Origin of the sequence: Pseudoduganella sp. SL102, from assembly GCF_027856995.1 — a bacterium.
Classification (GTDB): Bacteria; Pseudomonadota; Gammaproteobacteria; order Burkholderiales; family Burkholderiaceae_D; genus Rugamonas; species Rugamonas albidiflava.
On the sequence record NZ_CP115554.1, the window covers coordinates 6,312,186 to 6,369,009 of the forward strand.

At 63.3% G+C, this 56,824-nt stretch carries 53 protein-coding genes and 1 tRNA gene (2 of these 54 only partly in view); 31 read left to right on the forward strand and 23 right to left on the reverse strand.

Features of this window, described 5'->3' with window-relative positions:
* Together OU994_RS26735 and OU994_RS26740 are read right to left on the reverse strand one after the other, a co-directional pair.
* Positions 1–2,320, reverse strand: the 5' portion of a protein-coding gene (locus OU994_RS26735; protein WP_281608387.1) for an ABC transporter permease. The gene continues 212 nt to the left of window position 1, outside the view; the window shows 2,320 of its 2,532 coding nt (coding positions 1–2,320); it begins with the start codon at positions 2,318–2,320; the stop codon falls past the left edge of the window.
* Positions 2,321–2,409: 89 nt separating this feature from the next.
* Positions 2,410–3,423, reverse strand: coding sequence for an adenosine deaminase (locus OU994_RS26740; protein WP_281608388.1), 1,014 nt, complete (start codon positions 3,421–3,423; stop codon positions 2,410–2,412).
* Positions 3,424–4,006: 583 nt separating this feature from the next.
* Between OU994_RS26740 and OU994_RS26745 the strand changes: the two genes are divergently transcribed.
* From OU994_RS26745 to OU994_RS26835, 19 genes are all read left to right on the forward strand, one after another.
* Positions 4,007–5,929 (forward strand): PrkA family serine protein kinase, encoded by a 1,923-nt coding sequence (locus tag OU994_RS26745; protein WP_131144290.1) that lies wholly within the window; start codon positions 4,007–4,009, stop codon positions 5,927–5,929.
* A 110-nt stretch (positions 5,930–6,039) separates the two neighbouring features.
* The gene (locus OU994_RS26750; RefSeq protein ID WP_281608389.1) at positions 6,040–7,308 is read left to right on the forward strand and encodes a YeaH/YhbH family protein; all 1,269 of its coding nucleotides are present in this window, start codon (positions 6,040–6,042) and stop codon (positions 7,306–7,308) included.
* On the forward strand, positions 7,308–8,849 hold the full coding sequence (locus tag OU994_RS26755; protein WP_371861702.1) for a SpoVR family protein: 1,542 nt from the start codon (positions 7,308–7,310) through the stop codon (positions 8,847–8,849). The genes OU994_RS26750 and OU994_RS26755 overlap by 1 nt, the downstream gene beginning before the upstream one ends.
* Before the next feature lie 771 nt (positions 8,850–9,620).
* Positions 9,621–10,280: an energy transducer TonB gene (locus OU994_RS26760; RefSeq protein WP_281608390.1), complete on the forward strand. Its 660-nt coding sequence runs from the start codon at positions 9,621–9,623 to the stop codon at positions 10,278–10,280.
* 78 nt (positions 10,281–10,358) lie between these two features.
* Positions 10,359–11,312, forward strand: a complete 954-nt coding sequence (locus OU994_RS26765; protein ID WP_281608391.1) for a MotA/TolQ/ExbB proton channel family protein — start codon at positions 10,359–10,361, stop codon at positions 11,310–11,312.
* Positions 11,313–11,316: 4 nt separating this feature from the next.
* Positions 11,317–11,742 (forward strand): biopolymer transporter ExbD, encoded by a 426-nt coding sequence (locus tag OU994_RS26770; protein ID WP_281608392.1) that lies wholly within the window; start codon positions 11,317–11,319, stop codon positions 11,740–11,742.
* 64 nt (positions 11,743–11,806) lie between these two features.
* Positions 11,807–12,241, forward strand: a complete 435-nt coding sequence (locus tag OU994_RS26775; RefSeq protein WP_281608393.1) for a biopolymer transporter ExbD — start codon at positions 11,807–11,809, stop codon at positions 12,239–12,241.
* Between the two features lie 171 nt (positions 12,242–12,412).
* Positions 12,413–13,642 (forward strand): tetratricopeptide repeat protein, encoded by a 1,230-nt coding sequence (locus OU994_RS26780; protein ID WP_281608394.1) that lies wholly within the window; start codon positions 12,413–12,415, stop codon positions 13,640–13,642.
* A 155-nt stretch (positions 13,643–13,797) separates the two neighbouring features.
* The gene (locus tag OU994_RS26785) at positions 13,798–14,769 is read left to right on the forward strand and encodes a bifunctional riboflavin kinase/FAD synthetase (protein WP_281608395.1); all 972 of its coding nucleotides are present in this window, start codon (positions 13,798–13,800) and stop codon (positions 14,767–14,769) included.
* Between the two features lie 62 nt (positions 14,770–14,831).
* Positions 14,832–17,714 (forward strand): isoleucine--tRNA ligase, encoded by a 2,883-nt coding sequence (ileS, locus tag OU994_RS26790; protein ID WP_281608396.1) that lies wholly within the window; start codon positions 14,832–14,834, stop codon positions 17,712–17,714.
* 177 nt (positions 17,715–17,891) lie between these two features.
* Positions 17,892–18,401 carry a signal peptidase II gene (gene lspA, locus OU994_RS26795; RefSeq protein ID WP_131144283.1) on the forward strand — a complete coding sequence of 170 codons (510 nt, stop codon included), beginning with the start codon at positions 17,892–17,894 and terminating at the stop codon, positions 18,399–18,401.
* Positions 18,402–18,476: 75 nt separating this feature from the next.
* Complete coding sequence (gene coaBC, locus OU994_RS26800; RefSeq protein WP_281608397.1) at positions 18,477–19,706, forward strand: bifunctional phosphopantothenoylcysteine decarboxylase/phosphopantothenate--cysteine ligase CoaBC; 1,230 nt, start codon at positions 18,477–18,479, stop codon at positions 19,704–19,706.
* A gap of 1 nt (position 19,707) precedes the next feature.
* The gene (dut, locus tag OU994_RS26805) at positions 19,708–20,157 is read left to right on the forward strand and encodes a dUTP diphosphatase (RefSeq protein WP_131144281.1); all 450 of its coding nucleotides are present in this window, start codon (positions 19,708–19,710) and stop codon (positions 20,155–20,157) included.
* 20 nt (positions 20,158–20,177) lie between these two features.
* A complete protein-coding gene (locus OU994_RS26810) occupies positions 20,178–21,311 on the forward strand; it encodes a M48 family metallopeptidase (protein WP_281608398.1) in 1,134 nt (377 codons plus the stop codon).
* Entirely contained in the window at positions 21,311–21,793 is a 483-nt protein-coding gene (locus OU994_RS26815) for a surface-adhesin E family protein (protein ID WP_281608399.1), read from the forward strand. The genes OU994_RS26810 and OU994_RS26815 overlap by 1 nt, the downstream gene beginning before the upstream one ends.
* A 13-nt stretch (positions 21,794–21,806) precedes the next feature.
* A complete protein-coding gene (locus OU994_RS26820) occupies positions 21,807–22,841 on the forward strand; it encodes an XdhC family protein (RefSeq protein WP_281608400.1) in 1,035 nt (344 codons plus the stop codon).
* An 89-nt stretch (positions 22,842–22,930) separates the two neighbouring features.
* Positions 22,931–23,815 (forward strand): DMT family transporter, encoded by an 885-nt coding sequence (locus OU994_RS26825; protein ID WP_281608401.1) that lies wholly within the window; start codon positions 22,931–22,933, stop codon positions 23,813–23,815.
* On the forward strand, positions 23,812–24,711 hold the full coding sequence (locus OU994_RS26830; RefSeq protein WP_281608402.1) for a DNA-3-methyladenine glycosylase: 900 nt from the start codon (positions 23,812–23,814) through the stop codon (positions 24,709–24,711). The genes OU994_RS26825 and OU994_RS26830 overlap by 4 nt, the downstream gene beginning before the upstream one ends.
* Positions 24,712–24,797: 86 nt before the next feature.
* Entirely contained in the window at positions 24,798–25,817 is a 1,020-nt protein-coding gene (locus OU994_RS26835; RefSeq protein WP_281608403.1) for a MerR family transcriptional regulator, read from the forward strand.
* 50 nt (positions 25,818–25,867) lie between these two features.
* On the opposite strand, the gene OU994_RS26840 is transcribed toward OU994_RS26835, so the two are convergent.
* Both OU994_RS26840 and OU994_RS26845 read right to left on the reverse strand, forming a co-directional pair.
* A complete protein-coding gene (locus tag OU994_RS26840; RefSeq protein WP_281608404.1) occupies positions 25,868–26,512 on the reverse strand; it encodes a hypothetical protein in 645 nt (214 codons plus the stop codon).
* Positions 26,513–26,849: 337 nt separating this feature from the next.
* Positions 26,850–26,926 (reverse strand) — tRNA-Met (locus tag OU994_RS26845).
* Between the two features lie 173 nt (positions 26,927–27,099).
* Here OU994_RS26845 and OU994_RS26850 point away from each other — a divergent pair.
* The 6 genes from OU994_RS26850 to OU994_RS26875 all read left to right on the forward strand — a co-directional run bounded on the left by OU994_RS26850 (position 27,100) and on the right by OU994_RS26875 (position 34,081).
* Positions 27,100–27,672 carry an NUDIX hydrolase gene (locus OU994_RS26850; RefSeq protein ID WP_281608405.1) on the forward strand — a complete coding sequence of 191 codons (573 nt, stop codon included), beginning with the start codon at positions 27,100–27,102 and terminating at the stop codon, positions 27,670–27,672.
* The gene (aat, locus tag OU994_RS26855) at positions 27,669–28,397 is read left to right on the forward strand and encodes a leucyl/phenylalanyl-tRNA--protein transferase (protein ID WP_281608406.1); all 729 of its coding nucleotides are present in this window, start codon (positions 27,669–27,671) and stop codon (positions 28,395–28,397) included. Before OU994_RS26850 ends, aat begins: the two co-directional genes overlap by 4 nt.
* Positions 28,398–28,513: 116 nt before the next feature.
* On the forward strand, positions 28,514–29,251 hold the full coding sequence (locus tag OU994_RS26860) for an arginyltransferase (protein ID WP_131144272.1): 738 nt from the start codon (positions 28,514–28,516) through the stop codon (positions 29,249–29,251).
* A gap of 102 nt (positions 29,252–29,353) precedes the next feature.
* Positions 29,354–30,400 (forward strand): quinone-dependent dihydroorotate dehydrogenase, encoded by a 1,047-nt coding sequence (locus tag OU994_RS26865; protein WP_281608407.1) that lies wholly within the window; start codon positions 29,354–29,356, stop codon positions 30,398–30,400.
* A 35-nt stretch (positions 30,401–30,435) separates the two neighbouring features.
* On the forward strand, positions 30,436–31,482 hold the full coding sequence (locus OU994_RS26870) for an aldo/keto reductase (protein WP_281608408.1): 1,047 nt from the start codon (positions 30,436–30,438) through the stop codon (positions 31,480–31,482).
* A 181-nt stretch (positions 31,483–31,663) separates the two neighbouring features.
* Positions 31,664–34,081 (forward strand): TonB-dependent siderophore receptor, encoded by a 2,418-nt coding sequence (locus OU994_RS26875; protein ID WP_281608409.1) that lies wholly within the window; start codon positions 31,664–31,666, stop codon positions 34,079–34,081.
* A gap of 301 nt (positions 34,082–34,382) precedes the next feature.
* Here OU994_RS26875 and OU994_RS26880 read toward each other — a convergent pair whose 3' ends face one another.
* The 8 genes from OU994_RS26880 to OU994_RS26915 form a co-directional block, all read right to left on the reverse strand.
* The gene (locus OU994_RS26880) at positions 34,383–35,315 is read right to left on the reverse strand and encodes a CysB family HTH-type transcriptional regulator (RefSeq protein ID WP_131144269.1); all 933 of its coding nucleotides are present in this window, start codon (positions 35,313–35,315) and stop codon (positions 34,383–34,385) included.
* Positions 35,312–36,385, reverse strand: a complete 1,074-nt coding sequence (locus OU994_RS26885) for a sulfate/molybdate ABC transporter ATP-binding protein (RefSeq protein WP_131144268.1) — start codon at positions 36,383–36,385, stop codon at positions 35,312–35,314. The genes OU994_RS26880 and OU994_RS26885 overlap by 4 nt, the downstream gene beginning before the upstream one ends.
* A 62-nt stretch (positions 36,386–36,447) precedes the next feature.
* Complete coding sequence (cysW, locus tag OU994_RS26890) at positions 36,448–37,323, reverse strand: sulfate ABC transporter permease subunit CysW (protein ID WP_281608410.1); 876 nt, start codon at positions 37,321–37,323, stop codon at positions 36,448–36,450.
* Positions 37,324–37,325: 2 nt separating this feature from the next.
* Positions 37,326–38,132 carry a sulfate ABC transporter permease subunit CysT gene (gene cysT / locus OU994_RS26895; RefSeq protein ID WP_281611729.1) on the reverse strand — a complete coding sequence of 269 codons (807 nt, stop codon included), beginning with the start codon at positions 38,130–38,132 and terminating at the stop codon, positions 37,326–37,328.
* A gap of 608 nt (positions 38,133–38,740) precedes the next feature.
* Positions 38,741–39,379 carry a peroxiredoxin gene (locus tag OU994_RS26900; RefSeq protein ID WP_131144266.1) on the reverse strand — a complete coding sequence of 213 codons (639 nt, stop codon included), beginning with the start codon at positions 39,377–39,379 and terminating at the stop codon, positions 38,741–38,743.
* A 25-nt stretch (positions 39,380–39,404) separates the two neighbouring features.
* Positions 39,405–39,962 carry an alpha/beta hydrolase gene (locus OU994_RS26905; protein WP_281608411.1) on the reverse strand — a complete coding sequence of 186 codons (558 nt, stop codon included), beginning with the start codon at positions 39,960–39,962 and terminating at the stop codon, positions 39,405–39,407.
* Positions 39,963–39,975: 13 nt separating this feature from the next.
* Positions 39,976–40,983 (reverse strand): sulfate ABC transporter substrate-binding protein, encoded by a 1,008-nt coding sequence (locus tag OU994_RS26910; protein WP_131144264.1) that lies wholly within the window; start codon positions 40,981–40,983, stop codon positions 39,976–39,978.
* Positions 40,984–41,082: 99 nt separating this feature from the next.
* The gene (locus OU994_RS26915) at positions 41,083–41,469 is read right to left on the reverse strand and encodes a diacylglycerol kinase (protein WP_281608412.1); all 387 of its coding nucleotides are present in this window, start codon (positions 41,467–41,469) and stop codon (positions 41,083–41,085) included.
* A gap of 127 nt (positions 41,470–41,596) precedes the next feature.
* Here OU994_RS26915 and OU994_RS26920 point away from each other — a divergent pair, with 127 nt between their 5' ends.
* On the forward strand, positions 41,597–42,379 hold the full coding sequence (locus tag OU994_RS26920) for an IclR family transcriptional regulator (protein ID WP_131144262.1): 783 nt from the start codon (positions 41,597–41,599) through the stop codon (positions 42,377–42,379).
* On the opposite strand, the gene OU994_RS26925 is transcribed toward OU994_RS26920, so the two are convergent.
* The 3 genes from OU994_RS26925 to OU994_RS26935 form a co-directional block, all read right to left on the reverse strand.
* On the reverse strand, positions 42,358–43,509 hold the full coding sequence (locus tag OU994_RS26925; RefSeq protein WP_281608413.1) for a serine hydrolase: 1,152 nt from the start codon (positions 43,507–43,509) through the stop codon (positions 42,358–42,360). The genes OU994_RS26920 and OU994_RS26925 overlap by 22 nt on opposite strands.
* 303 nt (positions 43,510–43,812) lie before the next feature.
* Positions 43,813–44,538 carry a nitroreductase gene (locus OU994_RS26930; protein WP_281608414.1) on the reverse strand — a complete coding sequence of 242 codons (726 nt, stop codon included), beginning with the start codon at positions 44,536–44,538 and terminating at the stop codon, positions 43,813–43,815.
* Between the two features lie 22 nt (positions 44,539–44,560).
* Positions 44,561–45,427, reverse strand: coding sequence for a DMT family transporter (locus OU994_RS26935; protein WP_281608415.1), 867 nt, complete (start codon positions 45,425–45,427; stop codon positions 44,561–44,563).
* Positions 45,428–46,029: 602 nt separating this feature from the next.
* Here OU994_RS26935 and phaP point away from each other — a divergent pair.
* Positions 46,030–46,608: a TIGR01841 family phasin gene (gene phaP / locus OU994_RS26940; protein ID WP_131144258.1), complete on the forward strand. Its 579-nt coding sequence runs from the start codon at positions 46,030–46,032 to the stop codon at positions 46,606–46,608.
* 240 nt (positions 46,609–46,848) lie between these two features.
* Positions 46,849–47,814, forward strand: a complete 966-nt coding sequence (locus OU994_RS26945) for a threo-3-hydroxy-L-aspartate ammonia-lyase (RefSeq protein ID WP_131144257.1) — start codon at positions 46,849–46,851, stop codon at positions 47,812–47,814.
* Between the two features lie 210 nt (positions 47,815–48,024).
* Here OU994_RS26945 and OU994_RS26950 read toward each other — a convergent pair whose 3' ends face one another.
* The 6 genes from OU994_RS26950 to OU994_RS26975 all read right to left on the reverse strand — a co-directional run bounded on the left by OU994_RS26950 (position 48,025) and on the right by OU994_RS26975 (position 53,425).
* Complete coding sequence (locus OU994_RS26950; RefSeq protein ID WP_281608416.1) at positions 48,025–48,756, reverse strand: ABC transporter ATP-binding protein; 732 nt, start codon at positions 48,754–48,756, stop codon at positions 48,025–48,027.
* Positions 48,756–49,526 carry an ABC transporter ATP-binding protein gene (locus OU994_RS26955; RefSeq protein WP_131144254.1) on the reverse strand — a complete coding sequence of 257 codons (771 nt, stop codon included), beginning with the start codon at positions 49,524–49,526 and terminating at the stop codon, positions 48,756–48,758. The genes OU994_RS26950 and OU994_RS26955 overlap by 1 nt, the downstream gene beginning before the upstream one ends.
* Positions 49,527–49,535: 9 nt before the next feature.
* The gene (locus OU994_RS26960; protein WP_281608417.1) at positions 49,536–50,753 is read right to left on the reverse strand and encodes an ABC transporter ATP-binding protein; all 1,218 of its coding nucleotides are present in this window, start codon (positions 50,751–50,753) and stop codon (positions 49,536–49,538) included.
* A gap of 10 nt (positions 50,754–50,763) precedes the next feature.
* Positions 50,764–51,693 (reverse strand): branched-chain amino acid ABC transporter permease, encoded by a 930-nt coding sequence (locus OU994_RS26965; RefSeq protein ID WP_131144252.1) that lies wholly within the window; start codon positions 51,691–51,693, stop codon positions 50,764–50,766.
* A gap of 338 nt (positions 51,694–52,031) precedes the next feature.
* Entirely contained in the window at positions 52,032–52,976 is a 945-nt protein-coding gene (gene ispH / locus OU994_RS26970) for a 4-hydroxy-3-methylbut-2-enyl diphosphate reductase (RefSeq protein ID WP_373922492.1), read from the reverse strand.
* Positions 52,977–52,981: 5 nt separating this feature from the next.
* Positions 52,982–53,425 (reverse strand): peptidylprolyl isomerase, encoded by a 444-nt coding sequence (locus tag OU994_RS26975; RefSeq protein ID WP_131144250.1) that lies wholly within the window; start codon positions 53,423–53,425, stop codon positions 52,982–52,984.
* Positions 53,426–53,607: 182 nt separating this feature from the next.
* Here OU994_RS26975 and radC point away from each other — a divergent pair, with 182 nt between their 5' ends.
* From radC to rpmG, 3 genes are all read left to right on the forward strand, one after another.
* Positions 53,608–54,282: a DNA repair protein RadC gene (gene radC, locus OU994_RS26980; protein WP_281608419.1), complete on the forward strand. Its 675-nt coding sequence runs from the start codon at positions 53,608–53,610 to the stop codon at positions 54,280–54,282.
* A 207-nt stretch (positions 54,283–54,489) separates the two neighbouring features.
* Positions 54,490–54,726: a 50S ribosomal protein L28 gene (gene rpmB / locus OU994_RS26985; protein ID WP_008451488.1), complete on the forward strand. Its 237-nt coding sequence runs from the start codon at positions 54,490–54,492 to the stop codon at positions 54,724–54,726.
* Positions 54,727–54,738: 12 nt separating this feature from the next.
* On the forward strand, positions 54,739–54,906 hold the full coding sequence (gene rpmG, locus OU994_RS26990; RefSeq protein ID WP_050411857.1) for a 50S ribosomal protein L33: 168 nt from the start codon (positions 54,739–54,741) through the stop codon (positions 54,904–54,906).
* 282 nt (positions 54,907–55,188) lie between these two features.
* On the opposite strand, the gene OU994_RS26995 is transcribed toward rpmG, so the two are convergent.
* Entirely contained in the window at positions 55,189–56,394 is a 1,206-nt protein-coding gene (locus OU994_RS26995) for a fatty acid desaturase (RefSeq protein WP_281608420.1), read from the reverse strand.
* A 92-nt stretch (positions 56,395–56,486) separates the two neighbouring features.
* Positions 56,487–56,824 carry the 3' portion of a mechanosensitive ion channel family protein gene (locus OU994_RS27000; RefSeq protein WP_281608421.1) on the reverse strand. Its footprint extends 979 nt past the window's final position, so only the last 338 of its 1,317 coding nucleotides appear in the window; its start codon lies beyond the right edge, outside the window — the gene reads right to left on this strand; its stop codon occupies positions 56,487–56,489.

The window sequence follows — 56,824 nt, forward strand, 5'->3', positions numbered from 1 at the left end:
CCAGCAGGAATTCGATCATCTGCGCGCGCGAAAGCTGGCGCCGGGTGGCACCCAGCGCGCGCAGCAGGCCCGATTCGCGGGTGCGTTCATCCTGCGACCCCATCAGCGCCGCATACAGCACCAGCAAGCCGGAAGCCAGCGTGAAGGCGAACAGGAATTCCACCGCCTGGATCACCTGGTCCAGCACGGACTGGATCTGGCGCAGCACGCCGCCCACGTCCACCACGGTCAGGTTCGGATAGTCGCGCGACAGTTGCGTGCCCAGCGCGGCCGCTTTCTTGGGCAGGTGGAACGACGTGATCCATGTCTGCGGCGTTTCGGCCATCGCACGCGGGTTGATGATGACGAAGAAGTTCACCCGCATCGAGCCCCATTCCAGCTTGCGCAGGCTGGTGATGCGCGCTTCCACGGGCGAACCGGCGATATCGAAGCGCATCGTGTCGCCCAGTTTCAGGCCCAGCGTTTTCGCCAGCCCTTCCTCGACCGATGCCTCGGCGCTGCCGGGCGCATCGTCGAACCAGGTGCCGGCGGTGAGCTTGTTCTGCGACGGCAGTTCGCTCATCGTCGACAGGTTGAATTCGCGCTCGGCCAGGTTGCGCGCCCGGCCTTCCGGATAGGTGGCCGGCGTGACCAGCTTGCCGTTGACGGCCGTCAGGCGCCCGCGGATCATCGGGTACAGCGGCGCTTCCAGCGCCCCGCCGGCGCGCAGCCTGGCGGCGATTTCATCCTTCTGGTCCGGCTGGATGTTGATCACGAAATGGTTCGGCGCATCCGGCGGCGTGGCGTTGCGCCAGGAGGTCATCAGGTCGTCGCGCACGATCGTCAGCACCAGCAGCGCCATCAGGCCCAGCGCCAGCGACACCACCTGCACCACCGTGGCGCCGGGGCGCCGCTGCAGCGACGTGACGGCGAAGCGCCATGCCGGGTGCTTCAATGACGTGCGCAGCGACGTCAATGCCGCCAGGCCGCCGTAGCCGGCCAGCGCGAACAGGCCGAACGCGCCCACGAAGCCGAGCGCCGTGTACAGCGCCAGCTTCAGGTCGCCGGCCTGCCACAGCAGCAGCACGACGAACGCGGCCAGCCCGAGCCCGTAGGTGGCCAGCGCCATCGGCTGGGGCGGCGCCTGCTCGCGGCGGATCACGCGGTTGTGCGGCACGTTGCGCAGCTGCAGGATCGGCGGCAGCGCGAAACCGGCCAGCAGCAGCATGCCGGTGGCCAGCCCCTGCAGGGCGGGCATGACCGATACCGGCGGCAGGTCGGCCTGCACCAGGCGGCCCAGCAGTTCGAGCAGCACGAAGTGGCTGCCGAATCCGACCAGCACGCCGATCACGCTGCCGGCCAGGCCCACCAGCAGGAATTCGATCAGGTAGATCGCCGTCACCTGGTTCTGGGTCAGGCCCAGGCAGCGCAGCATCGCGCAGGCGTCGAGATGGCGCAGCATGAAGCGGCGTGCCGCCATGGCCACCGCCACGGCCGCCAGCATGGCCGACAGCAGCCCGACCAGCGACAGGAAGCGGTCGGCCCGCTCCAGTGTCTCGCGCATTTCCGGACGGCCTTCTTCCAGCGTGTCGATGCGGATATTGCGTGCCTTCCCCGCATTGATCTCGCCGCGCAGCCATTCGGCGTAGGCGTTGACGGCGGCGCGGCCGTCCGCCCCCTGCCCCGCCGCCAGCAGGCGGTAGGTGATGCGCGAACCGGTTTGCACCAGGTTGGTTCTGGGCAGTTCGTCGAGCCGCAGCATCACGCGCGGGGCGAAATTGGCGAAACCGGTGCCCCGGTCGGGCTCGGTCGCGACCAGCTGGGCAACGCGGAACGTGGCATCGCCCACCCGGATGCTGTCGCCGATGCGCGCGTTCAGGGCGCGCAGCACGGCCACGTCGACCCACACGGTGCCGGGAGCGGGAATGTCCGGCGCCGGCGTGCCGATGTTTTCGTTGGCCTGCTCCGGATCGGTCGTCACCTTGACGCGGCCGCGCAGTGGATAGCCGGGGCTGACGGCTTTCAGCGAGGCCAGCAGCGACTGCACGGCCTCGCCTTCGCCGGCCTGGGCCATGCTGGGGAACACGGCTGTATCAGCCAGCACGAGGCCGCGGCGCGCCGCTTCCTCGCGCCAGGCGGTGGACAGCTGCTGGTCGCCGGCGATCACGAGATCCGCGCCGAGCAGCTGGTGGGCATCGCGATTCAGGCCGGCACGCAGCCGGTCGATGAAGAAGCCGGCCGACGACAGCGCGGCCACGGCAACGATCAGTGCGACCAGCAGGAAGCGCAGCTGGCCGGCGCGCCAGTCGCGCGCGGTCATGCGGAAGGCTTGGAGGAACATGGTCAGGTAGGTGAACCGGGGTCGTGGTTAACCCAGGAACGCAACCCTGGGTGGAATGCCGCTGCTAGTCCTTACATCGGATCCTTACATCAAACGACGTCGAAGGCCGAGAAATACGCGTCGACCTCGTCGAGGAACTTCTGCTTCTGCTCGGCCGGCAGGAACGATGCGGCAAAGCCGTTCCTGGCCAGTTCGTGCGCATGCTGCAGCCCCAGCGACAGCGAGTCGAACGCGGCCAGGAAATTCTCGTTCAGGTAGCCGCCGAAGTAGGCCGGATCGTCCGAATTGACGGTGACGACGAGGCCGGCGTCGAGCAGGGTCAGCAGGTTGTGTTCCTGCATCGTGTCGAACACGCGCAGCTTGATGTTCGACAGCGGGCACACGGTCAGCGCCATCTTCTCGGCGGCCAGGCGGCGCGTCAGCGCGGCGTCTTCCAGGCAGCGCACGCCGTGGTCGATGCGTTCGACGTGCAGCACGTCCAGCGCCGACCAGATGTATTCCGGCGGACCTTCCTCGCCGGCGTGCGCCACCAGGTGCAGGCCCAGTTCGCGGGCGCGGGCGAACACGCGCGTGAATTTTTCCGGTGGATGGCCGACCTCGGAAGAGTCGAGACCCACGCCGATGAACTTGTCGCGGTACGGCAGCGCGGCCTCCAGCGTGGCGAGCGCGTCGTCTTCGGACAGGTGGCGCAGGAAGCACAGGATCAGCGTGGCGGACACCTCGCTGTCGGCGCAGGCGCGGTGGATGCCGTCGATCACGTCGCCGATCGGCACGCCGCGCGCGGTGTGCGTTTGCGGATCGAAGAAGATCTCCGCATGGCGCACATGGTCGGCTTTGGCGCGCTCCAGGTAGGCGGCGGTCATGTCGTAGAAATCCTGCTCCTTGAGCAGCACGCTGGCGCCGGCATAGTAAATGTCCAGGAACGATTGCAGGTCCTGGAAAGCATAGGCCGCGCGCAGGGCGTCGACGGAGGGATAGGCGAGCTGCACGCCGTTGCGCTGGGCGAGCGCGAAGATCAGTTCCGGTTCCAGCGAACCTTCGATGTGGATGTGCAGTTCGGCTTTCGGCATGTTCTGCACGATGTGGCGGATTTGGGTATTCATTACGTTCCTTTGTTCGCTGATAAAGCGCATCTTAGCGCAAGACCGAATGTTTTTTCAGCCGCTGCCCTGCCGCACGTTTTACGTGGCGTTCAGCACAGCTTGATCAACCATGCTACTGTGATGTCAAGCGTGAAGGAAATGGCAACAACGCCCCGGATTGACCCAAGCGTGCGCGTGTTTTTCCTTGTTTTTTCCTTGTGAATCAGGGCTTTACAGATGAGATTGACGATGTTGGATAATATTTTGACTTCCGGCACCAATAGCGCAATAATCGATTCCACAAGCGAATTTCACAATCGTAAGATGCGTTTCGGCGCAAACACACGCAAGCCGGCACTCCTCCACAGCGCCGCGAATAAAAAACTCAGCTCACGGCACGCGCAACGCGTGCCACTGCCAGAAGCTGACGGTATTCATGACAATCAAGGAGCATCACCCAGGATCAGGCCGACAGCCTTGCACGACGACTGCCGACCACAGTAAGGGAAGCCCTGCATGAACGCCGCGCGCATCCGCAGGATGGCGGCGCGGCAGCGATGGCGGACTTTCCGTGACGAGTAGGTTTACATCAGAGGACACGCACATGACGATCTTTGACACTTACGCAGCACGGTACGAGCGCACCAAGGAAGAGGAAATGTCCCTCTCCGAGTATCTCCAGTTATGCAAGAAGGATCACCTGACCTATGCGACGGCGGCGGAGCGGATGCTGGCCGCGATCGGTGAGCCGACGCTGGTCGACACGCGCAACGACACCCGGCTGTCCCGCATCTTTGCCAACAAGGTCATCAAGATCTACCCAGCCTTCCGCGAGTTCTATGGCATGGAGGAAGTGATCGAACAGGTGGTGTCCTACTTCCGCCATGCGGCCCAGGGCCTGGAAGAGCGCAAGCAGATCCTTTACCTGCTCGGTCCGGTTGGCGGCGGCAAGTCGTCGATTGCCGAGAAACTGAAATCGCTGATGGAACAGGTGCCGTTCTACTGCCTGAAGGGTTCTCCCGTGAACGAGTCGCCGCTCGGCCTGTTCAACGAGGCCGAAGACGGCGTGATCCTGGAAGAGGATTACGGCATCCCGCGCCGCTACCTGCGCAGCATTCCCAGCCCGTGGGCGGTCAAGCGGCTGCATGAGTACAACGGCGACATCAACCAGTTCCGCGTGGTCAAGCGCTACCCGTCGATCCTGAAGCAGGTCGCCATCTCGAAGACCGAGCCGGGCGATGAAAACAACCAGGATATCTCTTCGCTGGTGGGCAAGGTCGACATCCGCAAGCTGGAGGATTACGCGCAGGACGATCCCGATGCCTACAGCTATTCCGGCGGCCTGTGCCTGGCGAACCAGGGCCTGATGGAGTTCGTGGAGATGTTCAAGGCGCCGATCAAGGTGCTGCACCCGCTGCTGACGGCCACGCAGGAAGGCAACTACAAGGGTACCGAGGGCTTCGGCGCGATCCCCTTCGATGGCGTGGTGCTGGCCCACTCGAACGAATCGGAGTGGAAGAGCTTCCGCAACAACCGCAACAACGAGGCGTTCCTGGACCGGATCTATATCGTCAAGGTGCCGTATTGCCTGCGCGTGTCGGACGAGGTGAAGATCTACGACAAGCTGCTGCGCAATTCCTCGCTGGCCGAGGCCCCGTGCGCGCCGGGCACGCTGCGCATGATGTCGCAGTTTGCCATCCTGTCGCGCCTGAAGGAGCCGGAGAACTCGTCGATCTTCTCCAAGATGCTGGTCTACGATGGCGAGAACCTGAAGGATACCGATCCGAAGGCCAAGTCGATCCACGAGTATGTCGACTATGCCGGGGTGGACGAAGGCATGAACGGCCTGTCGACCCGCTTCGCCTTCAAGATCCTGTCGAAGGTGTTCAACTTCGACTCGACCGAGGTGGCGGCCAATCCGGTGCACCTGCTGTACGTGCTCGAGCAGCAGGTCGAGCGCGAGCAGTTCCCGCCGGAGACCGAACAAAAATACTTCTCCTATATCAAGGAGCACCTGGCGCAGCGCTACGTGGACTTCATCGGCAAGGAAATCCAGACCGCCTACCTGGAAAGCTATTCCGAATATGGCCAGAACATCTTCGACCGTTACGTGACGTTCGCCGACTTCTGGATCCAGGACCAGGAATACCGCGATCCGGACACCGGCGAAAGCTTCGACCGCGAATCGCTGAACGCCGAGCTGGAAAAGATCGAAAAGCCGGCCGGCATCAGCAATCCGAAGGATTTCCGCAACGAGATCGTCAATTTCGGCCTGCGCGCCCGTGCCAACAATGGCGGCAAGAACCCGGCCTGGACGTCGTACGAGAAATTCCGCACCGTGATCGAGAAGAAGATGTTCTCGAATACGGAAGAACTGTTGCCGGTGATCTCGTTCAACGCCAAGGCGAGCGCCGAAGATGCCAACAAGCACGCCGACTTCGTGGCACGGATGGTGGAAAAAGGCTACACCGCCAAGCAGGTGCGGCTGCTGTGCGAATGGTATCTGCGTGTGCGGAAGTCGTCGTAAGGCTGTCAGTGCCATAATAGGTTCGACAAGCGAGTCTGGTTCACAGCAGTACCGGGCTTCGCGCTCCCGCCTGCCGGCGGGAGCGTGGTCCCCACCGCAGGAGGATTCTTTTGAGTTACCTCATCGACAGACGGCTGCAGGGCAAGAACAAGTCCGCGGTCAACCGCGAACGGTTCTTGCGCCGCTACAAGGCCCAGATCAAGGACGCGGTCGGGCGCGCCATCAAGGGCCGTTCGATCACCGACATTGAAAATGGCGAGAAGGTCTCGATTCCCGTCAAGGACGTGAACGAGCCTTCCTTCGGGCATGCCCATGGCGGCGTGTGGGAAGTCGTCAATCCCGGCAACCAGGAATACCAGAAGGGCGACCAGATCGCCCGGCCGAAGGGCGGCGGCGGTTCCGGCCGCGGCAAGGCAGGCAACAGCGACCAGACCTCCGAGGATGACTTCATCTTCGAACTGTCGCGCGAAGAATTCATGAATTACTTCTTTGAAGATCTCGAGCTGCCGAACCTGGTCAAGACGCAACTGACCGCCACCACCGATTTCAAGAGCCAGCGCGCCGGCTATACCGTGTCCGGCACGCCCAGCAACATCCACGTGCTGCGCTCCCTGCGCGGCGCACTGGGGCGGCGCATCGCCGTCGGCGGCCCGTCGCGCAAGGCGCTCGCCGAAGCCGAACAGGAACTGGAAACCTTGCTGCTGGCCGACGTGCCGCTGGACGATTTCCGCGTCGTCGAGCTGAAAAAGCGCATCCATCACCTGCACACCAAGCTGCTGGCGATTCCGTACATCGATCCGTTCGACCTGCGCTACAGCAACCGCATCAAGATTCCCAAGCCGATGACGCAGGCCGTGATGTTCTGCATCATGGACGTGTCCGGTTCGATGGACGAGCAGCGCAAGGATACCGCGAAGCGCTTCTTCATCCTGCTGTACCTGTTCCTGAAACGGGTGTACGACAAGATCGAGGTGGTCTTCATCCGCCACCACACGGCGGCGGCGGAAGTGGACGAGCACGAGTTCTTCCATTCGCGCGAGTCGGGCGGCACGGTGGTGTCGTCGGCGCTGAACCTGCTCAACAAGATCATCGACGAGCGCTACGGCGCCGGCCAGTGGAACAGCTACGTGGCCCAGGCCTCGGACGGCGACAACTGGGATAACGACTCGGTGCTGTGCCGCCAGCTGCTGACCAACACGATCATGCCGAAGGTGCAGTACTACACCTATGTGGAAATCACCGACGGCCCGCCGCAGAACCTGTGGGAACAGTATGCGCAGGTGCCGGAGATCCACCGCCACTTCGCGATGCAGAAAATTGTCACACCGGCCGACATCTATCCGGTGTTCCGTGAACTGTTCAAGAAACAGCCAAAATAATGAACCAGATGATGAAGCGACCGCCCCACCCGCGCGCGCTGCCGGAACAGTCGGAATGGACATTCGAGCTGATCGAGCAGGCACACGAGGAAATCAAGCGCGTGGCCGAGAGTTTCGGCCTCGATACCTACCCGAACCAGCTCGAGATCATCACGGCCGAGCAGATGATGGATGCCTACACCTCCGTCGGCATGCCCGTGTCGTACAGCCACTGGTCGTTCGGCAAGCACTTCCTGTCCACGGAAAAAGGCTACAAGCGCGGCCAGATGGGCCTGGCCTACGAGATCGTCATCAACAGCAATCCCTGCATCGCCTACCTGATGGAGGAAAACAGCCTGACGATGCAGGCGCTGGTGATCGCGCACGCGGCCTACGGCCACAATTCCTTCTTCAAGGGGAATTACCTGTTCCGCACCTGGACCGATGCGGAAGCGATCATCGACTACATGGTGTTCGCCAAGAACTACATCGCCGAGTGCGAGCAGCGGCACGGCATCGATGCCGTCGAGCTGTTGCTCGATTCCTGCCACGCCATCCAGAACTATGGCGTGGACCGCTACAAGCGGCCGGCCAAGCTGTCGCTGGCGCAGGAGCAGCGCCGCCAGAAGGAACGCGAAGCCTACCTGCAATCGCAGATCAACGAACTGTGGCGCACGCTGCCGCGCAAGGCGGAAGAGGAAACGGTGGCGCAGTCGCCCACGCGCTTCCCGCCCGAGCCCGAGGAAAACCTGCTGTACTTCATCGAAAAGTACGCGCCCCTGCTGGAACCGTGGCAGCGCGAACTGGTGCGCATCGTGCGCAAGATCTCGCAATACTTCTACCCGCAGCGGCAAACCCAGGTGATGAACGAGGGCTGGGCCACGTTCTGGCACTACACCATCCTGAACCAGCTGTATGACGAAGGCGTGATCGGCGACGGCTTCATGATGGAATTCCTGAAGAGCCATACCAACGTCGTCTACCAGCCGCCGGTGCACAGCCCCTATTACAACGGCATCAATCCGTATGCGCTGGGTTTCGCGATGATGACGGACATCCGCCGCATCTGTGAAAACCCGACGGCCGAGGACCGCGAATGGTTCCCGGACATCGCCGGCAGCGACTGGAAGCAGACGCTGCATTTCGCGATGCGCAACTTCAAGGATGAAAGCTTCATCGCCCAATACCTGTCGCCACGGCTGATCCGGGAATTCCACTTCTTCGCCGTGCTGGACGACGACCGCAACGAAAAGCTGTCCGTGTCGGCCATCCACGATGAAATGGGTTACCGCTACGTGCGCCAGCAGCTGGCCGACCAGTACAACCTGGGCAACCGGGAGCCGAACATCCAGGTCTGGTCCGTCAATACGCGGGATGACCGGGCACTGACCTTGCGGCATACCCAGTTCAACCGCCGGCCACTGAACCAGCAGGCCCACGAGGTGCTCAAGCACGTCGCGCGGCTGTGGGGCTTCGATGTGCACCTCGATACCGTGTCCCCGGAAGGCAAGTTGATCAGTACGCTCGAATGCAAGCGTGAAAAGCGCGGCCGCCTGATCTGAACTCGCTCACGGGCAGTCCGCTGCTTCCGCCGGCGCCGGCCAGCCAGATGGTTGGCCGGCGCCGGCGTTTTCATCGCGTACGAGGCGGACAAACCAGGGCGTTCAACGCCCCTGCCCGGTCTTTCCTTCCTGCTGACTTTCTGCTGACTTTCTGCTGACCTTCCTGCTGACCTTCCTGCCCGCCTTTCCGCTGGCCTTCTGTATACCTGCCAGCCGGCGCCGCCTTGTGACGGGTAACGCGCGTCCGCCTGAAACTGTCCTCCGCTCTCCTGTTTGCCGCAGACTGGTCTGACCGCCTTGACAGACCGGCTGGACCGCACTTACATTTCGCCGCGATCTCGGCAGATTTTCTGTAGTGAACTTTCAAGCTTGTTTTTTTTGTATTCGGGTGCTCCACCCGGGCCGTAAACTGCATATACTGGAGAGGCCAAGGTACCGCTCCCATTATGTAGAAAAAGCAAAATTCGGTACCAAATTTTACATTGCTCGAAGGGAGGAAAGCGCGCAGAAAATTCTGTTTTTTTCGCATTCGGAAAACTTCATGGCATTGCCTGACCGGCTTGCACAGCGTTGGTCAGCGGTGCCCTGGAACGGACGCCAGATTGGTGCAGGTGTGCAGCTAAGGGCATGAAATTTAACCAGTTTTTTGAGCCCAAAATTCTATGTACAATGAAGAATTCGTATGTATAATTCGCCGACGTCCCGGATGCGGCTGTAGCTTTGTGTCGCTATTTTGGGGTTCAAGTAGAGTAGGTATTGGAGAAAGCAGGCATGAATTTTAGTGATAACGGGAAGGTCAAAAAGAACTATACCGGCATCGTGGTAGTGGTGGCCTTGCACATAGTCGCTGGTTACGGGATCGTGTCGGGCTTGGGCAAACGGATGATCACTAAAATGATCGAGCCGGTTGAAACCAAGATCATCGAAGAGGTCGCTCCGCCGCCGCCGAAGGAGCTGCCTCCGCCGCCTCCGCCGCCGGAGATGAAAGCGCCGCCACCGCCGTTCATTCCGCCAGTCGAAGTGAACGTGCAGCAGCCGCCGCCGCCGCAGAACGTGATCGCCAACGCGACCAACGTGAAACCGGCAACGAACGAACTGGCGAAACCGGCACCACCGGCACCTCCTGCGCCGCCGGCACCTCCGGCCCAGTCCGTACGTATTCCCGCAGTGGCTGACTTCAGCACCTGCGCGAAGCCGGAATGGCCGAAGTCGTCGCTGCGTAACGAAGAAACGGGCACGGTAACCTTATCGTTCCTGATTGGGGTCGACGGTCGCGTTGCCGATTCCAAGATCGTGAAATCCAGTGGCTTCCGGGACTTGGACAAGGCGGCTGTGAATGGTATCGGCAAGTGCAAGTTCAAGCCGACCATGGTAGACGGCAAGCCGGAACAAGCGTGGATGCAAATGCAATACGTCTGGACGCTGGAATAACCCGAGACAAAGTCTCATTTAGCAAGATTCGTTGTCGTTACGTTCAGCGAACTGATCTTTTATCAATTTGGAGGAAGCATGTTTAAGAATACCCGTTTGTCCGCTGTACTGGCCGCTGTGCTGTTCTCGGTGACCGCAGCATCTGCCCTGGTGAGCGCGCCGGCCATGGCCGACGCACCTGCCCCGGCCGCCGCGGATGCGCCTGCAGCGCCGGCAGCGGATGCGGCAGCAGCACCGGCAGCCGACGCAGCAGCCGCACCGGCAGCCGACGCGGCAGCCGCACCAGCAGGTGACGCGGCAGCCGATGCCGGCGGCCACGGCGCAGCTGGCAAGGAAGAAGTGGAAAACCCATTCGGTATCAAGGCAGCCTGGGAATCGGGCATTGTCCCGAAAGGCACCATCATCATCATGTCGATCATGTCGATCGGTTCGTGGTACATCATCATCACCAAGTTCCTGGACCAGATGAAAATCATGCGTCAAGCCCGTGAAACGTCTGCCAAGTTCTGGAAAGCATCGTCGATCGCTGCCGGCACCACGACCCTGGCCGAAGGCTCGCCGTTCCGCTTCATCGCCGAATCCGGCACCAAGGCTTCCGCTCACCACGACGGCGCCCTGCTGGAGCAGATCGACCTGTCGACCTGGGTGACGATGTCGATCCAGCGCGCCGTGGACAAAGTCCAGTCGCGTCTGCAAGACGGCCTGTCGTTCCTGGCAACCGTGGGCTCGACCGCACCGTTCATCGGTCTGTTCGGTACGGTGTGGGGTATTTACGGTGCACTGACCAACATCGGTATGACCGGTAACGCGTCGATCGACAAGGTTGCAGGTCCGGTCGGTGAAGCACTGATCATGACGGCATTCGGTCTGGCAGTCGCAGTTCCTGCCGTTCTGGGCTACAACTGGCTGGTGCGTCGTAACAAGACCGCGATGGAAGAAGTGCGTACCTTCGCTGCAGACGTGCACTCGGTGCTGATCTCCGGCGCGATGTCCACCGCTGACTCCGCTACTCGTGCGAAAAAAGTAGGCTAATACCATGTCGATGTCCGTAGGCTCCGATAGCGGCGAAGACCAGGTAATGTCGGAGATCAACACGACGCCCCTCGTGGACATCATGTTGGTTCTCCTGATCATCTTCCTGATTACTAGCCCGGTCGTTCTCAAACTGCAGAAGATTACTCTGCCGGAAGAGGTCAACCAGGTTATTCAAACCAAACCGGAAAATGTCAATATCGTCGTCAACAAGGACGGTGACATCTACTGGAATCAGAAGAAAATGGCGGACACTAATGAGTTGTTCGATTTTCTGAAGGTCGAGGCTGTGAAGGTGCCGCAACCCGAAGTACACGTACGTGGCGATAAAGAAGTCAAGTATGAGTCCATCGGCCGCGTGATCTTCACGACCCAGCGCGCTGGCATCCAGAAGGTTGGTTTCATCACCGAACCGCCTGACAAGATGTAAGGCCCCTGCCCGGCTGGCCAGGTTTCATTGACCGGCCGGGCAGTCTTTCAAAAGGAACACACCCATGAGTATGAATGTCGGTTCGGGCAGCGCCGCTCCCAATGCGGATCCGGAACCAATGATGGAAATGAACATGACACCGCTCATCGACGTGATGCTGGTGCTGATCATTATGCTGATTATTACGATCCCGAAAGCGAATCACTCGGTGAACCTGAACATGCCGGTCGGTACGCCGCCGCCATCGACGGTGGAGCCGGTGGTCGTGACGATCGACGTGGACTTCGACGGTACGATCCTGTGGGATGGCCAAACCATCCCGGATCGCGCCACGCTGGAGCAGAAGCTGATGAACGTGGCGGCACAGGCTGATCAGCCGGAAGTGCACCTGCGTCCCAACAAGCTGGTCGAGTACAACGCTGTTGCAGGCGTGATGGCCGCGGCCCAGCGCCTGGGCGTCACGAAGATCGGCCTCGTCGGTAACGAGCAGTTCCAGTAAAGTATTTTCCTGGACAGTTTCGATTCCTGGCATACAAAGATCGCGGTACTTCGGTACCGCGATTTTTGTAAGTGCGAGTAACTTTTGAAACTCAGGAGTACGGCTCTTTATTTTCCACGATAGGCGGGTTATCCTGCCTATTCTTGTTTTTTGATGAAAGATACCTCGCTTATGTCCAAGTTCCGTCTCGCCCATCTCGGCCTGGTAATGGCCGCCATCGGCTTTACCGCTGCAGCTCCCATGGCTGGCCTGGTGTCCGCTGCCCATGCTGCCGATACGGTCCGTGCCGATGTGGGCAAACCATTGCAGGAAGCGCAGCGCCTGCTGAGCAGCGGCAAGGCCCGCGAAGCGGTGGCCAAGCTGAAGGACGCCGATGCCGTCGGCAACAAGACTGAATTCGAGAAATACCAGATCGAGCGCGTGCGCGCCGCCGCCGCTTCGACCGCAGGCGACACGCCGACCGCCATCCGCGCGTTCGAGACGCTGATCGCCTCGGGCCGCCTGTCCGCTTCGGAAAAAGGCAAATTCCAGGAAGGCCTGGCCGGCATGTACTACCGCGCCAAGGATTACCCGAAAGCGATCACCGCGATCCAGGGCGTGCTGAAGGACAACCCGAACAACTCGACGATGCAGCAGCTGCTGACGCAGACCTACTTCATCAGCGGCCGCTTCAACGAAGCCGCCGCCGCGCTGAAGTCGGGCAGGCAGTCGGAAGAAAACCTGCAGATGCTGGCCAATATCCAGCTGAAGCAGAACGACAAGACCGGCTACGTGCAGACCATCGAGAAACTGGCCGGCAGCTACCCGAAAGCCAGCTACTGGGCCGACCTGCTGAACCGTGTCCAAGGCAAGCCGGGCTTCTCGCGCACCCTGGGCCTGGATGTGCTGCGCCTGCGCCTGGCGCTGGGCCAGCTGACCAAGCCTTCGGAATACATGGAAATGGCCCAGCTGGCACTGCAAGCCGGCAATGCGCCTGAAGCGATCAAGATCATCGACCAGGGCTACAAGAAAGGCGCGCTGGGCACCGGTACCGACGCGGCCCGTCACCAGCGCCTGAAAGACCTGGCGAACAAGACCCTGGCCGACAATACCGCGGCGCAGGCGACCCAGCAAACCACGCTGATCGCCAACAAGGATGCCGATGGCCTGTTCAACATGGGCTACGCCATGGTGTCGGCAGGCAAGGCCGACCAGGGCATCGCCCTGATGGACCAGGCCCTGAAGTTCGGCACCGCGCGCCGTCCGGAAGAAATGAAGCTGCACTACGGCGTCGCACTGCTGAGCGCTGGCAAGAAGTCGCAGGCCATCTCCGCACTGAAGAACGTCAAGGGCACGGCCGGCGAAGCCGACCTGGCTCGCTACTGGACCCTGTACGCCAACAACCCGAACGTCGCGGCCTGATCCCCGCCACGCTCGCCGGAAAGCGCCGCCCTGCTCTGCAGGCGGCGCTTTTTTACATGGGCGCCAGCGGCCTGCTCTGGTGCGCTGCGGCATTTCCCATGTGAATTTGTAAAAGCGCCGTATAATCCCTGGTTCAGGCAAAAGATTTCATATCCATGAAGGTATTTCGCGGACTTCCCAACGCAGCGTCCCGTGCGCCCTGCGCCCTTACGATCGGCAATTTCGACGGCGTCCACCGTGGACACCAGGCATTGCTGGCCCACGTCCGCACCGCCGCCTCGCGCCTCGGCCTGGAAGCGGCCGTGATGACCTTCGAGCCGCATCCGCGCGAATTCTTTGCCCACAAGCTGAAAGACCTGTCGAAAGCGCCGCCCCGCATCGCCAACCTGCGCGACAAGCTGGCTTCGCTGGAAGCAAACGGCATCGACCGTGTCATCGTCGAGCATTTCTCCGACAGCTTCGCCGCCCTCACCCCGCAGGATTTCACCGAACGCGTGCTGGTCGACGGCCTGCACGTCAAGTGGCTGATGGTCGGCGACGACTTCTGCTATGGCGCGCGCCGCGCCGGCAATGTGCAGCTGCTGCAGGAAGCGGGCGAGCGTTACGGCTTCCATGTCGAAACGCTGCCCACCGTGATGAACGGCAGCACGCGCATCTCCAGTTCCGCGGTGCGCACGGCGCTGGCCGATGGCGACTTCGCCCAGGCCGAACAGTTGCTGGGCCACCCTTACTCGATTTCCGGGCACGTGATCCACGGCCAGAAACTGGGCCGTACACTGGGTTATCCCACGCTGAACCTGCGCGTGCCGCACCGGCCGGCCCTGTCCGGCATCTTCATCGTGCAGGTGCACGGCGTCGCCGACGCACCGCTGCCGGCCGTGGCCAGCCTGGGTGTGCGCCCCACCGTGGAAGACGCCGGCCGCGTGCTGCTCGAGGTGCATATCTTCGATTTCGCCGCCAGCCTGTACGGCCAGCGCGTCAAGGTGGAATTCCTGCACAAGATCCGCGACGAGGAAAAGTTCATCGACCTGCCGACGCTGACCGAAGCGATCGAGCGCGACGCGGCGCAGGCGCGGGCCTACTTCCGCGAACGCAGCGGCGCCATTACCGCCACCGACCGAATTTGAGTGCCGGCCTGCCCCGACACTCACCGCGCAGTTCACCAAGATTCACTTCATAAAGAATTACCATGTCCGACAACGCAAAAAAGGCCGACAAGGCCCCCGGCAAGAGTACCAGCAAATACGCGGTCAACATGACCGAAACCCCGTTCCCGATGCGCGGCGACCTGGCCAAGCGCGAGCCGAACTGGGTCAGGCAATGGCAGGACAAGAAGGTCTACGAGCGCATTCGCAAGGCCGCCAAGGGCCGCCCGAAATTCGTGCTGCACGACGGGCCGCCGTACGCGAACGGCGATATCCACCTGGGCCACGCCGTCAACAAGATCCTGAAGGACATCGTGGTGAAGTCGCGCACCATGGCCGGCTTCGACGCGCCCTATGTGCCGGGCTGGGATTGCCACGGCATGCCGATCGAGATCCAGATCGAAAAACTGTACGGCAAGAACCTGCCGACCGCCGAAGTGCTGACCAAGGCGCGCGCCTACGCGCTCGAGCAGATCGACCGCCAGCGCGCCGGCTTCATCCGCCTGGGCGTGCTGGGCGAGTGGGACAACCCGTACCTGACGATGGCCTACGGTAACGAGGCCGACGAACTGCGCGCACTGGGCAAGCTGCTGGAAAAAGGCTACGTCTACCGCGGCCTGAAGCCGGTGAACTGGTGCTTCGACTGCGGTTCGGCACTGGCCGAGGCGGAAGTGGAATACCAGGACAAGCGCGACCCGGCGATCGACGTCGGCTTCCCGTTCGCCGAGCACGACAAGATCGCCGCCGCCTTCGGCCTGCCGGCGCTGCCCACCCAGACCGGCTTCGTCAACATCTGGACCACCACGCCCTGGACCATCCCGTCCAACCAGGCGCTGAACGTGCACCCGGAAGTGACCTACGCGCTGGTGGAAACCTCGCGCGACGGTGCTCCGTTGCTGCTGATCCTGGCGCAGGACCTGGTCGAAGCGGCACTGCAGCGCTACAAGCTCGAAGGCAAGGTGATCGCCACCACCACCGGCGAGAAACTGGAGAACATCCGCTTCAAGCACCCGCTGCATGCGCGCGATGCGTTCTACGACCGTTATTCGCCGGTCTACCTGGCCGACTACGTGACGACCGATTCCGGCACCGGCATCGTGCACTCCGCGCCGGCCTACGGCCTGGAAGACTTCGTGTCGTGCCGCCAGCACGGCATGAAGGATGACGAGATCCTGACCCCGGTGATGGGCGACGGCAAATACGTGTCGACCCTGCCGCTGTTCGGCGGCCTGACGATCTGGGAAGCCTCGAAGCCGATCTGCGAGGCGCTGCGCGAAGCGGGCGCCCTGTTCGAGCTGAAGATGTTCGACCACAGCTACATGCACTGCTGGCGCCACAAGACGCCGATCGTGTACCGCGCCACCTCGCAGTGGTTCGCCGGCATGGACGTGCAGCCGATCGACGGCGGCTCGACGCTGCGCGAAACGGCGCTGGAAGGCATCGCCGACACGCAGTTCTTCCCCGACTGGGGCAAGGCGCGCCTGCACGGCATGATCGCCAACCGTCCGGACTGGACCCTGTCGCGCCAGCGCCAGTGGGGCGTGCCGATGGCCTTCTTCGTGCACAAGGAAACCGGCGAACTGCACCCGCGCACGCCGGAACTGCTGGAACAGGTGGCGCAGCGCATCGAAAAGGGCGGCATCGACGCCTGGCTGGCGCTCGACCCGCAAGAGCTGCTCGGCGATGAAGCGGCTAGCTACGTGAAGAACAAGGACACGCTGGACGTGTGGTTCGATTCCGGCATCACGCACCAGACCGTACTGCGCGGTTCGCATGCCGAACAGTCGCACTTCCCGGCCGACCTGTACCTGGAAGGCTCCGACCAGCACCGCGGCTGGTTCCACTCTTCGCTGCTGACCTCCTCGATGCTGAACGGCCGGCCGCCCTACAAGGCGCTGCTGACGCACGGCTTCACCGTCGATGGCGAAGGCAAGAAGATGTCGAAGTCGCTGGGCAATACGCTGGCGCCGCAAAAGATCTCCGATACGCTGGGCGCCGACATCCTGCGCCTGTGGGTCGCCTCGACCGACTACACCGGCGAGCTGTCGATCTCGGACGAGATCCTCAAGCGCGTGACCGAATCGTACCGCCGCCTGCGCAACACGCTGCGCTTCCTGCTGGCCAACACGTCGGACTTCGATCCGAAGGCCAACGCGGTGGCGATCGGCGACCTGCTGGAGACGGACCGCTACGCGCTGGCCAACCTGGCCGTGCTGCAGGCGTCGGTGGAAAAGCACTACGAACAGTACGAGTTCCACCCGGTGGTGTCGAAGCTGCAGAACTACTGCTCGGAAGACCTGGGCGGCTTCTACCTCGACATCCTGAAGGACCGCCTGTACACCACGGCCGTCGATTCGGCGGCGCGCCGCTCGGCTCAGACCGCGCTGTGGCACATCACGCAAAGCCTGCTGCGCATGCTGGCGCCGGTGCTGCCGTTCACCGTCGAGGAAGCGTGGGCCGTGTTCGCCGCCGGCGAAGCCTTCGCCGAATCGGACGAGACGATCTACACGCAAACGTTCTGGCAGCTGCCCGTGGTGGCCGATGCGGAAGCCCTGCTGGCCAAGTACGCCACGATCCTGTCGGTACGCGCCGAGGTAACGAAGCAGCTGGAAGACCTGCGCACCTCCGGCGCGATCGGTTCGTCGCTGCAGGCCGAGCTGGAAATCAAGGCTGCCGGCGACAAGTTCCGCGAACTGGCCAGCCTCGGTGACGACCTGAAGTTCGTCTTCATCACATCGCTGGCGCGCGCCGTCGAAGTGGCGAACGATGCCGACGAGGCGGTCAACGTGGCGGCATCGGCGGCGGCCAAGTGCGAACGCTGCTGGCACTACCGCGCCGACGTGGGCGCGCATGCCGAGCACCCCACGCTGTGCGGCCGCTGCTACAGCAACCTGTTCGGCGCCGGCGAAGCACGCCGCTTCGCGTAACGCGAGACTGGCGACAGGAAGGAGATGGCCTTCAGGCCATCTCCGCTACGCAGCAAGGAGCATGCTCCTTGAAACCCTGCTGCGCCACTGATTAATTTGAAACATTTCTTAAGAACCGGTGCCTGTCACCGGTTTTTCTGCAATATTTCCGGCGGACTCACGGACCCGACAAGAACAATGGCAAAATCCAAAAAAACCTTTTCCAGCAAGCCTTCCGGCGGCGGCATGGCGCCGTGGCTCGGCATCGCCGCCATCATCATCCTGGTCGACCAGCTCACCAAGATCACGGTCGAGAAGATGTTCGCCTATGGCGAAGAACGCTACGTCACCAGTTTCTTCAACCTGGTGCTGGCCTATAACAAGGGCGCGGCGTTCAGCTTCCTGTCCGACCAGGGCGGCTGGCAGCGCTACTTCTTCACCGCGATCGGCATCGGCGCGGCGCTGTTCATCGTCTACCTGCTGAAGAAGCATGCGGCCCAGAAGCTGTTCTGCTGGTCGATGGCGCTGATCCTGGGCGGCGCGGTGGGCAACGTGATCGACCGCCTGGTGCATGGCCACGTGATCGACTTCCTCGATTTCCACTGGCGCGGCATCGGCCACTTCCCGGCCTTCAACGTGGCCGACACGGCCATCTGCATCGGCGCCGCCCTGCTCGTCCTCGACGAACTGCGGCGCGTGAACAAGTAACACGCATTTCGAGTAACAGGCATACCCAGTAACAAGCATAAGACTAATGCCCATCCAACCTGGCGAGGAAACAGCATGGAACTGACCGGCAAGAAGATCGTCCTCGGCCTGTCCGGTGGCGTGGCGTGCTACAAGGCGGCGGAACTGTGCCGCGCGCTCACCAAGGAAGGCGCCTCGGTGCAGGTGGTGATGACCGATGCGGCCACCCACTTCATCACCCCGGTGACGATGCAGGCGCTGTCCGGCAAGCCCGTCTACACCGACCAGTGGGATCCCCGGGTCGGCAACAACATGGCCCATATCGATGTCACGCGCGACGCCGATGCGATCGTCATCGCGCCCTGCTCGGCGGACTTCATCCGCAAGCTGGCGCACGGTGCCTGCGACGACCTGCTGTCGACCATGTGCCTGGCCCGCCCGCGCCACCTGCCGCTGCTGGTCGCGCCAGCGATGAACGTGGAAATGTGGACCAATCCGGCCACCCTGCGCAACACCGCGCAGCTGCGCGAGGATGGCATCCGCATCCTGGGCCCGGCGGCCGGCGAACAGGCTTGCGGCGAAGTGGGCATGGGCCGCATGCTGGAAGCCGAACAGCTGCTCGACGAGATCGTGGCGGCGTTCCAGCCGAAGGTCATGGCCGGCAAGCGCATCCTGATCACGGCCGGACCCACCTTCGAGGCGATCGACCCGGTGCGCGGCATCACCAACCTGTCGTCCGGGAAGATGGGCTACGCGGTGGCGCGCGCCGCGCGCGAAGCCGGCGCCGACGTCACGCTGGTCTCGGGCCCGACCGCGCTGCCGACACCCCATGGCGTCACCCGCATCGACGTGCAGAGCGCCCAGCAGATGATGGATGCGGTGAACCGCACGATCGATGGCCAGCACGTATTCATCGCGGTGGCCGCGGTGGCCGACTGGCGGGTGGCCAACCCCAGCACCCAGAAGGTCAAGAAGACCGCCGACGGCGCCGGTGCGCAAGGCCCGCAACTGCAGTTCGAACAAAATCCCGACATCCTCGCCACCATCGCGGCACGCACCACGCTGGCCGGCCACCCGTACTGCGTGGGCTTCGCGGCCGAATCGGAAAACCTGCTCGAATACGGCTCGGCCAAGCGCGAGCGCAAGGGCATTCCCCTCCTGGTCGGCAACATCGGCCACCACACCTTCGGCCAGGACGACAACACCATCGTGCTGTTCGACGAGCATGGCCACACGATCCTGCCGCAGGCACCGAAACTGACGCTGGCCCGCCAGCTGATCTCCGAAATCTCGAAACGCACCAGCAGGCACTCGCTGTTCCAATGACATGAAAACCATCGACGTAAAAATCCTCGACCCGCGCATGCAGGACCTGATGCCGGCCTACGCCACGCCCGGCAGTGCCGGCCTCGACCTGCGCGCCTGCATCGACGCGCCCCTGACCATCGAGCCTGGCCAGACCGTGCTGGTCCCCACCGGCCTGGCGATCCACATCGGCGATCCGGGCTATGCGGCGATGATCCTGCCGCGCAGCGGCATGGGTCACAAGAACGGCATTGTTCTGGGGAATCTGGTAGGCTTGATCGATTCCGACTACCAGGGCCAGCTGATGGTATCGACGTGGAACAGGGGCCAGCAGGCTTTCACGCTGCAAGCGATGGAACGCCTGGCCCAGCTGATCATCGTGCCCGTGCTGCAGGTGGGCTTCAACGTGGTGGAAGAATTCGGTGCGAGCGAACGGGGCGAAGGAGGCTTCGGCAGCACCGGCAAGCATTGAGCATCAACCAGGAAGGAACCATGGCAGGAACCGTCGTAACCCGCGTCAGCGCAGCGTCGCACCCCACTTCATCCTCATCCGCGCGGCGCGGCACGCTGCTGGCGTCGATTGCCACAGCCCTGCTGCTGTCGGCCTGCGCGACGCCGCCGGCGCCCTCGTCCCGCACCACCGCCCCCGTCCAGCCCACGCCTGCCGAACAGGCCGTGCCCATCACGCCGCGCATGCAGGCGGCACGGGCCGCGCTGGACACCATGGTCACGCAGCAGGATCGCCTGTACCGCGTGGCCGCGCCGCTGCTGATCAATAACGTCGACCTGTGCCGCACCGCGGCGCGCGGCCTGCTCGGCTTCACGGCGAAGAACAAGTGGTCGTATCCGGGCGAATACGCCGATGCCGCCGCGGCCGTGCTGGGCTACGACGATGCGCTGCGCGTGTCCGGCGTGCTGGCCGGCAGCGGTGCCGCGCGCGCCGGCCTGCGCAAGGGCGACACGCTGGTGGCCGCCGACGGCAAGGCGCTGCCCACCGGCCCCGGCGCCGAAACGGCCGCCGCCGGGGTGTTCGCGCCGCTGGTTTCCGGCCGCACGCAACTGTCGATGACGATCGGGCGCGATGGCCAGACCCAGGTGCTGAAGGTGCCCGTCACGCGCGCCTGCGCGATGCGCGTGGACCTGGGCAATGCCGACAACGTCAACTCCTATGCCGATGGCGGCCGCATCGCGGTCACGCGCGGCATGATCAATTTCGCCGGCGGCGACGAAGCGATCGCCTACGTGCTGGCCAAGGACATCGCCCACAACGTGCTGGGCCACGCCGCGGTGGCGCGCAATACCGCCGCCGTGGCGGCCATCATCGACAACGTCACCCGCGTGCAGCCCGACCAGGCGCAACTGGGCGGCTCGGGCAACGTGAAGCCGCTGGCGGCCAACCTGGAAGTGGCGGCCGACACGCTGGCGCTGTACATGCTGGCCCGCGCCGGCTACGGCGTGGAGCGCTACAAGGCGTTCTGGCAGAAGCTGGCGGCGCAATATCCGGCGTCCGTCCCGAACGGCTACATGGCGGTGCATCCGAACCTGGCGCCGCGGCTGGCCGCGATCGACAAGACGGTGGCCGACATCAAGGCCAAGCAGGCCGCCAAGAAGCCGCTGGTGCCGTGATGCTGCGTGCCGCCGCGCCTGCGATGGGCTTGCTCTGCATGCTGTGCCTGATGCAGGCGGCGCCCTCGCCGGCGCACGCCGCCACGTGGAGCAAGGCCGGCAGCACCAAGGACAGCCGGGTGTACCTCGACAAGGCTTCGATCAGGAAGAGCGAGGCGGGCAGCGGCGACGGGCGCCGCGCGTGGACGCTCGAATCCTTCGACAAGCCGCAGACCGCGCCGGACGGCAAGCAGTACCTCTCCGTCAAGGCGCTGCACCTGTACGACTGCGCCGAGCGCAGCGTGACGCTGCAATCGCAGACCTTCTACCCCGAAGCGATGGCCAGGGGCGAAGCCGTGGGCACCTACAAGTTCGAAGCCTTCGATGCGGAACAGGTGAGCGAGGGCAGCCGCTATACCGCGGCGATGAAGGCGGTGTGCGGCAAGGACAAGGCAAGGAAGACGCCGGCCGCCAGGCCGCCGGCGGCGAATACGGCGCCGTAGTATAGTCCGGGCCATGGACAGCATCGATCTCGAAGTACTCAAGACCAGCGCCGCGTGGATCGCGGCCGGACACCGCTGCGAACTGGTCACGGTGATCCGCACCTGGGGCTCGAGCCCCCGCCCGGTGGGCGCCACGCTCGCCATCTGCGACGACGGCCGCGTGGTCGGCTCGGTGTCCGGCGGCTGCATCGAGGATGACCTCATCGAACGCGTGCGGCGCGAAGGCATCACGCGCGAACTCCCGGAAATCGTCAGCTACGGCATCACCGCCGACGAGGCGCATCGCTTCGGGCTGCCGTGCGGCGGCACCATCGAGCTGGCGCTCGAACCCTTGTCCGCGGCCAGCCGCATCGCCGAACTGCTCGACCGGCTGGAACAGCACCAGCTGGTGGAACGCCGGCTCGACCTGCGCACCGGCGCCGTGCGGCTCGACCGCGCCATCGCCGGCAACGTGCTGACCCGCACGGAGGATGCGCTGATCACCCAGCACGGGCCGCGCTGGCGGCTGCTGATCATCGGCGCAGGACAACTGTCGCGCTTCGTCGCGCAAATCGCCACCGCGATGGATTACCACGTCACCGTGTGCGACCCGCGCGAGGAATACCGCGCCGGCTGGACGCTGCCCGAGGTGCGCCTGGTGCACGCCATGCCCGACGACCTGGTCATCGACATGCAGCTGGACCGGCGCAGCGCCGTGATCGCACTGACCCACGACCCGAAACTGGACGACCTGGCCTTGATGGAAGCGCTGAAGTCGGAAGCGTTCTATGTGGGCGCGATCGGTTCGCGTGCCAACAATGCCAAGCGGCGCGAACGGCTACTGCAGTTCGACCTGACCGAAGCGCAGCTGCAGCGGCTGCATGGGCCGATCGGCCTGTACATCGGCAGCAAGACGCCCTCCGAGATCGCCATCTCGATCCTGGCCGAAATGACGGCGGTGAAGAACGGCGTGCCGTCGGCGCTGCAGGTCAACCACGCGGCGGCCCTCGAGGCGCCGGGCACCAGCGCCTGCGCCGCCGAATTCGACAGCAAGATCCGGGTGGCGTAGATCCGCCGCGGCGCCGACAATGGCGGCCACGGCGCATCAGCGCGGCCCGGCATGGGCGCGCCGTCAGCCGAACAATAACGATAACGACCATGTCCACCGCCAACCTGTTCCGCCTGATCCTGCTCGCCGCCATCTGGGGCGGCTCGTTCCTGTTCATGCGCATCGCCGCGCCCGTGCTGGGCCCGGCGGTGCTGATCGAGTACCGGGTGGTGTTCGCCGCGCTGTTCCTGGCGGCGATCGCGCTGCTGATGAAGAAGCCGCTGGACTGGAAACGGCACTGGAAGCACTACGTCATCCTCGGCTTCTTCAACTCCGCGTTGCCGTTCCTGCTGTTCGCCTGGTCCGCGCGGACCTTGCCGGCCGCGGTGCTGGCCGTGCTGAACGCCACGGCGCCCATGTGGGGCGCGCTGATCGGCGCGGCATGGCAGCGGCAGATGGTGAGTGTCCGCGTGTTGCTGGGCATCGTGCTCGGCACCGCCGGCGTGGCGCTGCTGGTCGGCTTCGACCACGCCAGTTCGCGCGAAGGCGCCGGGCTGGCGATCGCCGCCGCCCTGTTCGCATCATTCAATTACGGCATCGCCAGCACGTATGCCAGGGCGGCGCCGGCCGTGGAACCGTTCGCCAACGCGCACGGCAGCATGTGGACGGCGGCGCTGATGGTCTTGCCGGCGCTGCTGTTCTTCCCCGCTCCCGGCGAACCGACCGTGGGCATCATGGCCGCCGCCGTGGCGCTGGGCGTGCTGTGCAGCGGTGTCGCCTACCTGCTCTACTACGGGCTGATCCGGGATGTCGGCGCCACCTCCGCCCTGACGGTCACCTTCATCAGCCCCCTGTTCGGCATCCTGTGGGGCGCGCTGTTCCTGCATGAAGTCGTGGGCTGGTACACGTTGGCCGGCGCCGCCATCGTCATCGCCGGCACCGCGCTGGTCACCGGCTACCGGCCGGGCTTCGGCGGCAAGGCCAAACAGGCATGACGCTGGCGCGCACGCTCCCGCTGCCGCCGGGCTACCGCCTGCGCGACGTGCTGGCCTTCCACGGCCGCGACGCCGAAGGCACCGCCGAAACCGCCGGGCCGGACTCGCTGCGCAAGGGCGTGATCCTGGCTGGCGTGCCGGTCGTGCTGGCGGCCAGTTTCGCCCCATCCGCCGCCACCTGCACCGCGCAGGCCGACGGCGCCATTTCTCCCGCGCTGGAACGCCGGATCGACGAAGCCTTCCACAGCATTCTCGGCCTGCGCATCGATCCGGCGCCGTTCTGCGCGTTCGTAGCTGGCGATCCCCTGCTCGGCGCGCTCGTGCAGCGCCAGCCGGGCTTGCGGATCGTGCAATCGGCCAGCGTGTTCGAAGCGCTCACCTGGGCCATCATCGGCCAGCAGATCAACCTGCCCTTCGCCATCGCGCTGCGCCGCACGTTCATCCTGCTGGCCGGGCGGCAGCATTCCAGCGGGCTGTGGTGCTATCCGGAAGCGCCCGACGCGGCCCGCATCGCCGTCGACGAGCTGACGGCGAGGAAATTCTCGCGCGCCAAGGCGGAAACGCTGCACCGCTTCGCCAGCCTGGTCGCAGGCGGCGAACTCGATCTCGAGCCCGGCCCGGACAATCCGCTGGAGCGGATCAGCCAGCGCCTGCTGGCCATCAAGGGCATCGGCCCGTGGACCGTCAACTATGGCTTGCTGCGCGGGTATGGGTACGCCGACTGTTCGCTGCATGGCGACGTGGCGATCCGCGCCGCCCTGCAGCGCCTGCTCGGCGAAGACAGCAAGCCGGACATCCTCCGCACCGAGCAGATCTTGCAACAATATCAACCGCACCGTACGATGGCCGCGGCTCACCTGTGGGCCAGCCTGGCCCCGCCCGACGACAGCGCCTGACCACGTCATCGCCAGATCCGGAAAAGGGCTTGACCCTCACGCCACGTCAGGCTTGAGGATAGCCTTACCGAAGAGAGGAGCTGACGATGCTGAAGATTGGACAACTGGCGAAACACGCGGGCCTGACGGTTCGCACCCTGCACCACTACGACGACATCGGGCTGCTCCGCCCTTCGGTCCGTACCGATGCCGGCTACCGGCTGTATCACCGCGACGACGTGGCACGCCTGCAGCAGATCCAGGCGCTGCGCCAGCTCGGCATGCCGTTGGCCGACATCGGACATTTCCTGGCCCATTCCGGCGCTTCCCCGCTGGCCATCGTCGAGCGCCAATTGGCCGCGCTGCAAAACCAGATCGACGAGGCGGCTCGCATGCATGCGCATTTGACCGCACTGCATGCACGGCTGGCGCGGGGCGAACAACCGGAATTGGCCGATTGGCTGACCACATTGGAGCAGATGAAAATGTACGAGAAATATTTTTCAAAGGAAGAACTGGCGAACCTGCGCATGGTGCACGATGAAGATTGCCGGGCCGAATGGGCGGCATTGGTGGCGGAGGTCGGCAAGATCATGGCCGAGAAAACATTGCCGGGCAGCCTGGAAGCCAAGCAATTGGGGCTGCGCTGGATGACGATGCTCGAACGCGATACCGGCGGCGATGCGGCGCTGATGGCCCGGCTCGATTCAATGCATATAAACGAGCCGGCGATCCACGAAAGCACGGGAATCAGCGCGGCAATGCGCGATTATATTGCCGAGATAATGGGGGAAATAAAGCTCGACACCTGGGCAAAATACCTGCTGCCGGCGGAAGTGGAGCGCATGCGCCGCCACCAGCGTTCCCGCGGCAAGGAATGGCATCCCTTGTTCGAAGCGATCCGCGCGCAATTCGAAGCCGATCCGGAAGGCATCATGCCGGAGTCGAGAGCAGTGGCGCTGCAAAAGTATGCCTTATTCCACGACATGGTTGGTGAAAACCCGGAAACGATCGGCAGGTTCAAGACCGCCCTGGAGAAAGAACCGCTGCTTCGCGTCGGGCGCGGCATGAACGACGAGATGATCGCCTGGCTCTACAAGGTCGAATCAAGCCAGAAAGCAGCATGAGCAAACCAGATTCGAGCGTGAAAACAGCTCGATAATGTCAAAAGCAGGGCTCAACGCCCCATGCTGCGCGGGCAGTCGGCCATTTTCGGCTGCCCGGTACCTTCCGTCAGCTTGTCCGGGTAATACAGGCAATAGGTGCCGAATGCCGTCTTGACCTGGTAAATCGGCTTGCGCGCACCCGGCGGGGTCACTTCCGAAATACGGGCCGCCTCATACCATTTCAGCGGTACCGCCAGTTTGGCTTCGTTGAATGCCCGCGTCATTACCGCTTCCATCGAACCGGGTGCCGGTCCATATGTCCGCATATCGCCGGCCGGGCGGATTTCCCGATCCGCCTTGCCCGCCTGTTTTACGAGGCTGTCGATATCGACACGGCTATTTTCGTTGAATAGATCTGGCGGAGGAATTGCGGCCGGGGTTTCGACAGGTAGTGGGGATCGGACTTCGGCGGGGATTGGCGTGTCAATGGATTTCTCCCGCACCGGCTTCGCGGCGGGAATTCGCGGTGGTTCCGGTATTCTCACCGCCGGCTTCGGCGGCGGCAGGACAATCAGGAGAAGCTGTGAATAACGCGCTGCCACGGCTTTCCCGGAATCGGACCGCTCGATCAACAGGAAATAAAGGAAAAACGCATGCAGGCCCAGTACCGCTGCAAATCCCGCCAGGGAATGAACGCGGCGCGTCACTAGCATCATGCCAGCCACCTTGATTCATGAAATGGCAATTGTACAGATGGGATGCGGGAATCATCCACCGGAAATGGAAAATTACAATGCAGCGTTCGAACGTGAATCGTCGAGGCCCCGATGGGAATAAGCGATTGACCGGGCAGTTCGGCCCGGGCAGCGGGGAAGCCGGCGGGACTGCGAGCCAGCAAGGACAGCAGCCCGCGTAGCCAAGCGTTCAAGAGCTTGCGGCCTGGAGCCTGAAATGTGGAAGTTGGGCCCTGGCCCGGCACGCTGCCGACGACAGCCCAATGAAAAAAGCCGCCATCGCATCTGTTCGATAGCGATGACGGCTTTTCCGGAATTCTGGTTGCGGGGACAGGATTTGAACCTGTGACCTTCGGGTTATGAGCCCGACGAGCTGCCAGACTGCTCCACCCCGCGTCTGATGAAATGAATTATAGGCCCTTTCGCGGGTTTAGGCAATATTTATGCTCGTTTTCCGTATGATAGATCGGCTATATACGTCAGCGGCCATGCCCGGCCCGGTGCGCCGCGGGTACAAGGGGGCGGGCAAACAGTGTAAAGTAGGCAAACGACAACCGACACCGAACTGTATGAAATTCTGTTCCGAATGCGCCCACCCGGTCGAGCTGATGGTCCCGGCCGGCGACAACCGCCCCCGCTACGTTTGCCCCCAGTGCGCGACGATCCATTACCAGAATCCAAAGATGGTGATCGGTACGATCCCCGTGTGGGAACGTGACGGCGAGTTGCGGGTGCTCCTGTGCCGGCGCGCCATCGAGCCGCGCTATGGCTACTGGACGCTGCCGGCCGGCTTCATGGAAAACAACGAGACCACGGCCGATGCCGCCCAGCGCGAAACGGAAGAGGAAGCCGGCGCCAACATCGAGCTGGGCAAACTGTTCACGCTGCTCAATGTCAAGCACGTGCACCAGGTGCACCTGTTCTACCTGGCCACGCTGCGCGATCTCGACTTCGCGCCCGGCGAGGAAAGCCTCGATGTGCAAATGTTCACGGAAAGCGAAATCCCGTGGGACGACCTGGCCTTCCCCACGATCCACACGACGCTGGAATGTTTCTTTGCCGACCGCGCCAAAGTGCTGGAGGGCGGCAGCTATGGTTTCCATACGCAGGACATCACGCGTCCGATGCGCGGCGACTCATGATTCCCTGGCTCGGCGCCCACACTCCGTTCCCCGATGTCTCCGAAGCGCTGACCACCGAAGCGCCCGGTTTGCTGGCCGCCGGCGGCGACCTGTCGCCCGAGCGCCTGCTGGCGGCTTACCAGCGCGGCATCTTCCCCTGGTTTTCCGAGGGCCAGCCGATCCTGTGGTGGAGCACCGACCCGCGCATGGTGCTGCATACGGCCGAATTCAGGATATCGGACAGCCTGGCGAAGACGCTGAAGAAGGTGGAAAAAAGCGGCCGCACGGACGGGCGCTGGCAGGTGCGCTTCGACAGCGCGTTCGAGCAGGTGATGCGCGCCTGCGCGGCGCCGCGGCGCGACGGCCCCGGCACGTGGATCTCGGAAGACATCATTCGCGGCTACACGGGCTTGCACGGCCTGGGTTTTGCCCATTCTTCCGAGGTGTGGCTCGATGGCGAACTGGTGGGCGGCGCATACGGCGTATCGATCGGCCGGATGTTCTACGGCGAATCGATGTTCGCGCGCGTCTCGGATGGCTCGAAGGTGGCATTGGCCTACCTCGTGCATTTCCTGGCGCGGCATGGCGTGCAGATGATCGACTGCCAGCAGGAGACCGGGCACCTGGCGTCGCTGGGTGCCCGCCCCATCCCGCGGGCGGCCTTCCTGGAACACCTGAAAGGGGCCATCGCGAAGCCCCGGATCCGCGGCTGGCGGCCGATACCGCCACTGGTTGCCGGCAGTTGATGCGGCGACCCGGGCAGGCGTTCGGCCAGGCAGCCGGGTTGGTGTGACGGCGAACACAGTGTCTTTCCTGAACGCGCTATGATACGAACAACCGCCAATCCCACGACAGGTTCTGCATGACGCAGCTGAACGACCTCCCCTTTGCCGCGCTCCAGTTCTACACCACCGCGCCCTACCCCTGCAGCTACCTGGAAACGCGCCAGGCCCGCTCCCAGGTAGCCACGCCGTCGCACCTGATCAATGCGGATGTGTATTCCGAACTGGTGCGCAACGGCTTCCGGCGCAGCGGCATCTTCACCTACCGGCCGTACTGCGACGGTTGCCAGGCTTGCATCCCCGTGCGCGTGGTGGCCGATGAATTCACCTCCACGCGCGGCCAGCGCCGCGCATGGGCCCGGCACAACGACTTGCGCACCGGCGTGGCCACGCTGTCGTTCTCGGACGAGCACTATGCGCTGTACCTGCGCTACCAGAGCACGCGCCACGCCGGCGGCGGCATGGACCAGGACAGCCGCGACCAGTATGCGCAATTCCTGCTACAAAGCCGCGTCAACACCCGGCTGGTCGAGTTCCGCGAACCCGATGGCACGCTGCGCATGGTCTCGATCATCGACGTGCTGTCCGACGGCCTGTCCTCCGTGTACACCTTCTTCGATCCCGACGTGCCGGGCGCATCGTTCGGCACCTACAACGTGCTGTGGCAGATCCAGCAGGCACGCGAGCTGGGCCTGCCCTATGTCTACCTGGGCTACTGGATCGAGGAAAGCCCGAAGATGAGCTACAAGATCAAGTTCCAGCCGCTGGAAGCGCGCCGCAAGGGCGTGTGGGCCGTGATGCCGCGCACCGCCGAGTAAGCCCCTGCCGGGCGGCCCGCCTTCGGCCCGCCTGCGACCGCATGTAAAATGGCGGGCAATGTGCAATCCACTCCCCGGTTGCAGCTCACCCATAGTGCCCTCATGTCCGACAAATTCCTGTATTCCCTCGCGCGTCCGGCGCTGTTTTCGATGGACGCCGAATCCGCGCACCATTTCACTCTCGACAACCTGAGGCGACTGTCCAGGCTCGGCCTGATGCGCACCATCGTGCAACAGCCGAAAGCCGACCCGCGCACTGTGATGGGCCTGCTGTTCAAGAACCCGGTGGGCCTGGCCGCCGGCCTGGACAAGGATGGCGCCTACATCGACGCGCTGGCCGACCTGGGCTTCGGCTCGATCGAGGTGGGCACCGTGACACCGCGCGCCCAGCCCGGCAACCCGAAGCCGCGCATGTTCCGCCTGCCCGCCGCGCACGGCATCATCAACCGCATGGGATTCAACAACGGCGGCGTGGATGCCTTCGTGGCGAACGTGCAATCGTCGCGCTTCTACCGGAACAAGGAAGGCGTGCTGGGCCTGAATATCGGCAAGAACGCCGATACGCCGATCGAACGGGCCGCCGACGACTACCTGCACTGCCTGCAGAAGGTCTACCCGTATGCCAGCTATGTGACGGTCAACATCTCGTCGCCGAACACGAAGAACCTGCGCCAGCTGCAGGGCGGTTCCGAACTCGACGGCCTGCTGGCGCAGCTCAAGGATGCGCAGGGGCGCCTGGCCGACCAGCACAAGCGCTATGTGCCGCTGGCCCTGAAGATCGCACCGGACATGGACGAGGAACAGGTGAAGAACATCGCCGATGCACTGGTGCGCCACAACATCGACGGCGTGATCGCCACCAATACCACGCTGTCGCGCAGCGCCGTGGAAGGCATGCAGCACGGCGCCGAAGCGGGTGGCCTGTCCGGCGCGCCCGTGTTCGAGCTGTCGAACCGCGTAATCCGGCTGCTGAAGGCGGAGCTGGGCGGCGCGCTGCCGATCATCGGCGTGGGCGGCATCATGCGCGGCGCGGATGCAAAGGCGAAGATCGACGCCGGCGCGCAACTGGTGCAGTTGTACAGCGGCCTGATCTACGCGGGCCCGGCGCTGGTGCGCGATTGCGCGGACGCCATCCGCAAACAAGGGTAAGAACGAGGGTAAATAAGGTCGAGCAAAGGAGAGCAATGGAGAAGATCACACTGGGCCGTACCGAGGTCGGCGTCACGAAAATCTGCCTCGGCACGATGACGTGGGGCCGGCAGAACACCGAAGCCGACGCGCACGCGCAGCTCGACTACGCGATCGAACGGGGCATCAATTTCATCGACACGGCCGAGATGTATCCGGTGCAGCCGAGCGCGGAAACGCAGGGCTTCACGGAACGCCATATCGGCACCTGGCTGAAGAAAAGCGGCAGGCGCGCGGACCTCGTGCTGGCCACCAAGGCGGCCGGTCCGAACCCGAACATCCACTGGGTGCGCGGCGGCCAGCAGGACTTCGACGAAGCGAACCTGCGTTCCGCCGTGGAGACCAGCCTGCAGCGCCTGCAAACCGACTACATCGACCTGTACCAGTTGCACTGGCCAAGCCGCAACGTGCCCATCTTCGGCGCCAACGCGTTCAATCCGGACAACGAGCGCCCCTGCGTGGCGATCGAGGACACCCTGGCCGCGCTGGGCAAGCTGGTCGACGAGGGCAAGATCCGCCACATCGGTGTGTCGAACGAATCGAACTGGGGGGTATCCGAGTTCATCAAGCAGGCCGAGATGAAGGGCTTGCCGCGCATCGCGACGATCCAGAACCTGTACAACCTCACCGCGCGCCATTACGAAACCAGCTTCCTGGACGAGACCTGCTTCCGCGAAGACGTGACGCTGCTGGCCTACAGCCCGCTGGCATTCGGGCAGCTGACGGCGAAGTACCACGACGATCCGAAGGCGCATGGCCGCCTCACGATCTTCCCGCCCACCTGGAGCCCGCGCTACCTGCGCCCCAACGTGCTGGAGGCCGTGGCGCGGTACACGAAACTCGCGCGCGACAACGGCCTGACGCCCACGCAGATGGCGCTGGCCTGGTGCTATTCGCGCTGGTTCGTCGGCTCCACCATCATCGGTGCCACCACGCTGGCGCAGCTGGCGGAAAACATCGACGCGTACGCGGTGAAACTGCCGCAGCACGTGCTGGAGGGGATCGATGCGATCCACGCCAGCATCACGAATCCGGGGCAGTAAGTTTCGATGCCGGTAGCGGCGCGCCGGTGTCGGACATTTATTCCGGGTGCTTTTGCCGGAAAAAATGTCCGACACCGTTTCCCCTTATACGCTTGCGGCATAAGCAAACCCCTACTCCATCGTTCGTGCGGCGAGGTCGAACAGCTAACATAGCGCGGTCGTCAACTCGCAATCATCCACGATGAGCACACGCTACAGGCATTCCCCCCTCGTTCTTTCCCTGATCGCCGCGGCCGCGGTCACCGCTCCCGCCAGCGCACAACAGCCGCAAGCCCCCACCGAAGAACTGCAAACCGTGGTCGTGACCGGCACGTACGCGAAGAACCGCCGCACCGCCGATTCGGAATCGCCGATCGACATCATCGGCGCCAGGGAACTGCAGGCCTCCGGGTCGACCGAACTGGCCACCGTGCTATCGCGCCTGCTGCCGTCGATGAATTTCCCCCGTCCATCGGGCGCCGACGCCTCCGATGCCGTGCGCCCGGCGCAGTTGCGCGGCCTGGCACCGGACCAGACGCTGGTGCTGGTGAACGGCAAGCGCCGCCATGCCTCGGCCGTCGTCAACGTCAACGGAACCGCCGGCCGGGGCTCCGCGCCGGTGGACCTGAACGCGATCCCGCTGGCCGCGATCGACCACATCGAGGTGCTGCGCGACGGCGCCTCGGCGCAATACGGCTCCGATGCGATCGCCGGCGTCGTCAACATCATCCTGAAGAAAGGTCCGGCCGGCGGCGACGTCGAGATCGGCACGGGCTGGTACCAGGAGGGCGACGGCGAGCAGATCTCGCTGAAGGCTTCGGCCGGTTTCGCGCTGGGCGACAAGGGCTGGCTGCGCCTGGCCGCGGAAGGCGCCGACCGCAACCCGACCAACCGCGCCGGCGCGGATAACCGCAACAAGCTCGAACCCCTGTACGGCCAGGTCACGCAGCGCTACGGCGATGCCGATACCAAGCCGCGCAACGTGTTCTTCAATACGCAATACCAGCTGGGCGAGAACGCCGATTTCCACGCGTTAGGCCAGTACGGCGAGGGCGACAGCGAGGCGGCCGCCACCTGGCGCACTGCCCTCGTCGCGGTGCAGGACCCGGCCGTGGACGGCGTGCTGCCGCCGGTACGTTACGTGCCACGCACGCCGCTGTTCGCGCAAGGCTTCCTGCCGCTGCAGAACAGCACGTCGACCGATGCCTCGATCGTGGCCGGGGTCCGCGGCGACCTGGGCGAATGGCGCTGGGATGCCAGCCTGGACTGGGGCCGCAACAGCTTCTGGCTCGACATCGACAGCACCGTCAACCAGGACCTGGGCGCGGCCAGTCCCACCCACTTCCACCTTGGCAAGCTGACCAATACGCAATCGGTCGCCAACCTCGATCTCGCGCGCGAAATTCCCGTCGCGGCGTTCGCCGGCCCGCTGACGGTGGCCACCGGCCTGGAAATCCGGCACGAAGAATACGAGATCGGCGCAGGCGACGCCGCGTCGTACACGGGCTCGGGCGCGCAGGGCTTCTCGGGCTTCCGCCCGGCCAACGCGGGCAAGAACAGCCGCAGCAACCAGTCCGCCTACGTGAACCTGGAAGCCCAGGTGACGCCGAAGCTGTCCGGCGCGCTGGCCGCCCGCTACGAACACTACACGGACTTCGGCAGCACCACCTCGGCCAAGGCATCGGCGCGCTATGCGTTCAACGACCAGCTCTCGCTGCGCGGCACGGCCTCGACCGGCTTCCGCGCACCATCGCTGGCGCAGCAGTTCTACACCATCACCACGACCAACTTCGCCGTCGTCAATGGCCAGAATACGCCGATCGAAACGGGCACCTTCGCGGTCGGCAGCGCCGCCGCGCAGGCACTGGGCGCCACGCCGCTGAAGGCCGAAAAAGCCCGCAACTACGGCGTCGGCGTGCAGTGGGCGCCGACTCGCAACTTCAACACCACGGTGGACGTGTACCGCATCTTCGTGGACGACCGCATCGCCCTGTCGGCCAACATGACGCTGCCGCAGACGCTGCGCAACACGCTGGCCAGCCAGGGCGTGCAAGTGGGCGCCGGCCGCTACTTCACCAACGCGATCGACACGAAGACCACCGGCGTGGACCTGGTCGGCACCTACCGCTGGAACCTCGCCAACCGCGACCGCGTGGACTTCACCGCCGCCTACAACCGCAACAAGACCACCGTGGAAAACGTGGCGGCCAACCCGGCCATCCTCACCACGAACCAGCTGCTGCTGATCGACCGCCAGACAACCCTGCGCAACACCGTGGGTTCGCCGAAGGACAAGTTCAGCCTGGGCTCCGACTACACCGCGCAAGCATGGAGCGCCCGCGCACTGGCCACGCAATACGGCAAGTTCACCGTCCCGCAGAACAACCCGGCGAACGACCAGACCTATGGCCGCCAATGGGTGCTGGACGTATCGGGCACCGTGCGCCTCGCCACCAACTGGCGCGTGACCGCCGGCATCGACAACCTGACCGACAGCTACCCGGACAAGACGACCTCCGTCGCCAACCTGAACACGAACGGGATCTACCCGTATTCGAACTTCTCGCCGGCCGGGTTCAACGGGCGGTTCTTCTATGCGAAGGTGGGGTACAGCTGGTAAGGCCTGGCTGCGCTTCTACGAAGAATCCCGCTCGTTCAGCGGGATTTTTTATGCACGGCCGCAAAAGCCGCTTGGTGTCGGACATTTTTTCCGGGTGCCTCATCCGGAAAAAGTATGCGACACCGGTTTTTCTCATGCCCTGCCCGCCTCACGAGAAAACCGGTGTCGCACACGATTTTCCGGAAACATCGCCCGGAAAATCATGTCCGACACGAAGCTCACGCGCTACGGGTCGCATCGAGCAAAAAAAATCCCGGCCTGCGCCGGGATCAACTACGGAAATTTCCAACGAAGCCAGTCATCACGCGGCCTCCCCACCCAGCAGTGCCTGCTCGATATCGCCCCGCTTCAGCTCCGGCGCGAATTGCGCGATGAATTCATATGCATACTGCCGCAGGTAGGCGCCGCGCCGCACGGCGAGCCGCGTGGTGTTGGGCGCGAACAGGTGCGATGCCTCGATCGCGCGCAGGCCCTTGTCGCGGCCATGGTCGAACGCCATCGATGCGACCAGGCCGACACCCAGGCCCAGCGCCACGTACTGCTTGATGACGTCCGAATCCATCGCGGTCAGCACGATGTCGGGCCGCACGCCGGCCTTGTCGAACGCGTCGTCGATGTGGCCGCGGCCCGTGAAGCCCACGTCGTAGGTAATCAGCTGGAACTCGGCCAGGTCTTCCAGCCGCACCGGCGTGCGGCTCAGCAGCGGGTGGTCGTCCGGCACCACGATCAGGTGGCTCCAGCGGTAGCAAGGGAACGACACCAGGTCGGGGAACTGCGACAGGCCCTCGGTAGCGATACCGATATCGGCCTTGCCGGACAAGACCCATTCGGCGATGTGTTCCGGTGAACTCTGCTGCAGCGCGATCCGCACGTCCGGGAAGGTCTTGCGGAAATGCGACACGGCGCGCGGCAGCGCATAGCGCGCCTGCGTGTGCGTGGCGGCCACCGTCAGCGTGCCGGTGCTCTGGCCCTTGTATTCCATGCTGGCGTGCTGCAGGTTCTCGGCTTCGATCAGCAGGCGGTCGATGATCTTCAGGATACCCTTGCCCGGCTCGGTGAGACCCGTCAGCCGCTTGCCGTTGCGCTCGAAGATGACGACGCCCAATTCATCTTCGAGTTCGCGGATCTGGCGGCTCACGCCCGGCTGCGACGTGAACAGCGCATTCGCCACTTCGGTCAGGTTGTAGTTGCGGCGGGCCGCTTCGCGGATGGAACGCAGCTGCTGGAAGTTCATATGGACGCTCCTTCATCGACAAACACGCGCAGGCGCTTCGGCCGCACGACCAGGGTCTCGCCCTCTTTCAGTCCCAGGTTCTGGAACCGCTCATTGGAAATCGTCGCCTCGATCAGCTGCGCATTGTCGGCGCGCTCGAGGTCCAGCTGGGCCAGCGGACCGATCGCGTGCGCACGGCGCAGCTTGACGACGATGCCTTCCGCGCCGGCGGAGTAGCGGTCGACGTCCATCTCGTGCGGTCGCACATAGGCGGTGCCCTTCGCGTCGCGCACGTGGGTATGGTCCGGCACGTCGAGCTGCGCGCCTTCGCTGGCCAGCACCCCTTCGTGCACGCGGCCGTGGAACACGTTCACATTGCCCAGGAAGCCGTACACGAACGGCGATGCGGGATGGTTGTAGACCTGGTCCGGCGTGCCGATCTGCTCCACGGTGCCCTTGTTCATCAGCACCACCTGGTCCGCCACCTCCAGCGCTTCTTCCTGGTCGTGCGTGACGAAGATAGACGACACGTGCAGGTCGTCGTGCAGGCGGCGCAGCCAGCGGCGCAGTTCCTTGCGCACCTTGGCGTCCAGCGCGCCGAACGGTTCGTCCAGCAGCAGCACGCGCGGTTCGACCGCCAGGGCACGCGCCAGGGCGATCCGCTGGCGCTGGCCGCCGGAGAGCTGCGGCGGGTAGCGGTCGGCCAGCCAGTCCAGCTGCACCAGTTCCAGCAGATCCTTGACCTTGCGGCGGATCTGGTCTTCGGATGGGCGTTCGGCGCGCGGCTTCACGCGCAGGCCGAAGGCCACGTTCTCGAACACGGTCATGTGCTTGAACAGCGCATAGTGCTGGAACACGAAGCCCACCTGGCGTTCGCGCACGTGGCGGTCGGAAGCATCGGCGCCATCGAGCAGCACCTGGCCCGAGTCCGGGTGTTCCAGGCCGGCGATGCAGCGCAGCAGCGTGGTCTTGCCGCAGCCCGAAGGGCCCAGCAGCGCCGTCAGCTCGCCGGCCGGGAAATCCAGCGACACGTTGTTGAGCGCCACGAAATCGCCGAAGCGCTTGTTGATGTTCTTGACTGCGATGGTCATGTCTTGCTCCAGCTTGTATTAGCCATTAGTGGGCCGTTGGTTGGCCATGCATTGGCCATTCATTAATTGTCGTTGTCGTCGGCGTGGCGCGATTCGTGCAAGCGCCATTCGATGAAGGATTTCAGCGCCAGCGTCACCAGTGCCAGCAGCGCCAGCAGCGAGGCGACGGCAAAGGCCGCGACGAAGTTGTATTCGTTGTAGAGGATCTCGACCTGCAGGGGCATCGTGTTGGTCTCGCCGCGGATATGGCCCGAGACCACGGACACCGCGCCGAACTCGCCCATGGCGCGGGCATTACACAGGATCACGCCGTACAGCAGGCCCCACTTGATGTTGGGGAGCGTCACGCGGAAGAAGGTTTGCCAGCCCGAGGCGCCCAGCACCACGGCCGCTTCCTCTTCCTCGCTGCCCTGGGCCTGCATCAGCGGGATCAGCTCGCGCGCCACGAACGGGAACGTGATGAAGATGGTCGCGATGACGATGCCCGGCACGGCGAACAGGATCTTGATGTCATGCTCGGCCAGCCATGGACCGAACCAGCCCTGGGCGCCGAACAGCAGCACGTAGATCAGGCCGGAGATCACGGGCGACACGGAGAACGGCAGGTCGATCAGCGTCAGCAGCAGGCTCTTGCCGCGGAACTCGAACTTGGCGATCGCCCACGAGGCGGCCACGCCGAACACCAGGTTCAGCGGCACCGCGATGGCGGCCGTGATCAGCGTGAGCTTGATGGCGGCGATCGCATCGTCTTCGCGGATCGATTCGAGGTAGACCTCGGTGCCCTTCTTCAGCGCCTCGGCGAACACGGCAATCAGCGGCACGAACAGGAACAGCGTGAGGAAGGCCAGCGCCACGGTGATCAGCGCATAGCGCACCCAGCGCGGTTCCAGCACTTCGGATACGGAGGGCAGTTCGCCCCGTTGGGAAGTTCCACTCATTGTTATTTCCCCGACTTGCCGCGTGCCCAGGCCTGCAGCAGGTTAATGCCCAACAACATGACGAACGACACCAGCAGCATCACCACGGCAATGGCCGTGGCGCCCGTGTAGTCGTATTGCTCCAGTTTGGTGATGATGAACAGCGGCGTGATCTCGGACACCATCGGCATGTTCCCGGCGATGAAGATCACGGAACCGTATTCGCCGGTGGCACGCGCGAACGCCAGCGCGAAACCGGTCAGCAGCGAGGGAAAGACGGTCGGAAAGATCACGCGGCGGAAGGTGGTCCAGGACGATGCGCCCAGCGACGCCGCCGCCTCCTCCAGTTCGCGTTCGGCATCTTCCAGCACCGGCTGCACCGTGCGGACCACGAACGGCAGGCCGATGAAGGTCAGCGCCAGCACCACGCCCAGCGGCGTGAAGGCGACCTTGATGCCCAGCGTGCCCTCGACGAACTGGCCGATCCAGCCATTCGACGAGTACAGTGCCGTCAGCGTGATGCCGGCCACCGCGGTGGGCAGCGCGAACGGCAGGTCGACCAGCGCATCGATGAAGCGCTTGCCGGGGAAGCGGTAGCGCACCAGCACCCACGCCACGATGCCGCCGAACACGGCATTGATGGTGGCGCCGATCAGCGAGGCGCCGAACGTCAGCCGGTACGACGCCATCACGCGCTCGGACGTGACAGCGCTCCAGAAGGCTTCCCACGTCATCGTGAACGTCTTCAGGAACAGCGCCGACAGGGGAATCAGGACGATCAGCGTCAGGTAAAAGATCGTGAAGCCCAGCGAAAGCTTAAAGCCCGGCATCACCCGGTACGGCGCCCGCTTCCTTGCTTCGAACGGCACCGGTTGCGTAACCGGCAGTACTGCAGACATGGTGGCCCCTCTTATTACATTTTCGGATATTGAGGGCGAAGTCTCGCATCTGGACGTTATAAACCAAACTAACCTTTTGTCATTTGCTTAGATGCAGGAACTGATATGGCGCAACCATGCGGCCTGCAGCGGCATGCACATCAGAAACATTTCCTTAAGCTGGACACTGTCACCCCTGCTCTGCCCCTGATGCCGTTCAGTTGAACGTCGCCGGCTCATCGAAAGCGCATGCATTCACCCCAACAGCGAAGGGCAGGGGTCAGGGAGGAGTACCGGCAAGCATGCCGGTACCGCGACGCAGGCTAGGAGCAATGCTCCTCGAAACCCCTGCTCTGCCCCGCCGGGGTGAAGGAGGGGTTTCGCGAAGCATGCTTCGCGCCTGCGAAACGGTGCTGGCCTGCAGGCCAGTACTCCTCCCTGCCCCCGGAATTTGCACTTGGGGTGGGCTTATCTGAACAGCATTACTGCTCCGCCCCCCCCCCGATTTTCGGCAACAAAAAACCCGGGCGGGCCCGGGTTGGTCGTGGTGCAGGTGCCGCTTACTTGTTCGGCTGCGGCGTCAGGCGCAGGTACGGTTTCGGGGCCGTGAAGCCTTTCGGGTACTTTTGCTTGAGCACTTCCGGATCCTGCACGGTCAGCGGGATGATGACGTCGTCGCCGTCTTTCCAGTTGCCCGGCGTGGCCACGGTGTGCTTGTCGGTCAGCTGCAGTGCGTCGATGACGCGCAGGATCTCGTCGAAGTTGCGGCCGGTGCTCATCGGGTAGGTCAGCTGCAGGCGGATCTTCTTGGCCGGGTCGATCAGGAACACCGAACGCACGGTGGCGGTAGCCGATTGCTCCGGGTGGATCATGTCGTACAGCGTGGCCACTTTCTTGTCGGCGTCGGCGATGATCGGGAAGCCCACCACGGTCTTCTGGGTTTCCTCGATATCCTTGATCCATTCCTTGTGCGACTCGGCCGGATCGACGGACAGGGCGATCGCCTTCACGTTGCGCTGGTCGAACTCGGGCTTCAGCTTGGCGGTCAGGCCCAGTTCCGTGGTGCAGACAGGCGTGAAGTCAGCCGGGTGCGAGAACAGCACCACCCACGAATCGCCCGCCCAGTCATGGAACTTGATGCGGCCGATGGAAGAATCCTGCTCGAAGTCAGGTGCGGTATCGCCGAGGCGTAACGTCATGGAAATCTCCAGTGATAGACAAAGATCAATATTGTAATGGTTTCATATTCTGCGCCCGATCGACCAGGAATTGCAACTGCTGCTGGCCGAACAGCCAGTCGCGTAAACCCGACTCGGCATTGATATGGCCGAGCGCACCCGCGTCGATGAAACTGCTGCCCCAATGTTGCGCCCACAGGCGCGCCCGCTCGAGCGGCATCCAGGGATCGTTCGTGCTGGCGATCAGGATGGAAGGGACGGGCAACGGTTCGCGTGGAAGCAGTGCCGCCACGCCGAACTTGTCGGGGTCGGCCGGCGCCACCAGCAGCAGTCCGGCCACGTTAGCCGGGTCGGCCGCCACGCTGTGCACCGACGCCAGGCAGCCGAAGCTGTGCGCGACGATCAGCGTGGGCCGGTCATCGCGCCGGCGCACTTCATCCACCCGTGCGCGCCAGGCCGGCAGGACCGGATCGCTCCAGTCATCCTGGCACACCCGCTCGAACGCGGGATACAGGCGCTGCCAGCGGCTTTGCCAGTGCTCCGGGCCGCTGTCGTGCAGGCCCGGTGCAACCAGCACGCGGAATCGCGAAAGATTGCCCGGCATGCGCTCCCCCTGTTTACTTCTGGTAGATCTGGTCGAACACGCCGCCATCGGCGAAGTGCGTTTTCTGCGCCTTGGCCCAGTCGCCGGCCACGTCGCCGATCGTGAACAGCTTCACGGCCGGGAATTGCGCGGCGTACTTCTTCGCTTCCTTCTCCACCGTCGGGCGGTAGTAATTCTTGGCGATCAGCTCCTGCGCGGCATCGGTGTACAGGAAATTCAGGTAAGCCTCGGCCACCTTGCGGGTACCGCGCTTGTCGACGACCTTGTCGACCACGGCGACCGGCGGCTCGGCCAGGATCGAGACGGAAGGCGCGACGATCTGGAACTTGTCCGGGCCCAGTTCCTTGATCGCCAGCAGCGCTTCGTTTTCCCACGCCAGCAGCACGTCGCCGATACCGCGCTCGACGAAGGTGGTGGTGGCGCCGCGCGCGCCGGAATCCAGCACCGGCACGTTCTTGTACAGTTTTTTCAGGTAGTCGCGCGCGGTGGCGTCGGTGCCACCCGGCTGGCGCAGCGCGTAGCCGTAGGCGGCCAGGTGGTTCCAGCGGGCGCCGCCGGAAGTCTTCGGATTCGGCGTAATCACCGCCACGCCGGGCTTGACGAGGTCGGCCCAGTCCTTGATGCCTTTCGGGTTGCCCTTGCGGACCAGGAACACGATGGTCGAGCTGTACGGCGTGGCATTCTTGGCCAGGCGCTTCTGCCAGTTCGGGGCGACGATGCCTTTCTCGGCGATCGCATCGATATCATAGGCCAGTGCCAGCGTGACGACGTCCGCCTGCAGGCCGTCGATGACGGAGCGGCCCTGCTTGCCCGAGCCGCCGTGCGATTGCTTGACCTTCACGTCGTCGCCCGTCTTGGCCTTCCACTCCTTGGCGAAGGCGGCGTTCACGTCCTGGTACAGCTCCCGCGTCGGGTCGTACGAAACATTGAGCAGGGTAACTTCGGCCGCGTGTGCGGTCAGCGATACGGCGAGGGTCGTAACAACTGCGGCGGCCAGCGTGGAAAGTTTTTTGGACAGCATCTGATTCCCCTTTTTGTTGGAGGTTGCAGATTAGCTGCTGAGCTTATGAAAGAGAACGAAGTTTTCGTCCCTTCCTTATTCCAAAAACTTCTAAGGGGTTCACCAGAAACGGTTGAACAGCACGACGCTCCAGGTCGCCGCCGCCAATAGGCAGGCCAGCAGCACGGCCGCGCTGCCCAGGTCCTTGGCATTCTTCGACAAGGCATGGCGTTCCAGCGAGATACGATCGACCACGGCTTCGATCGCCGAGTTGATCAGCTCCACGATCAATACCAGGACCATCACGGCGATCAGGGCCAATTTCTGGAAAGCGGAGATGGGCAGCAACAGCGCGGCGATGCCGGCTACGACGAAGATCGTCAGCTCTTGCCGGAAGGCGTGTTCATGGCGCCACGCCGTCTTCAAACCGTCGAGCGAGTAAAAGAACGCCGACTGGATGCGCTTCAGGCCGCTCCGGCTCTTGAATTCGCTGGCAGGCTGGGTCATGGGGATAGGGGTTAAAAAAGGTGCGTCATTATAGCGACCCCTGGCACCGATGAACCCTTGCAATTCCCATTATTTTCACATCATGGTATAAAGAAGCGCATACATACTGCACCGCACCAACCACATCATGAAAATTGAATCCGTTCCAGAACAAAAAACGACCATCCAGGTCATCGAACGCATGGTGGGCCTGCTCGACGCACTGGCCAAGTACCCGGACCCGGTAAGCCTCAAGGAATTGTCGAAGGTCTCGGGGCTGCACCCCTCGACGGCACACCGGATCCTGAACGACCTGGTACTGACGCGCTTCGTCGACCGCATCGAACCCGGCACCTACCGCCTCGGCATGCGCCTGCTGGAATTGGGCAATGTCGTGAAGAGCCGGCTGTCGGTCCGCGAGGCCGCGCTGGATTTCATGCGCGCACTGCACAAGAAAACCCAGCAGACGATCAACCTGTCGGTCCGCCAGGGCGACGAGATCGTCTACATCGACCGCGCCTTCTCCGAACGTTCCGGCATGCAGGTGGTGCGCGCGATCGGCGGGCGCGGGCCGCTGCACCTGACTTCGACGGGCAAGCTGTTCCTGTCGGTGGATGAGCCGAAGGCGATCCGTGCCTATGCCACCCGCACCGGGCTGGCGGGCCACAACAAGAATTCGATCACGGACCTGGGGAAGCTGGAGCGCGAGCTGTCACTGGTGCGCTCGCGCGGCTATGCGCGCGACAACGAGGAACTGGAGCTGGGGGTGCGCTGCATGGCCGCCGGCATTCGCGACGACAGCGGCAAGCTGGTGGCCGGCCTGTCGATCTCGGCGCCGGCCGACCGCCTGCAGGACGATTGGCTGGAAGACCTGGTCACTACCGCCAACCAGATTTCCGCCACGCTGGGTTACATGCCGGCTGCGGAGTGAGTCATCGCGGCGGCGCCAGCGCTGAGTGCGCTGCCGGCGCCGCCGGAGCCGATGGTTTCCGCGAACGGAGCCGGTTTCAGCGCCGTCAGCCATTTCTTCATGCGCATCGCATCGGCAACGCGTGCCGCGGTGCCCTTCGCATCCAGCAACACCATGATGACCGAACGGCCTTCGATGACGGCCTGCATCATCACGCAGCGGCCAGCTTCGTTGATGAAGCCGGTCTTCTGCAGGCCGATCTGCCAGCCGGACGTCGGTACGACGAGACCGTTGGTGGTGCCGAATTGCACCGGGCGGCCATTACGCTCGATCACTGCCTTCGCGTCGGTGGAAAACTCGCGCAGGATCGGATGCTCGTAGGCGGCCATCGCCAGCTTGGCCAGGTCGCGCGCGCTGGCCACGTTCTGCTTGGACAGGCCGGTGGAATCGGCATAGCGCGTCTCCGTCATGCCCAGCGCCTGCGCCTTGGCATTCATCGCCGCCACGAAGGCCGGCAAGCCGCCCGGGTAGTTGCGGCCCAGCGCGGAAGCTGCGCGGTTCTCCGAGCTCATCAGGGCGATATGCAGCATGTTACGGCGCGTCAGCCGGTCGCCGACCCTCAGGCGCGAACTGGAAAACTTGGCGCGGTCGACGTCGTCGTCGGTCACGGTCAGCATTTCATCCATGTCCTGGTTCGCTTCGACGACCACCAGGCCCGTCATCATCTTGGTGATGGATGCGATCGGCAATGCCACGCCGGCATTCTTCTCGAACAGCACTTCGGCATTGGCCTGGTCGACGACCAGGGCCACGTTCGATTTCAGGTCCAGCGGATCGCGCGTGAGGTTCAGGCCGGCCATGTCGCCCATGGTCGGGCGTGCCGCCACGGCTGCGGGCACGGCGGCGGCAGCCACCAGCGCGCGCTGGTACACCACGCGCTTCTTGCCGCGCACGGTCACCACGCGGCGCACCACCTTGCCGCGCGGTTCGGCGACAGCCTGGCGCCGCACGCCGGCACGCTTGACGGCTTTCTTCTTGGCGGAGGTTTTCTTCACCACCGTCTTCTTGACGCCATTCGCCGCTTGCACCGTGGTGACCGGCACCGCGATGCACAGGGCGGAAATCAGGGCGGCAACGATTACTTTGTACATGAAATATCCCCGAATCCAGCAAATGAACGGTACATGGAAGATCCAATGACCGGGTCAATGAACGATACGTTGCAGTGTAGCAAAACACTGATCTCGCACAACAGAATTTCACATTGTCGAGCACAAAAAAGAGGCGCTTAGATAGCGCAACCACCGAACTTGATGCGGCTAAGCAACGAAACCCAGTGAAACATTATTCTTTGAATAATCAAGCAGATGCGTCAGTCGATGCGTTAGTGGATACATCCATTGAAGCATCAGTTGAGGCATCAGTTGAGGCATCGGTTGAGGCATCGGTTGACGTCAGTATGCGTCATTCACGATACCTGGTGCATCGCCGACAAAGGTGGCAAACCGTTCCACCGGTTCACGCTCGGTCACCAGCGCGTTCTCGATCCTTGCCGGATCGGCAACGCCCAGCGCCATGCCGCACACCACCATTTCATTGTCGGGCAATGACAGCTGTTCCGCAATGATTGCATGGAATTGTGTGAAGGCCGCCTGCGGGCAGGTATCGAGGCCGCGCGCCCGGGCGGCGATCATAATGCCTTGCAAGAACATCCCATAGTCGAGCCACGACCCCTGCTCCATGACGCGGTCGATCGTGAAGATCATGCCGACCGGGGCATCGAAGAAGTTGAAGTTGCGGGCATGCTGGGCAGCCATCCCCTCCTTGTTGTCGCGTGTCAGCCCCAGCAGCGCATACAGGTCCCAGCCCACCTTGCGGCGCCGGTCGATATACGGCGACTTCCATTCCCTCGGATAGTACGCATATTCCTCCTGGTGCCGGCGGTTCTGCTCCGGATCCCGATAGGCTTCGGTGATGCGGGCGCACAACGCATCGCGCGCGGCGCCCGTCAGTACATATACTTTCCACGGCTGCGTATTGGTACCGGATGGCGCCCGGCTGGCCACTTCGAGGATCGCCGCGATGTCCGCACGCTCGATGGACGTGGAAAGAAAGGCGCGGATCGACCGGCGCGACGTGATGGCGGCATCCACCGCCTGCTGTTCGGGACTGGAAATCATGCCTGTTCCTCCACCTTGTTGGTCATTTGCGCACCACGAAGAACACCCCGGTGACCGCGAGCGCCATGCCGGCCACGCCGAGGGGGCTGAACGCCTCGCCGAACATCAGCCATGCCATCAGCGCGGTGGTCGGCGGCGTCAGGTACAGCAGGCTGGTGACCCGGGTCGCATCGCTGCGGCGGATCAGGGCGAACAGCAGGAAGATCGCGCCGATCGACAAGCCTAATACCGACCACAGCAGTGCGGCGACGAAACGCGGCGTCCATTCGACCGCCGGCAACGCCGGGGTCAATCCTTCGAACACGAGGGCAAATGGCAGCGTTGCAACGAAGCACGCCGAAAACTGGATGGCCGTTCCCGTGCGCAAATCGAATTGCGGGCACCAGTGCTTCTGGTACAGCGTGCCCGCCGTGATCGACACCAGCGCGCCCAGGCACAGTGCGATGGCTTGCCACGACAGGCCTGTCAGGGTGATTTTCGCATACACCACGAGGGCCACGCCGCCCAGTCCGAAAAGCAGGCCCAGCCATTGCCGCGGCGTGACGCGCTCGCCGATCAGTGGCGCCGCGAAAGCGGTCAGGATCGGCTGCATGCCGACGATCAGCGCGGACAGCCCGGCCGGCATGCCCAGCTTGATGGCGCACCATACGCCCGCCAGGTATCCGCCATGCAGCAGCAGGCCGGAGATGGCGATATGCCTGGCCTTGCCTGTCGGCCACGGCGCCTTCAGCAGCCAGACCAGCGGCGCGAGCACCGCCACCGCGCAGGCATAACGCATCAGCAAAAAGGTAAGCGGCGGGGCATAGGGCAGGCCGAACTTGGCCACGATGAACCCTGTACTCCACAGGAAAACAAAGAACAAGGGAACCGGCGAGAGGAACGGGGACATCGTTTCAGTCTAACACGGTCGAGTTGGCGGGACCGTATTGCTATAAGCGATGGATTGGTACTTTTGTGCAAGGCACCAAACATGCTTCACGCTACCGTTATGAACTGGAACGAATCCGTTCTTCAGTGGAATGCATGAATTCGCTTCACTCGGGTGTTGTCTGAAGCAATCGGCCGGGACTTGGTGTAATGCACAAAGTCGCTTTACTCTGGTGTTTTGGGGAGCAACCTCTCATGCTTTGGGTGCAAGGCACAAAATTCGCTTCACTCTAGTGTTTGGGGGAGCAACCCCTCATGCTTTGGTGCAAGGCACAAAATTCGCTTCACTCTAGTGTTTGGGGGAGCAACCCCTCATGCTTTAGTGCAAGGCACAAAATTCGCTTCACTCTAGTGTTTGGGGGAGCAACCCCTCATGCTTTGGTGCAATGCACAAAATTCGCTTCACTCTAGTTTGGAGGAGCAACCCCTCATGCTTTGGTGCAATGCACAAAATTAGCTTGACTTAATCTTGCGTAACCGTAGAATTGAGCATGTTGCGTTGCACAATAGCTGTCCTAGACCACAGCAAGCTTTCATCAACGATATTTATTTCTGGAGAACTACATGTTTTCGATTCCTGAGCAATTTTCCAATGCGACCAAGGCGAATTTCGAAAGCCAATTCGCGATTTTCTCCTCCCTGACGAACAAGACGTTCGAAGGCGTTGAAAAGCTCGTCGACCTGAACCTGACCGCCGCCAAGGCTTCGCTGGAAGATACCTCCGCCGCCGCGAAGCAGCTGCTGGCCGCCAAGGATCCGCAAGAGTTCTTCTCGCTGAGCGCTGCCCAGGCTCAGCCGAGCGCCGAGAAAGCCATCGCGTACAGCCGCCACCTGGCATCGATCGCCCAGAGCACCGCTTCCGAGTTCTCGAAAGCCGTGGAAGCGCAAATCCTGGAAACGAACCGCAAGATCATCTCGCTGGTCGACGAAGTCAGCAAGAACGCACCGGCCGGCAGCGAAAACGCCGTGGCCCTGTTCAAGTCCGCCCTGGGCAGCGCCAACGCCGGCTACGAACAGTTCACCCGCACCGCCAAGCAAGCTGCCGAAGCTTACGAAGCGAACGTGAACGCCGCCGTGAACCAGTTCACCGCCGCCGTCAAGTCCGCACCAGCCGCCGCCAACTCGGCCGCCGCTGCCGCGTAATACCGGCGCCGGCCGCGCCGGCGCACTGAAAGCATCGCTGTACCAGGTCTCCTCGGCATCCGTGGATCCTCTCAGCGGATGTCCTTCGCACGCCCCGACTTGTTCGGGGCTTTTTTTTTGTTCTGTCGAACTTGTTCCGGGATTTTTCTACTGGATTTTCCCGGGCTTTTTTCGCCCGCATCTATACACTTTATCCAATATCAGATAATCTGTTTACACCCTGATTTGAGAGGATAGACGATGACCGAACCGAAGCTTCCAACCTATGACGACGTGGTGGCCGCCGCCGGCCGCATCGCGGGGCAGGCGCACCGCACGCCCGTGCTGACATCGCGCACGGTCGACGAACAGCTGGGCGCCCGGCTGTATTTCAAGGCCGAGAACTTGCAGCGCACCGGCGCGTTCAAGTTCCGCGGCGCCTTCAATGCCCTGTCGCAGTTCGACAGCGCCCAGCGCGAGGCGGGCGTGGTGGCCTTCTCTTCCGGCAATCATGCGCAGGCGGTCGCGCTGTCCGCCCAGTTGCTGGGCATTCCCGCCACGATCGTGATGCCGCTCGATGCGCCGGCAGCCAAGGTGGCCGCCACGCGCGGCTATGGCGCCACCGTCGTCACCTATGACCGCTATACCGAAGACCGCGAACAGATCGGCCGCGACCTGGCGGCCAGGCATGGCCTGACGCTGATTCCGCCTTACGACCATCCGCACGTGATCGCCGGACAAGGCACGGTGGCCAAGGAACTGTTCGAGGAAGTGGGCGAGCTGGACTACCTGTTCGTGCCGCTGGGCGGTGGCGGCCTGCTGTCCGGCACGGCGCTGGCGACGCGGGCGCTGTCGCCGAAGACCAGGCTGTATGGCGTCGAACCCGAAGCGGGCAACGACGGCCAGCAGTCGTTCCGGAGTGGCGCCATCGTCCACATCGATACGCCGAAGACGATCGCCGACGGCGCCCAGACCCAGCACCTGGGCAAGCTGACCTTTCCGATCCTGCAGCGCGACGTGGACGACATCCTCACGGTGCCGGATGCCCGGCTGGTCGACGAAATGCGTTTCTTCGCCAGCCGCATGAAGATGATCACCGAACCCACCGGCTGCCTTGGCCTCGCCGCCGCCCGCGCGCTGGGCGACAGCCTGCATGGCAAGAAGGTCGGCATCATCGTCAGCGGCGGCAACGTCGACCTGCCCCGCTTCGCCGAACTGGCCGGCTGAACGTCGCCGGGAAACGGCGATAAAGATGGGGGACGAAAATGGGGACGTACCCCATTTTCCAGGCAATGTTTCCCGAAAAACGGTGACAGGCTCCATTTTCCGGGCAATGTTTCCCTAAAAATGGTGACTGTCACCGATTTTTCGGAAATCCGGGTGTCGGGCTGCGGGAGCGCCGTGCCGCACCGGTGGATGGAATCGATATGCCGGCGCTTATTCGCCCAGGTAGGCGGCTTTCACGCGCGGGTCGTCCAGCATGGCGTCCGCATTGCCGGTCATCGTGATCGCGCCGGAATCCATCACGTAGCCGCGGTCGGCCGCCTGCAGCGCCAGCTTGGCGTTCTGTTCGACCAGCAGGATCGTGATGCCCTGCTTCGATACGTCGCGGATCACTTCGAAGATCTTCTCGACCATGATCGGCGACAGCCCCATCGATGGCTCGTCCAGCAGCAGCAGGTGCGGGTGGCACATCAGCGCGCGCGCCATCGCCAGCATCTGCTGCTCGCCGCCGGACAGCGTGCCGGCCAATTGCCCGGCGCGTTCCTTCAGGCGCGGGAAGATGTCGAACCACTTGGCGATATCGGCGTCGATGCCTGCCTTGTCGTTGCGCGTATAGGCGCCCATCATCAGGTTTTCCAGGATCGTCATCCGCGTGAAGACGCCCCGCCCTTCCGGCACCATCGCCAGCTTCTTTTCCACCAGGTGGAAGCTCTGCACGCCCTTCAGCGGCGCGCCCAGGTAGGAGATCGTGCCTTCCACCTTGCAGGCCGGCAGCGTGCCGGTGATGGCCTTCAGCGTGGTGGTCTTGCCGGCACCGTTGGCGCCGATCAGCGTGACCAGTTCACCCTCGTTCACTTCCAGGTCGATGCCCTTGACGGCCTTGATGCCGCCGTAGGCGACGTGCAGGCCGTCGATCTTCAGCACATTCTTCGCAGTTGCCGCCATCAATGCGCCCCTCCCAGATAGGCGTCGATGACAGCCTGGTTGCTTTGGATTTCATGCGGCAAGCCTTCGGCGATCAGCTTGCCGTACTCGAGCACGCTGATGCGGTCGCACAGGCCCATCATCAATTTCACGTCGTGTTCGATCAGGAGCACGGTCTTGCCTTCCGCCTTGATCTTCACCAGCAGCTCGCGCAATGCCAGTTTCTCGGTGGCGTTCATGCCGGCGGCCGGTTCGTCCAGCGCCAGCAGTTGCGGGTCGGTGGCCAGCGCGCGGGCGATTTCCAGCCGGCGCTGGTCGCCGTACGACAGGAACTTCGAGGTGCGGCTGGCGAACTGCCCGATGCCCACGAAATCCAGCAATTCCTGGGCCCGTGCGCGGATCGCCTTTTCCTCGTCGCGCGCGGCCTTGTGGCGGAAGATCGCGCCGAGCACGCCCTGGTGCGTGCGCACATGGCGCCCCACCATCACGTTTTCCAGCGCCGTCATTTCCCCGAACAGGCGGATGTTCTGGAACGTGCGCGCGATGCCCGCCTTCGCCACCGCATGGGGCGCCGACGGCGAATACGGCTTGCCGGCCAGTTCGAAGGTGCCGGTATCGGGCTGGTACAGGCCGGTGATCACGTTGAAGAACGTGGTCTTGCCGGCGCCGTTCGGGCCGATCAGGCCATAGATCTGGCCGCGCTTGATGTTGATACGGACGTCGGTCAGCGCCTGCAGCCCGCCGAACCGTTTATTGACGCCCTGGATATTCAGGATGACTTCTTCGCTCATCTGTTTTCCTTACGCTGCCACGACGCCGGTCGCCTTGCCCTTGGTGTCGGAATCGCCGTCCGGGCGATCCTCGTGCTTCGGTGAAGGCCACAATCCCGCCGGCCGCACCAGCATGATCAGCACCAGCGCCAGGCCATACAGCAGCTGGCGCAGCACTTCGGCTTCGATCAGTACCTTGCCGAACAGTTGCATCTGCACCGGTTCGACCACGTGGCGCAGCACTTCCGGCAGCGCCGCCAGCAGCAAACCGCCCAGCACGACGCCGGGAATGTGGCCGATACCTCCCAGCACCACCATGGCCAGCACGGCGATCGATTCGGTCAGCGAGAACGATTCCGGCGATACAAAGCCCTGGAACGCGGCAAACATGGCGCCCGCCACGCCGCCGAACGACGCGCCCATCGAGAACGCCAGCAGTTTCACGTTGCGGGTATTGATGCCCATGGCCTTCGCGGCGATTTCATCTTCGCGGATCGCCACCCAGGCGCGGCCCAGGCGCGAATGCTGCAGGCGCGCGGTGATGAAGATGGTGGCAATGCACAGGAACAGGAACAGGAAATAGTAGGCATTGACGGAAGGTATCTGCCAGGCGCCGATCGACACCATCGCGCCGGAACCCTGTTCGCCGGCCAGGTCCACGCCGAACACCCGGATCGGATCGATCAGATTGATGCCCTGCGGACCGTTGGTGAAGTTGATCGGATCGTTCAGGTTGTTCATGAAGATCCGGATGATCTCGCCGAAACCCAGCGTGACGATGGCCAGGTAGTCGCCGCGCAGCTTCAGCGTGGGCGCACCCAGGATGGCGCCGAACAGGCCGGCCAATGCCGCCGCGAACGGCACGATGAACCATACCGACAGGTGGATGCCGTTGGTGCGGATATCCTCGCCGAGGATCGCCACCAGCGTTTCGCCGAACGCCGGGTGCAGCATGATGATCGATTCGAGCAGCGTGGCGAACTGGGGCGAAGCGAGCAGGCCCGTCAGGTAGGCGCCCACCGCGTAGAACGCGATATAGCCCAGGTCCAGCAGGCCGGCAAAGCCGACCACGATGTTCAGGCCCAGCGCCAGCATGATGTACAGCAGCGCCAGGTCGGCGATGCGCACCCACGAGTTGCCATAGTGTTGCGCGAAGAACGGGAAGGCCACCATCACCGCCAGCAGGAACGCCATGCTGAGGTAGGCCTTTTTCGGATCGCGCGAAGTGTCGAAATTGAGCAGTGCCATGTCGGTCTCCTCAGGCGCGGTCGGCCACGCGTTCACCCATGATGCCGGACGGACGCACCGTCAGCACCAGGATCAGCACGATGAAGGCAAAGATGTCCTGGTAGTGGCTGCCGAGGAAGCCCCCGGTCAGGTCGCCGATGTAGCCGGCGCCCAGGCTTTCGATGATGCCCAGCACGATCCCGCCGATCATCGCGCCATAGATATTGCCGATACCGCCCAGCACCGCGGCGCAGAACGCCTTCAGGCCGGGGATCGTGCCCATGGCGAACTGGATCGACGCATAGTTCGCGCCCCACATCACGCCGGCCACGGCGGCCAGCGCGGCGCCGATCGCGAACGTGTAGACGATCACGCGGTTCGAATCGACCCCCATCAGGCCCGCCACGCGGGGGTTCTCCGCCACGGCGCGCATCGCCCGGCCCATCTTGGTTTTCTCGACGAGCAGCACCAGGGCGCACATCGACAGCGCGGCCAGGGCCAGCAGCAACACCTGCGTCACGCTGATCACGGCGCCGCCAATGGCTATCGGATCGGCCGGGAGCAGTTGCGGGAATGGCAGCGGGTTGCGGCCCCAGATCATCATGGCGAAGGTTTGCAGCAGGATCGACATGCCGATCGCCGTGATCAGCGGCGCCAGGCGCGGCGCGTTGCGCAGCCGGCGGTAGGCGATGCGTTCGATCAGCACGTTGACGATGATGCAGCCGGGAATGGCGCCCAGGATGGCGATGCCCAGTTGCAGCCAGCCATTCATTTCAGGGAAATGGGCGCCGAGGATATTCATGATCGTCAGGCCGATCATCGCGCCGATCATCAGCACGTCGCCGTGGGCGAAGTTGATCAGGTTCAACACGCCGTACACCATCGTGTAGCCAAGCGCCACCAGCGCATACATGCTGCCCAGCACGAGGCCATTGATAATTTGTTGGATGAAGGTATCCATCGCTCCCCTTGTTCGACCTTGTTCGACCGTGTTATCGGCTCGATCTCATGCGCCGGCCGGCTGTGTATCGCCGGCCAGCGCGTAACAAAAACGGCACCCGGAGGATAGCCCCGCAGTGCCGCCGCATGATGCTTTCCAGCATCGCTGTTCATTGCCGCTGTGTCATCCCGTGCAACCGGCTCGCATCCTACTACTTTCGCAGGGGTTCTGGAAGCCGGTGAAAAGAAGTCTGATCGGCAATAGTGCTGATTTGCCCGCCATCATAGCGATTCCGGCTGAAAACTACGCGCGGAAAAATCGCTGCAATGGTGAACAATATTCAGTCTATAACATTTGTATCAGAGAAGGCCTTTCGGCAGCGGGAACGTGACGTTTTCCTCGACGCCTTCGAGGGGACGGACGCTCCTGGCGCCCAGTTCCTTGAGCCGGTCGATAACGGCCTGTACCAGCACCTCGGGTGCCGAGGCACCGGCCGTGACGCCGATGCGCTGGTGGCCTTCGAGCCAGGCGGGGTCGATCTGGTCGGCGCGGTCCACCATGTAGGCCGGCGTGCCCATCTTGCGGGCCACTTCGCGCAGGCGGTTCGAGTTCGAGCTGTTCGGGCTGCCCACGACGATGACCACTTCCACCTGCGGCGCCATGAATTTCACCGCTTCCTGGCGGTTCGTGGTGGCATAACAGATGTCGCCCTTCTTCGGTTCCTGGATGGCCGGGAAACGCGCCTTCAGCGCTTCGATGATCTCGGCCGTGTCATCCACCGAGAGCGTGGTCTGGGAAACGTACGCGAGATTGTTGGGGTTGCCGACCTGCAGCGTTGCCACGTCGTCGATGGTTTCCACCAGGTGCATGCCCTCTTCGGCCTGGCCCATGGTGCCTTCCACTTCCGGGTGGCCATCGTGGCCGATCATGATGATTTCGCAGCCGGACTTGCGCATCTTGGCCACCTCCACGTGCACCTTGGTCACCAGCGGGCAGGTGGCGTCGAAGATCGACAGGCCGCGCGATTCCGCTTCGGCGCGCACCGCCTTCGATACGCCGTGGGCGGAAAACACCAGGGTGTTGCCGGCCGGAACATCGTCCAGTTTTTCGATGAAGATCGCGCCCTTCGCGCGCAGGTCGGCCACCACATAGGCGTTGTGCACGATTTCGTGGCGCACATAGATCGGCGCGCCGAACTGCTGCAGCGCGCGCTCGACGATCTCGATCGCGCGGTCGACACCCGCGCAAAAGCCGCGCGGCTGGGCCAGGAGGATTTCTTTATTGGTTTGCATCGCGGTGTTCATCTGTTTTACAACACGGAAATCAGGTTCACTTCAAAACGCACCGGCTGGCCTGCCAGCGGGTGGTTGAAGTCGAAGATGGCGGCATCGTCGTGCAGCTCGCGCAGGATGCCGGAAAAACGGCCGCCGCCCGGTGCCGCGAAATCGACCAGGTCGCCCACGCGGTATTCCGCGCCGGGTACCGAGTTCTCGTCCAGCGTGGCGCGCGTGACGGGCCGGATCAGCTCCGGATTGCGCGGGCCGAAGGCCACGCCCGGCTCCAGGTCGAAGGTTCGATGGGTACCTTCCGGCAAGCCGAGCAGCAACTCTTCCAGCACCGGTGCCAGCTGGCCGGAGCCCAGCATCAGCGTGGCCGGATTGCCGTCGAAGGTGGAGACGATATCGGTACCGTCCAGCTTGGCCAGGCGGTAATGCAGGGTGAGGTACGCGGAAGGAGTGACGACGTTCGACATGATATGACCCGGGTTGAGGGCGATTGGCTGGGCAAACCGGTATTGTAAGCCAGCTTGGCGCCAGCCGGCGGATCGCGCTGCCCGGGCGCCGCCGGCGCCACGAGTCTTGCGCCTGTCTTCGCCATATCAGTATGGCCCGGCCCGCCCCCTCCGATAATGGCCTTCCGATCAAGGAGGCACACATGAGCATCTCGAACTGGCCGGCGCACCAGCGCCCGCGTGAACGGTTGATCCGCGAAGGCGCGCAAGCCCTGTCGGACGCGGAATTGCTGGCCGTGTTCCTGCGCGTGGGCATGCGCGACAAGAACGCTGTCGAACTGGCCGGCGACATGGTCCGGCACTTCGGCTCCCTGCAAGCCCTGCTGCGCGCCAGCCTGAAGGATTTTACCGCGGTACCCGGCCTGGGTCCGGCCAAGTATGCCCAGCTCAACGCCGTCATCGAGCTGGCGCGCCGGGCCATCAGCGACGAAATGCTGTCCGGCGAATCGATCTGTTCGCCCCAGGCCGCCAAGCAGTACCTGCGCCTGGCAATGGCCGGCCGGCCCTACGAATCGTTCCACGTGCTGTTCCTGGATGTGCGCAACCGCCTGATCGCGGCACGCGAACTGTTCCGCGGCACGCTCACTCATACCAGCGTCTATCCCAGGGAAGTCGTGCGCGAGGCACTGACACGCAACGCCGCCAGCGTGATGCTGGCGCATAACCATCCTTCCGGCACGCCGGAACCCAGCGAGGCCGACATGCTGCTGACGCGCGCGCTGGTGCAGGCACTGGCGCTGGTCGATATCCGCATCCTCGACCATTTCGTTGTGGCGGGACATCGCGTGCATTCCTTCGCGGAAAACGGCCAGATGTAACAATTTCCTCCCTGTCCGCGTGGCGTTTACCGTTAGATATCAATGACTTCGGACAACCGCGCGGACTTGGCCGTTCACAGATCCGCTAAATGTTAAATTTTTCCCCGCTATCGTGACACAATTGTTTTTCACAAGTGATTGAAAAACCTCAGCTTTTTGGATAAACTCCTGTTTTTCCAATTTTGGAAGTTATCTAAGGAGTGCAACATGGCACGTGTTTGCCAAGTCACTGGGAAGAAGCCGATGGTCGGCAACAACGTTTCCCATGCAAACAACAAGACCAAGCGTCGTTTCCTGCCGAACCTGCAGAACCGCCGCATCTTCGTTGAATCTGAAAACCGCTGGGTCTCCCTGCGTCTGTCCAACGCCGGTCTGCGCGTGATCGACAAGGTCGGCATCGACGCCGTCCTGGCCGACATGCGTGCTCGCGGCGAAAAAGTCTAATAGGGAGCTATCATGGCAAAAACTGGCCGCGACAAAATCAAGCTGGAATCGACCGCTGGCACGGGTCACTTCTACACCACGACCAAGAACAAGCGCACGATGCCTGGCAAGATGGAGATCATGAAGTTCGATCCCAAAGCCCGCAAGCACGTGACGTACAAGGAAACCAAGATCAAGTAATCGATCTTGTTCCACGAAAAAAGCCGCTCTCGAGCGGCTTTTTTGCATCTGGAGTGTTGTAAAAACCAGGGGGACTGTCCCTCCCAAGGGGACTGTCCCTCCCATGGGGACTGTCCCTGCCTTGGGGACTGTCCCGCTTCCAGGGGGACTGTCCCTGCCTTGGGGACTGTCCCGCTTCCAGGGGGACTGTCCCTGCCTTGGGGACTGTCCCGCTTCCGGCGAACGCCCTGCGCCAAATAAAAACGGCCCCGAAGGGCCGTTTGTCGATGTGCTGCAGGAGGCTTACGCGTAGCTGCGCAGCCGCAGCGAGAAGTCTTGCAGTGCCTTGATGCCGGAGGCTTCGGCGCGCTGGCACCAGTCCTGCAGCTTGTGCACCAGTTCTTCGCGGGTGAAGTGCGAACGCTCCCAGATCACGCCCAGTTCGACACGCATGGTGTGCATGGTTTCCAGCGCCTTGCTGTGCTGGAACAGCTCCGTCAGATGCGCCTTTTGCACCGCTTCCAGCTTCGCCGGTTCGCGCTGCATGGCCTTGCGGGCAGATTTCAGCACGCCCGATTCCAGCTGCGCCTTGTGCTTCAGGTGTTCCACTTCCTCGTCCCACGCATGCTTGACCGACTTGGCGTACTTGGCCATCACGTCGTAGCGGTTGGCGATCACTGCTTGCAGCGTTTCGATGTCGGCATGCAGCTTGGCGGTGGCGAACTTCGGCTTGGGCGGCAGCTTTTTCACCTTGGCCAGGCCGACCATTTCCATCATGCGGATATAGCCCCAGCCGATGTCGAACTCATACCACTTGGACGACAGCTTGGCCGACGTGGCATAGGTATGGTGATTGTTGTGCAGCTCTTCGCCGCCGATGATGATGCCCCAGGGAATGATGTTGGTGGCCGCATCCGAGCAATCGAAGTTGCGATAACCCCAGTAGTGGCCGATGCCGTTGATGATGCCGGCTGCCGTGATCGGGATCCACAGCATCTGCACGGCCCACACTGTCAGGCCCTTGGCGCCGAACAGCATGACGTTCAGGATCAGCAGCAGCGCCACGCCCTGCCAGCTGTACTTGGTGTACAGGTTGCGCTCCATCCAGTCGTCCGGCGTGCCGTGGCCGTACTTGTCGAGCGTTTCCTTGTTTTTCGTTTCAGCGCGGTACAGCTCGGCGCCTTCCCAGAACACTTTCTTGATGCCGCGGGTCACGGGGCTGTGCGGATCTTCCTCGGTATCGCATTTGGCATGGTGCTTGCGGTGCACCGCGGCCCATTCCTTCGTGACCTGGCCCGTGGTCAGCCACAGCCAGAAGCGGAAGAAGTGGCTCGGGATCGCGTGCAGTTCCAGCGCGCGGTGTGCCTGGTGGCGGTGCAGATAGATCGTGACAGCCGCGATCGTGATGTGCGTAACGATCAGCGTATAGATGACGGTTTGCCAGTTCGACAGACCGGTGATGCCATGCGTCAGGAAGTCCAAGACAGCGTTCAAACTAGTTCCATCCATTCAAATGATTTCCAGTCGCGCGGAAATCTTGCGCATCGCCAGCAGACGTTACCATCCATTGTACGCGTATTCGTCCGGGACAGGCGCAACGATTACTTAACGTCATGTGGTATTTCGGGGATCGGCAATTGGCCGATGATGCGCATTTCGCGCTGCGGGAACGGCACGGAGATCTGATGATCCTTCAACGCTTTCCAGATCGCGCGGTTGACATCGGATGTCACGCCGCCGCGGCCGTTTTCCGGATCGCCGATCCAGAAGCCCACCTGCAGCTCCAGGCCGTCGGCACCGAAGTTGAGCAGCGTGGCGCCTGGCGGCCGCGACTTCAGCACCCGCGGCACCGAGGCTGTCGCCTCTTCCAGCAGCTTCAGCGCGTAGTCGAGATCCGTGTCATACGCCACCGCCACCTTGGTGCTCAGCCAGACTTCCT

What these genes read in the sequence shown, in the direction of transcription:
- OU994_RS26740 (WP_281608388.1), bottom strand. Translation starts at nt 3,423, where the DNA reads ATGAATACCCAAATCCGCCACATCGTGCAGAACATGCCGAAAGCCGAA.
- OU994_RS26745 (WP_131144290.1), top strand. Translation starts at nt 4,007, where the DNA reads ATGACGATCTTTGACACTTACGCAGCACGGTACGAGCGCACCAAGGAA.
- OU994_RS26755 (WP_371861702.1), top strand. Translation starts at nt 7,308, where the DNA reads ATGAACCAGATGATGAAGCGACCGCCCCACCCGCGCGCGCTGCCGGAA.
- OU994_RS26760 (WP_281608390.1), top strand. Translation starts at nt 9,621, where the DNA reads ATGAATTTTAGTGATAACGGGAAGGTCAAAAAGAACTATACCGGCATC.
- OU994_RS26765 (WP_281608391.1), top strand. Translation starts at nt 10,359, where the DNA reads ATGTTTAAGAATACCCGTTTGTCCGCTGTACTGGCCGCTGTGCTGTTC.
- OU994_RS26770 (WP_281608392.1), top strand. Translation starts at nt 11,317, where the DNA reads ATGTCGATGTCCGTAGGCTCCGATAGCGGCGAAGACCAGGTAATGTCG.
- OU994_RS26775 (WP_281608393.1), top strand. Translation starts at nt 11,807, where the DNA reads ATGAGTATGAATGTCGGTTCGGGCAGCGCCGCTCCCAATGCGGATCCG.
- OU994_RS26780 (WP_281608394.1), top strand. Translation starts at nt 12,413, where the DNA reads ATGTCCAAGTTCCGTCTCGCCCATCTCGGCCTGGTAATGGCCGCCATC.
- OU994_RS26785 (WP_281608395.1), top strand. Translation starts at nt 13,798, where the DNA reads ATGAAGGTATTTCGCGGACTTCCCAACGCAGCGTCCCGTGCGCCCTGC.
- ileS (WP_281608396.1), top strand. Translation starts at nt 14,832, where the DNA reads ATGTCCGACAACGCAAAAAAGGCCGACAAGGCCCCCGGCAAGAGTACC.
- lspA (WP_131144283.1), top strand. Translation starts at nt 17,892, where the DNA reads ATGGCAAAATCCAAAAAAACCTTTTCCAGCAAGCCTTCCGGCGGCGGC.
- coaBC (WP_281608397.1), top strand. Translation starts at nt 18,477, where the DNA reads ATGGAACTGACCGGCAAGAAGATCGTCCTCGGCCTGTCCGGTGGCGTG.
- dut (WP_131144281.1), top strand. Translation starts at nt 19,708, where the DNA reads ATGAAAACCATCGACGTAAAAATCCTCGACCCGCGCATGCAGGACCTG.
- OU994_RS26810 (WP_281608398.1), top strand. Translation starts at nt 20,178, where the DNA reads ATGGCAGGAACCGTCGTAACCCGCGTCAGCGCAGCGTCGCACCCCACT.
- OU994_RS26815 (WP_281608399.1), top strand. Translation starts at nt 21,311, where the DNA reads ATGCTGCGTGCCGCCGCGCCTGCGATGGGCTTGCTCTGCATGCTGTGC.
- OU994_RS26820 (WP_281608400.1), top strand. Translation starts at nt 21,807, where the DNA reads ATGGACAGCATCGATCTCGAAGTACTCAAGACCAGCGCCGCGTGGATC.
- OU994_RS26825 (WP_281608401.1), top strand. Translation starts at nt 22,931, where the DNA reads ATGTCCACCGCCAACCTGTTCCGCCTGATCCTGCTCGCCGCCATCTGG.
- OU994_RS26830 (WP_281608402.1), top strand. Translation starts at nt 23,812, where the DNA reads ATGACGCTGGCGCGCACGCTCCCGCTGCCGCCGGGCTACCGCCTGCGC.
- OU994_RS26835 (WP_281608403.1), top strand. Translation starts at nt 24,798, where the DNA reads ATGCTGAAGATTGGACAACTGGCGAAACACGCGGGCCTGACGGTTCGC.
- OU994_RS26840 (WP_281608404.1), bottom strand. Translation starts at nt 26,512, where the DNA reads ATGATGCTAGTGACGCGCCGCGTTCATTCCCTGGCGGGATTTGCAGCG.
- OU994_RS26850 (WP_281608405.1), top strand. Translation starts at nt 27,100, where the DNA reads ATGAAATTCTGTTCCGAATGCGCCCACCCGGTCGAGCTGATGGTCCCG.
- aat (WP_281608406.1), top strand. Translation starts at nt 27,669, where the DNA reads ATGATTCCCTGGCTCGGCGCCCACACTCCGTTCCCCGATGTCTCCGAA.
- OU994_RS26860 (WP_131144272.1), top strand. Translation starts at nt 28,514, where the DNA reads ATGACGCAGCTGAACGACCTCCCCTTTGCCGCGCTCCAGTTCTACACC.
- OU994_RS26865 (WP_281608407.1), top strand. Translation starts at nt 29,354, where the DNA reads ATGTCCGACAAATTCCTGTATTCCCTCGCGCGTCCGGCGCTGTTTTCG.
- OU994_RS26870 (WP_281608408.1), top strand. Translation starts at nt 30,436, where the DNA reads ATGGAGAAGATCACACTGGGCCGTACCGAGGTCGGCGTCACGAAAATC.
- OU994_RS26875 (WP_281608409.1), top strand. Translation starts at nt 31,664, where the DNA reads ATGAGCACACGCTACAGGCATTCCCCCCTCGTTCTTTCCCTGATCGCC.
- OU994_RS26880 (WP_131144269.1), bottom strand. Translation starts at nt 35,315, where the DNA reads ATGAACTTCCAGCAGCTGCGTTCCATCCGCGAAGCGGCCCGCCGCAAC.
- OU994_RS26885 (WP_131144268.1), bottom strand. Translation starts at nt 36,385, where the DNA reads ATGACCATCGCAGTCAAGAACATCAACAAGCGCTTCGGCGATTTCGTG.
- cysW (WP_281608410.1), bottom strand. Translation starts at nt 37,323, where the DNA reads ATGAGTGGAACTTCCCAACGGGGCGAACTGCCCTCCGTATCCGAAGTG.
- cysT (WP_281611729.1), bottom strand. Translation starts at nt 38,132, where the DNA reads ATGCCGGGCTTTAAGCTTTCGCTGGGCTTCACGATCTTTTACCTGACG.
- OU994_RS26900 (WP_131144266.1), bottom strand. Translation starts at nt 39,379, where the DNA reads ATGACGTTACGCCTCGGCGATACCGCACCTGACTTCGAGCAGGATTCT.
- OU994_RS26905 (WP_281608411.1), bottom strand. Translation starts at nt 39,962, where the DNA reads ATGCCGGGCAATCTTTCGCGATTCCGCGTGCTGGTTGCACCGGGCCTG.
- OU994_RS26910 (WP_131144264.1), bottom strand. Translation starts at nt 40,983, where the DNA reads ATGCTGTCCAAAAAACTTTCCACGCTGGCCGCCGCAGTTGTTACGACC.
- OU994_RS26915 (WP_281608412.1), bottom strand. Translation starts at nt 41,469, where the DNA reads ATGACCCAGCCTGCCAGCGAATTCAAGAGCCGGAGCGGCCTGAAGCGC.
- OU994_RS26920 (WP_131144262.1), top strand. Translation starts at nt 41,597, where the DNA reads ATGAAAATTGAATCCGTTCCAGAACAAAAAACGACCATCCAGGTCATC.
- OU994_RS26925 (WP_281608413.1), bottom strand. Translation starts at nt 43,509, where the DNA reads ATGTACAAAGTAATCGTTGCCGCCCTGATTTCCGCCCTGTGCATCGCG.
- OU994_RS26930 (WP_281608414.1), bottom strand. Translation starts at nt 44,538, where the DNA reads ATGATTTCCAGTCCCGAACAGCAGGCGGTGGATGCCGCCATCACGTCG.
- OU994_RS26935 (WP_281608415.1), bottom strand. Translation starts at nt 45,427, where the DNA reads ATGTCCCCGTTCCTCTCGCCGGTTCCCTTGTTCTTTGTTTTCCTGTGG.
- phaP (WP_131144258.1), top strand. Translation starts at nt 46,030, where the DNA reads ATGTTTTCGATTCCTGAGCAATTTTCCAATGCGACCAAGGCGAATTTC.
- OU994_RS26945 (WP_131144257.1), top strand. Translation starts at nt 46,849, where the DNA reads ATGACCGAACCGAAGCTTCCAACCTATGACGACGTGGTGGCCGCCGCC.
- OU994_RS26950 (WP_281608416.1), bottom strand. Translation starts at nt 48,756, where the DNA reads ATGGCGGCAACTGCGAAGAATGTGCTGAAGATCGACGGCCTGCACGTC.
- OU994_RS26955 (WP_131144254.1), bottom strand. Translation starts at nt 49,526, where the DNA reads ATGAGCGAAGAAGTCATCCTGAATATCCAGGGCGTCAATAAACGGTTC.
- OU994_RS26960 (WP_281608417.1), bottom strand. Translation starts at nt 50,753, where the DNA reads ATGGCACTGCTCAATTTCGACACTTCGCGCGATCCGAAAAAGGCCTAC.
- OU994_RS26965 (WP_131144252.1), bottom strand. Translation starts at nt 51,693, where the DNA reads ATGGATACCTTCATCCAACAAATTATCAATGGCCTCGTGCTGGGCAGC.
- ispH (WP_373922492.1), bottom strand. Translation starts at nt 52,976, where the DNA reads ATGAACACCGCGATGCAAACCAATAAAGAAATCCTCCTGGCCCAGCCG.
- OU994_RS26975 (WP_131144250.1), bottom strand. Translation starts at nt 53,425, where the DNA reads ATGTCGAACGTCGTCACTCCTTCCGCGTACCTCACCCTGCATTACCGC.
- radC (WP_281608419.1), top strand. Translation starts at nt 53,608, where the DNA reads ATGAGCATCTCGAACTGGCCGGCGCACCAGCGCCCGCGTGAACGGTTG.
- rpmB (WP_008451488.1), top strand. Translation starts at nt 54,490, where the DNA reads ATGGCACGTGTTTGCCAAGTCACTGGGAAGAAGCCGATGGTCGGCAAC.
- rpmG (WP_050411857.1), top strand. Translation starts at nt 54,739, where the DNA reads ATGGCAAAAACTGGCCGCGACAAAATCAAGCTGGAATCGACCGCTGGC.
- OU994_RS26995 (WP_281608420.1), bottom strand. Translation starts at nt 56,394, where the DNA reads ATGGATGGAACTAGTTTGAACGCTGTCTTGGACTTCCTGACGCATGGC.